The sequence below is a fragment of the Mycolicibacter sinensis genome (assembly GCF_001673565.1).
Classification (GTDB): Bacteria; Actinomycetota; Actinomycetes; order Mycobacteriales; family Mycobacteriaceae; genus Mycobacterium; species Mycobacterium sinense_C.
The window spans coordinates 1-54,613 of record NZ_LZMF01000102.1 but is presented as its reverse complement, the minus strand read 5'-3'; the positions used below and the strand labels follow the sequence as shown (position 1 = coordinate 54,613).

Genomic DNA, 54,613 nt, shown 5'->3' with positions numbered 1-54,613 from the left:
CATCACCGAGCCCCGTATCGGCCCGGTGCTGTGATGCGGCGACGCTGGGATGCCGCATCACCAGCAGCTCGGGCACGTGGTCAGGCCGGTAACCGGCGCCTGCATGAACGCTGGGTGCGCTTTGATGAGCGCAAGAAACGTTCGGTGGTCGCCAACGCTGCGATCGCACGTGAGCTGGCCGGATGGTGTTGGTCGCTGGCCGTCCTCGACGACTGAGCGCCCCACAAATGTCCAGATGAGTCAACCGGGTGTCGGCAAGCGTCTTGGAGTGACCCGCGTCGCCGCTATGAGCGATAACGTTGCACCGCAACGGATCATGCTCGACTTTAGACAAGCGGTCCGCTCCGACTCGAAAGTCCCGTCCTGCGGTAGCCAACCCGCGTATATCAGACTGACACGCGTCGATACGACACGCTCGACACCCACAACCTGACCCATTTGGTCAACAAAGCGGCGGCCGCAGCGACGGTTGCGGCCGCCGCTTCCCCCTGCCCACTTGACAAGATGTCCCCCATATCAGCGGCGACCCGCTGCACCCGGCTCCGCCGCGCTTGCGATCGCCTAGGGAATGCCGCCGTCGGCCCGCACGATCGAACCGGTGGTGTAGCTGGAGGCGTCCGACATCAAAAAGAGTGCGGCGCCGACGATCTCCCGTGGCTCTCCGGCGCGCTGTAAGGCGAAGTGCGCGAACGGGTTCGCGGCGTCGCCGAGGTTCCATGCCTTGGCGATATCGGTGAGAAACGGCCCGGGCATCAAGGTGTTGACCCGTACCGTAGGGCCGTAGGCTTGGGCCAGCGCCTCGGTCATCACGTTGAGGCCGGCCTTGGACGCCGCGTAGGGGATGAACGACGGGTGCGGGCGCAGCGAGCCATGGGTGGAAACGTTGATGATCGAGCCCCGGCCCGCGGCCACCATCCGTTCGCCGATGAGCGCCGAGAGCCGAAACGGTCCTTTGAGGTTGAGGTTGACCACCGCGTCGAACATCTTCTCGGTGACGTCGGTCTGTTTGTCGTATACCGGGGACATACCCGCATTGTTGACCAGCACGTCGACCCGGCCGAACCGCTCGTACGCCGCGTCGACCAAACCGTCGAGCTGATCCCAGCGTCCGACGTGCACCGCGTACGGCAGTGCGCTGCGGCCGGTTTCGGCCTCGATCTGCGCGGCGGTGGCCTGGCAGGCGTCGAGTTTGCGGCTGGCGATCACCACGTCGGCGCCGCAGCGGGCGGCGGCCATGGCCATCTCCCGGCCCAATCCCCGGCTGCCGCCGGTGACGAGCACCACCCGGTCGGTCAGGTCGAACAGCCCGTCCGCGTACCCCATGTCAGCGAACCGACGGCAGAGAGCGGGCCAGTTCGGCGGCGTGGGCGATCAGCTGCGGGATCATCGGGCCCATCGCCGCCGCGATCGCCGGGTCGACCTTGTTACTGGTCACCGATGCCGCGTAGGTCTTCTCCAGCACGATCCCGAGTTTCCAGTTGGCCAGCACCAGGTAGTAGTCGATGTTCTCGGTGGACAGTCCACTGACCTGCTCGTAGCGCTCCAGTAGCTCGGTGCGGGTCGGCATGCCTGCGAGGTCGGCGTAATAGCCGTGGGTGCGCGGGTTTTCGCCGTCATAGCCGAGCAACGCCCAGGCCAGGTCGAGCAGTGGATCGCCGATGGTGGTCATCTCCCAGTCGATGATCGCGACCAGTTTCGCCGGAGCACCGTGGGCGTACATCACGTTGGCGAACTGGTAGTCGCCGTGCATGATGCCCGGGGTGTAGTGCTCGGGACGGTTGCGCCGCAGCCAGTCCGACGCGTCATCCAGCCCGGGCAGCTCGCGCACCCGGTAGCTGTCCAAGAACGCCAGCCAGCGGTCGACCTGCCGCTCATGGAATCCGTCCGGGCGCCCGAACCCGTCGAGCCCGCGGGCGCGCCAGTCCACCCGGCCGAGGCGGGCGGCGCCCTCGACCAACTCGAAGGCCAGGCCGCGACGGGCGGTCAGGTCGGTGTCGAAGGGGGCCGGCCAGGCGTTGCCGGTGGAGTTCCAGCCGTCCACCTCGGCCATCACGTAGAACGGCATGCCGATCAGGCCGCCGTTGTCGTCGGCGGCGATCAGCTCCGCGTGCGGGACATCGGTTCCCGACAGCGCCCGCACCAGCCGGATCTCGCGGCGCAGCCCGTCGATCCGGGCGGCATCCGCCCGCGCGCCCGGCATCCGCAGCACCATGGTGGCCTCGCCGCGGCGCAGCCGGTAGAGGGTGTTCTGTGACCCGCCGGTCAGCGGTTCCAGCACCGGCAGTTCGCCGTCGCCGGGCGCTCCCGGTGCGCCGTTGGTGTCGAGCCAGCGCCCCAGCGCGCCGCTGTCGAGCCGGGAATCCTGCGCACCGTCCATGAACCGCACCTTTCAATCTCCGTACGGAGAATACCGTTCTCCGCCGAAAATGGAAGGGCTACCGCATGCGCGGGGGCTTAACGGTGACCCGAGCTAGGGGTTGAGGACCTCGGAGATCGGGGCGCCGCTGGCGATCTTGCCGCGCGCCCCCATCACCTTGCCGGGCCGGCCGGCGCCGACGACACCGACCAGCACGCCGTCGCGCTCGTAGTAGGCCAGGAACTTGTGGCCGTCGTCTTCGACCAGGTGCACGGTGTCGGTGGCCTGCGGCTCGCCCAGGCACTGGATCTTGACGTCGTATTGGTCGCTCCAGAAGTAAGGTGGCACCGCCACGTCGTGCAGGGATTCCCGGCCCAGCATCGTCGGGACCATGACCCGCACCTGGGTGACGACGTTGCTCCAGTGCTCCACCCGGATCTCGTGGCCGCCGCGGCCACGCCAGAACGCCACGTCGCCGACGGCCCACACGTTGGGTGCGCTGGTGCGCCCGGTCAGGTCGCACAGCACTCCGTTGCCGAGCTCGACGCCGCAGCCCTCCAGCCACTCGGTGGCCGGCCGGGAGCCCACGCCGAGCACTACCAGGTCGGCGGCCAGCTCGGCACCGTCGGCCAGCACGACGGTCTCGACGTGGCCGGCGCCGCGGACCTCGGCGACCCCGACGCCGCTGCGGACGTCGACACCGTTGGCCCGGTGCAGCCGCGCCACCAGTTCGCCAATCTGCTCACCGAGCACGCCGGCCAGCGGGGCGGGTTGCGGCTCGACCAGCACGACATCCACCCCGAGCTTGCGCAGGCTGGCCGCCGCTTCGCAGCCGATGAAACCGGCGCCGATCACCACCGCGCGGCGGGCGGCGGCCGCATCGCCGCGCAGCACCAGACTGTCTTCGAACGAACGGACCACCCGGATGCCGTTGACGTCGCCGAGGCTCGGAATGCGCCGCGGCACCAGTCCGGTGGCGATCACGAGCTGGTCATAGCCCAGGACGGTGCCGTCGGCCAGCGTCACGGTCTGCGCTGCGGTGTCGACTCCGCGGGCGCCGCAGCCCAGCCGCAGGTCGATGTCGCGTGAGGCGTAGAACTCCGGCGGTTCCAGGGTGCTGTCGTCGCGTTCACCGCGCAGCACATCTTTGGTCAGCGGCGGCCGGTCGTACGGCGGGCGGGTCTCGTCGGAGACAATGGTGATCGGCCCGGCATACTCCTCGCGCCGCAGTTCCTCGGCGGTGCGCACAGCCGCCAGACCGCCGCCGACGATGACGATCCCGTGTTCGGGCACGTCGATCCCCCTAGTGTGATCCCAGCAGAGCGCTCAGTATTTCAAAGCGCCCTTGTCGACCGGGATCTGCACACCTGTAAGGACACCGGAGCCCGCGCCGGCGAGCCAGACGACCACCTCGGCGACGTCTTCGGACGTCATGAAACCGTTGGGGCGCAACGGCATCGGCGGGAAGGCGTGCAAAAAGTCGGGGTGTTCGCCGAAGATCTTGGCCATCACCTGCGGCTCGATCATCGGGGTGTCGACCGAGTAGGGGTGGATCGAGTTCACCCGGATACCGTGCTCGCCGACCTCCAGCGCCAGGGTGTTGGTCAGGGCTACCAGGCCGTACTTGGACGCCGCGTAGTGGCCGTTGCCGGGGGTGGCCTTCAACCCGGCCGAGGAACTGACGATCACGATCGAGCCGCCGTTGCCGGCCTCGATCATCGCCGGCACCGCCGCCCGGATGGTGCGCCACGTGCCGGTCAGGTTGACGTCGATGACGGTGTTCCACTGCTCGTCGGTGAGCTCCCACAGCCGGCCCCAGCTCAGCACTCCGGCGTTGGCCACCACGACGTCGAGCCGGCCGAACTGCTCCACCCCGTCGGAGACCAGGGCGCGCAGCGCGGCGTCGTCGCGCACGTCCACGGAACGGGCCAGCACCTTGCGGCCGTGCGCCTCGACCCCGGCGACCATCTCGGCGAGATCGTCGGGCGTGGCCGCCGGATAGGTGATCGCCTCCGACGCCGGTGCGCAGATGTCGCAGGCGATGATGTCGGCGCCCGCGGCCGCCAGCCGGATCGCGTGCGCCCGGCCCTGGCCGCGCGCCGCGCCGGTGACCAGCGCCACCTTGCCTTGCAGATCGTGCTTCTCGTTCTGGCTCACGCGACGAGGCTAGCAGCTGAAACTGGAACCTGTTCTAGGTCCCCGCCACTTCTGCCCACAAGACGCAAAAGCCCCCTTTCCGCACCGGGAAAGGGGGCTTTCGCGACTGCTCGCGCAGAGGAACTACTTGATGATCTTGGTGACCCGGCCGGCGCCGACGGTACGACCACCCTCACGGATGGCGAACCGCAGACCCTCGTCCATGGCGACGGGCTGGATCAGCTTCACGCTCATCTCGGTGTTGTCACCGGGCATCACCATCTCGGTGCCCTCCGGCAGGCTCACCACACCGGTCACGTCGGTGGTGCGGAAGTAGAACTGCGGACGGTAGTTGGTGAAGAACGGCGTGTGGCGACCGCCCTCGTCCTTGGACAGGATGTAGGCTTGGCCCTCGAACTCGGTGTGCGGGGTGGTGGTGCCGGGCTTGACCACAACCTGGCCACGCTCGACGTCCTCGCGCTTGATACCGCGGATCAGCAGACCGACGTTGTCACCGGCCTGGCCCTGGTCCAGCAGCTTGCGGAACATCTCCACACCGGTGACGGTGGTCTTGGTGGTGTCCGGACGGATGCCGACGATCTCGACTTCCTCGTTCACGTTGATCACGCCACGCTCGACACGACCGGTGACCACGGTGCCACGACCGGTGATGGTGAAGACGTCCTCAACCGGCATCAGGAACGGCTTGTCGGTGTCGCGGACGGGGTCCGGGATGGACTCGTCGACGGCCTCCATCAGGTCCTGAACGGACTTGACCCACTTCTCGTCGCCCTCGAGCGCCTTCAGAGCCGACACCCGGACCACCGGGGCCTCCTCGTCGAACTCCTGGGCGGCCAGCAGCTCGCGGACCTCCATCTCGACGAGCTCGAGGAGTTCCTCGTCGTCGACCATGTCGGACTTGTTCAGCGCCACCAGGATGTAGGGCACGCCGACCTGACGGGCCAGCAGCACGTGCTCGCGGGTCTGCGGCATCGGACCGTCGGTGGCCGCGACCACCAGGATCGCGCCGTCCATCTGGGCGGCACCGGTGATCATGTTCTTGATGTAGTCGGCGTGGCCCGGCGCGTCGACGTGGGCGTAGTGCCGCTTCTCAGTCTGGTACTCCACGTGGGAGATGTTGATCGTGATACCGCGCTGACGCTCCTCGGGAGCGTTGTCGATCTGGTCGAACGCACGCGACTCGTTCAGGTCCGGGTACTTGTCGTGCAGAACCTTGGTGATAGCCGCGGTCAGCGTGGTCTTGCCGTGGTCAACGTGACCGATGGTCCCGATGTTGACGTGCGGCTTCGTCCGCTCGAACTTCGCCTTCGCCACTTCTTGTCCTCCTGGACTTGTTGGTGCTGGGTTACAGCAGGATTGATCTTTTCTAGTTTGTGCCACCGTAGCGGCACGGGCGGGTGGTGCCTATTCGCCCGTCGCCTTGGCGATAATCTCCTTCGACACCTGCGCCGGCACTTCGGCGTAGGAGTCGAACACCATGGAGTAGTTCGCCCGGCCCTGGGTCTTCGACCGGAGGTCGCCGACGTAGCCGAACATCTCCGACAGCGGAACCTGCGCCTTGACGACACGCGCACCGCTGCGCTCCTCCATGGCCTGGATCTGACCACGGCGGGAGTTCAGGTCGCCGATCACATCGCCCATGTAGTCCTCGGGCGTGGTGACCTCGACGGCCATGATCGGTTCCAGGATCACCGGCTGCGCCGCTGCGGCAGCCTTCTTCAGCGCCTGCGAGCCGGCCACCTTGAAGGCCATCTCGGAGGAGTCGACATCGTGGTACTGACCGTCGGTCAAGGTGACCTTGAGGTTGACCAGCGGGTAGCCGGCCAGCACGCCGTACTGCATGGCGTCCTGGGCGCCGGCGTCCACCGCGGGGATGTACTCGCGGGGAACGCGGCCACCGGTGACCTTGTTCTCGAACTCGTAGGTCGCCCCGTCTTCGCCGGTGAACGGCTCGATGTCGATGAGCACCTTCGCGAACTGGCCCGAGCCACCCGTCTGCTTCTTGTGGGTGTACTCGACCTTCTCCACCTTGCGGCGGATGGTCTCCTTGTAGGCCACCTGCGGCTTGCCGACGTTGGCCTCGACCTTGAACTCGCGACGCATCCGGTCCACCAGGATGTCCAGGTGCAGCTCGCCCATCCCACCGATCACGGTCTGGCCGGTCTCCTGGTCGAGGTGGACCTTGAAGGTCGGGTCCTCTTCGGCCAGCTTCTGGATCGCCAGGCTCAGCTTCTCCTGGTCGCTCTTGGTCTTGGGCTCGATGGCCACCTCGATGACCGGCGCCGGGAAGGTCATCGACTCCAGCACGATCTGGTTGGCCGGGTCGCACAGGGTGTCACCGGTGGTGGTGTCCTTGAGGCCGATCATCGCGTAGATGTGGCCGGCGGAGGCCGAGTCGACCGGGTTCTCCTTGTTGGAGTGCATCTGGAACAGCTTGCCCAGCCGCTCCTTCTTGCCCTTGGTCGAGTTGATCACCTGGGTGCCGGACTCCACCTTGCCCGAGTACACGCGCACGTAGGTCAGCTTGCCGAAGAACGGGTGCACCGCGATCTTGAACGCCAGCGCCGAGAACGGCTCGTCGATGCTGGGCTTGCGGCTGATGACCTCGTCTTCCTTGCCGGGCACGTGGCCCTGCACGGACTCGACGTCCAGCGGCGACGGCAGGTAGTCGATCACCGCGTCCAGCATCGGCTGAACACCCTTGTTCTTGAACGCGCTGCCGCACAGCACCGGGTACAGCTCCGAGGAGACCGTCAGCTTGCGGATGCCGCTCTTGATCTCCTCGACCGAGAGCTCCTCGCCGCCGAGGTACTTCTCCAGCAGCGCCTCATCGGTCTCGGCGACGGCCTCCAGCAGCGCGGTCCGGTACTCCTCGGCCTTGTCGGCCAGATCGGCGGGGATGTCGACGGTTTCGTAGGTCTCGCCGAGTTTGGTCTCGCCGCGCCAGACCTTGGCCTTCATCTCGACCAGGTCGACGATGCCCTCGAAGTCGTTCTCCGCGCCGATCGGCAGCTGGATGACCAGCGGGCGGGCGCCGAGGCGTTCCTCGATGGTGCGCACGGTGAAGTAGAAGTCCGCGCCCAGCTTGTCCATCTTGTTGACGAAGCAGATCCGCGGCACGTCGTACTTGTCGGCCTGCCGCCACACCTGCTCGGACTGCGGCTCGACGCCCTCCTTGCCGTCGAACACCGCGACGGCGCCATCGAGAACACGCAAGGACCGCTCCACCTCGACGGTGAAGTCGACGTGGCCCGGGGTGTCGATGATGTTGATCTGGTTGTTGTTCCAGAAACAGGTCACCGCGGCCGAGGTGATGGTGATGCCGCGCTCCTGCTCCTGCTCCATCCAGTCAGTGGTCGAGGCGCCGTCGTGCGTCTCACCGATCTTGTAGTTGACACCGGTGTAGTACAGGATCCGCTCGGTCGTCGTCGTCTTACCGGCATCGATGTGCGCCATGATGCCGATGTTGCGGACCTTGTTCAGGTCGGTGAGCACGTCCTGTGCCACAGCAGTCTTCCCACTCTTTCGATTACGTCAATTGCTTTGTCGCGCTGGGGCCGGCGGGTTAGGCCGGCTGGATCACCAGCGGTAGTGCGCGAACGCCCGGTTCGCCTCGGCCATCTTGTGGGTGTCTTCCCGCCGCTTGACGGCGGCACCCAGGCCATTGCTGGCATCCAGGATCTCGTTGGCCAGGCGCTCGATCATGGTCTTCTCCCGGCGCGCCCGCGAGAAGCTCACCAGCCAGCGCAGCGCCAGCGTGGTGGAGCGCTCGGCACGCACCTCGACCGGAACCTGGTAGGTGGCGCCACCGACGCGGCGGCTGCGCACCTCGAGGGCCGGCTTGACGTTGTCCATCGCGCGCTTGAGCGTCACGACCGGGTCGGTGCCGGTCTTGTCCCGGGCCTGCTCCAAGGCGCCGTAGACGATGCGCTCAGCCAGCGACTTCTTGCCGTCCAACAGCACCTTGTTGACCAGCTGGGTGACCAGCTGCGACCCGTAAACCGGGTCGTTGACCAGCGGACGCTTGGGAGCGGGACCCTTGCGCGGCATCAGCTCTTCTCCTTCTTGGCGCCGTAGCGGCTGCGGGCCTGCTTGCGGTTCTTGACCCCCTGGGTGTCCAGCGAGCCGCGGATGATCTTGTAGCGCACACCCGGCAGGTCCTTCACCCGACCACCACGCACCAGCACCATCGAGTGCTCCTGCAGGTTGTGACCCTCACCCGGGATGTAGGCGGTCACCTCCACCTGGCTGGTCAGCTTGACGCGGGCCACCTTGCGAAGCGCCGAGTTCGGCTTCTTCGGGGTGGTGGTGTACACGCGGGTGCACACGCCACGACGCTGCGGGCTGCCCTTGAGGGCCGCGGTCTTGACCTTGGCGACCTTGTCGCGGCGGCCCTTGCGGACCAGCTGCTGAATGGTTGGCATCTACCGGCTTCCTGTATCGCTGTTCGAAACTCTGTAAATCCTGCGGTCTGTGCCCTTCCGCTACCCCGCGGTCGGGCGTGTCGCATGGGCCGCTGCGGATTCCTCCGCTGCATAATGGACATGCGAATTGGGCCAGGCGCGCGCGTTATGTCACCAAACGCGCCTCGGTGGCCAGGCACGAGCTACCACAATACCCGCCTGGACTCCGGCAGGTCAAAGCGCGTCGCCCCAGCCCTTTCGGGCCGCGCGGCCGCTACCCGGTTCGGCTCTCCATCGCCGACGCCAGCCGGCGCACCATGTCCGAGAAGATGGCGTCGGTGTCGACGTCATCCATCACTCCGGTCATCTCCAACAGCACGAATCCGTGCATCGCCGCCCAGAACTCCAGCGCCGCGTGAAACGCCCGATCACCGTCGAGCCCGTAGGACGACAGCACCTCGATCACCGGGGCGGCCGCGCGGGTGGCTGCGGCGGTGTACTCCGGGTCCTCCCCGCCCAGCGGCATCCGGGTGAACGCCGAATAGCGGCCCGGGTGGTGGTGGGCGTAGCTACGATAGGCCCCGGCCATCACCAGCACCGCGTCGTCGCGGGCACGGCCCTGGCCGACCTGGGTCAGCATCTCGAGAATGTCGTCGATGACCCGCATCCGCATCGCGCGGCGCAGGTCACCCAGGCTGTGCACGTGGTTGTACAGCGACGGGCCCTTGGTGCCCAGCTGGGTGGCCAGCGCATTGATGGTCAGCGCGTCCCAGCCCTCGCGGTCCAGGAAGTTCAGCGCGGCGTTGACGATGACCTCCCGGCTCAGCTTGACCGGGCGCGCCCCCGATTTGCCGTTGGCACGCGAGCGACCGCCCGCCGACGGCAGGTCTGGTCGAGCTGACATGGCGGTTGCCCTTCGTAGCAGTGCGTGCCGGACAGATCAGCAAAGAACTCTAATCCACCGATATGTAGGGGAACCCGCGTACGGCCGAGCCGGCGCGACGTAAGCTTTGCCGAAATCGCGTCCGGCGAGAGGGGCACGGGAGATGAAATGGAGCGCGCTGGGAGCTGCGCTGCTGACCTTTGCGGCCGCTCCGCTAGCCGGCGCCCCGGACGCACAGGCCGTGCCCGGCGACATCCACATCTACGGAGTGCATGAGACGCGCACGCTGGACTGCCAGGGCGGCACCCTGTTCATCAACGGGGTCAACATCACCGTGCATGCCTTCGGGGACTGCTGGGCGGTGACCATGCAGGGCTCGCAGAACACCGTCATCGCCGAGAACATCATCAACGACGTCACCGTCTACGGCTACGACCAGACTGTCTACTACAAGAATGGCGACCCTTTCCTGTTCGACCGCGGACGTGAGCTGGGGATGACCAACCGGCTCGCCCGCGTACCGGCGTGACCCCCGATCACCGCCGAAGCCACTGCTCGTTTCTCGGTGCTCTGCTGGTGGCGATCTGCGCCGGCGTGGCCGGTTGCGGCTCGGAGTCGCCTGAATCTGCCCGGGTCTCCAAGAGCTTTGACGAGACGATCAACTACCAATCGTTCGGGACGACGTCGGCGGTGGACTGCGCCGACGGCAAGTCGCTGACCGTGGCCGGATCCAACAACCGGCTGACGGTCCGGGGCCGCTGCGAAGCGGTGAACGTCGCGGGTGCCGACAACCGGATCACCGTAGAGCGGGTGGAGAAGTCGCTGACGGTCACCGGGCTCAACAACTCCATCACCTACCGCAGCGGCGAGCCGACGGTCGACGATCGCGGGTCGGGCAACACCATCGCCGATAAGCGCTAGGCTTTGGCGCCGGCCGCCGGTCAGGCTTTGGCGCCGTGCCGGCCGGCACCGCCGGCGAACCGGCCCGCCCCGTGCAGCGCCTCCTCGGCCACCCGCGACAGGCTGGCGAATTCCTGATCCATCGCGTGGGCTTCGGTCATCCCCCACTGTCGCAGCGCCGACAGCCGATCCGAGCGCAGGCAGCCCTGCGGCAGTTCGGCGAGTTCGCCGGCCAATTGCTCGGCCGCGGCGCGGGCCTGCCCGTTGGGCACCACTCGGTTGGCCAACCCGATCGCGTGCGCCTCATTGGCGTCCACGGCGCGGCCGGTGAGGATCATGTCCATGGCGCGGCTGTGGCCGATCAGCCGGGGCAACCGCACTGTGCCGCCGTCGATAAGCGGCACCCCCCAGCGCCGGCAGAACACCCCGAACACGGCATCGGCCTCGGCGACGCGCAGATCACACCACAGCGCCAACTCCAGGCCGCCGGCCACCGCATAGCCGCTCACCGCGGCGATCACCGGCTTGGACAGCGTCATTCGGGTCGGGCCCATCGGCCCCGGCCCGGTGCGGTGGGTCTGGTTGGCTTTCTCGGTGCCCAGGGCCTTGAGATCGGCTCCCGCACAGAAGGTTCCGTGATCCCCCCACAGCACCGCCACCGAGGCGGTGTCGTCGCGGTCGAAGTCGGCGAAGGCCTGATACAGCGCGGCCGCGGTCGGCCCGTCCACGGCGTTGCGGGCCTGCGGCCGGTTCAGGATCACCGTCGTCACCGCACCGCTGCGCTCCACCCGCACCGAGTCCGTCATGACGGCACCTCCATCGCTTGGTCCGCATCGCGCCGCGCCGCCACTTCGTCGACGAATTCCCGATAGCGACTGCGGATCCGATCGCCCGGCCAGTCCGGCGGCAGCAGTTCGGCCGGCAGCACCGGGTCGCGGCGCAGATGGCGGACCATGGCCGCGGCGACGGTGAAGCGGTCGGGCACGTCGGGAGCCTGAGCCATCGCGGTGAGCAGCTCGTTGCCGGTGTCCGCCCACCCGGCCAGATCCCACAGCTTGCCGGCCAGTTCGGCGGGCCGTTCGTCGCGCGCGGTGAGCAGCCGGGTATGGGAGGCCAGATCAGCGCCCAGCTCGGCGTCGATGTTGTCCGGCCGCATCCAAATCCCTTCGCGCAGTTCGGCGAACCGCCGCTCGGTGAGCCCGGAGCGCAAGGCGGCCCGGGTTCGCGCGTCGCAGCCGATGCTGGTGATCACCACCGCGAGCCAGTCGCCGCCCCAGTGCCGGGTGCGCGGATTCAGCGCCTCGTCCTGCCGACGCTGACGTTGCAGCAGACGGTCGGAGAGCCCGTAACCCTCAGTGGAGCGCACCAGCTCCCCGGCGGCGACCAGCCGGGTCAGCGCCACTCGCATCGCGGTTTCTTTGATGCCGAAACCTGCAGTGAGCCTGAGTAGTTCAGCTGAGGTGGCCGAAGCGGGGTGAGCGCCCAGCAGCACCGACAGCACCACCGAGCGGGCCGTCATGCGAACTGGGGTCTCAGCCATCTGACGCTTACACCCCGGATGCCTGTCGGCCGTAGTCGCCGAACGGCTCGTCGCGGTGCCGCACCGCCTCGCGGAAGCCGTGCGCGCCCGCATCGGCGACGAACGCGTGCCCCTCCGGGGTGTGCCGCGCCACCCCGTCGAAGACGGTGCTGACCATCCGGCTGGTGGCCACCCCCTGTTGCAGCAGCGCAGTATTGAGCGCCAGCTTGGCCATGATCAGCTGGTTGACCGGCATGGCGGCGATGCGGGCCACCAGGCGTTCGGTGCGCTCGTCGAGATCGGCCGGATCGGGGGCCTCGATCGCCAGACCCCATTCGGCGGCTTGCGCGCCGGTGATGCAATCCCCAGTCAGCAGAAGGCGTTTGGCGCGCTGGTCGCCGAGCCGGTGTGCCCACAGCCCGGCCGCCGGCACTCCCCATACCCGCATCGGCGGATAGCCGATCTTGGCGTCGGAGGCCGCGATCACCTGGTCGGCATGCAATGCGATGTCGGTACCACCGGCCACGCAGTAACCGTGGATCTTGACCACGGTCGGCTTGTCGGCATGCATCAGCGAGGCGAAGCCCCGGACGAACCGGCTCATCATCTGGTAGTCGACCATCGGGTCCCAGGGCTGGTCCGGGCGATGATTTGTCGCCTGGACCTTGCCGTCGAGCACGCTGCCGCGGTAGTTCTCGCCGCCCGGCGACGACGACCCCTCGGCGTAGGCACCCAGATCGAAGCCCGCGCAGAATCCCTCGCCGCGGCCGGACACGAGGATCACGTGCACATTCGGGTCCAGGTCGGCGCGCTCCACCAGGGCCGACAACTCCAGTGGGGTGTCGGCGGTGATCGCGTTGCCCTTTTCCGGGCGGTTGAAGGTGATCCGGGCGATGCGATCGGTGACCTCGTAGGTCATCGTGCGCAGATTGTCGAATTCGACCGGGGCAATATGGTGCCGCATATGTCGCCTTTTCTGACCGTTTACGACCCTTGGAGACCCCGTTACGACCCTTTGACGACAGCGCGCTCGAGGATCGGCCCAAGGTCCAGGCCCGCGGGAAGCGTACCGAACGCCCCGCCCCATTGCCCGCCGAATCGGGTGGCCAGAAACGCCTCGGCGACGGCCGGGTGACCGTGCCGCACCAGCAGCGCCCCCTGTAGTGCCAGGCAGATGTCCTCGGCGATCTTGCGGGCCCGGTACTGCGCCGCGTCCACGTCGGCGAGGTCGCCCAGCTGCGCCTTGAGGGCAGCGACGTGGGCGTCGAGCCGGACGTCTTGCCCGGCGCTGTCGGCCAGCTCGTCGAAGAGCACCGCCACCGAGTCGGGCTGGGTGGCCAAGGCCCGCAGCGTATCCAGCGCGCTGACGTTGCCCGAACCCTCCCAGATGCCCATCAGCGGCGCCTCCCGGTAGAGGCGCGGCATCAAGGTGTCCTCGATGTAGCCGTTGCCTCCCAGGCATTCCATCGCCTCGGCGGCGTGCGGGGTGGCGCGCTTGCACACCCAGTACTTGGTGGCCGCCAGCCCGATCCGGCGCAGCAGCCCCTCCCGGTCGTCACCCTGGACCGCCTTGTCGGTGGCGCCGGCCATCCGCATGGTCACCATGGTGGCCGCTTCGGCCTCCACCGCCAGGTCGGCCAGCACGTTGCGCATCAGAGGTTGGTCGATCAGGTAGGCGCCGAAGGCTTTTCGGTGCTGCGCGTGGTAGATGGCGCGGGCCAGCCCCATCCGCATGCTGGTGGCGCTGCCCAGCGCACAGTCCAGCCGGGTGAGGTTGACCATCTCGATGATGACCGAGACGCCGCGGCCCTCGTCGCCGACCAGCCACGCGGTGGCGCCGTCGTACTCGATCTCACTGGAGGCGTTGGCGTGGTTGCCGAGTTTGTCCTTGAGCCGCTGCAGCCGCATCCGGTTGCGGGTGCCATCCGGCAGCACCCGCGGCAGAAAGAAGCAACTCAGGCCACCGGGCGCCTGGGCCAGCACCAGGAACACGTCGCACATCGGCGCGGAGGTGAACCACTTGTGCCCGGTCAGCGTGTAGCTGCCATCAGCGTTGGGCACCGCCTGGGTGGTGCCGGCGCGCACATCGGAGCCGCCCTGCTTCTCGGTCATCGACATGCCCGCGGTGAGGCCCGCCTTGTCGGCCGGCACTTTCAGCTCGGGGTCATAGACCCGGCTGGTCAACAGCGGCTCGTAGGTTTTCGACAGTTCGTCGTTGTAGCGCAGGGCCGGGACGACCGCGTACGTCATCGAGATCGGGCACATGTGGCCCGGTTCGGCGGTCCACACCCCGGTCTGGGCGGCCCGCACCACGTGGGCGCCCGGCCGCGGGTCGGCCCACGGCGCGGCGTGCAGGCCGTGCTCGATCGCGGTGCGCATCAGCTCGTGATAGGCGGGGTCGTATTCCACTTCGTCGATGCGGTTGCCGACGACGTCGTGGGTGTGCAGGACCGGCCGGTTGCGATCGGCGAGCTCACCCCAGCGCTGGGTCTGCCGTGAGCCGGAGATGGCGCCGAGGCCGGTGACCTCGTCGACGCCCCACTGACCCCCCTCGCGGATCAGCGCCTCGAGGAGAACCGGCGATGAACCGGGGTTGTAGCCCTCCAGCGGAGGGACCTGGTTGGTGACGATATGCGTGTCGGCCATAGCGCAGTATTACAGTTTTCCGACGTACGCACAACGCATGTAACTGCACTTATGTTCGGAACAAAACGGCGGTCACGGCCCGAGGTCGGGAGGTTCCAGGCCGTGACCGCCGCGTCTATGGGCGCCGCGCTAGGGGCAGCTCATTTCCGCCGCAGCCGTTCAGTCATCGAAAACCCTCCCGGCGCAATGGACCTGCAAGCCGCCCTACTCGCGGAGCCATAGGAAATTAATAGCACACCACCAACCGCTTGTCATCTGCTTCACGGGAAAACAGACAGAACGGATTATTGGAGGCCGAATCGGGGAGGTGCGGTCTTCGTCAGTGGTCAGCCGGTTTGGGTCAGCCGAGGCGCTCTTTCAGGAACGCGATGTCGGCCTTGCGGCCCTCGTCTGCGGTCTCGCAGATGACCGGGGCGCCGGCGGCCTTGACCACGGCGACCAGCAGCTCGGGATCGATCTGGCCGGTACCGAAGTTGGCGTGCCGATCCCGGCCGGAGCCGGCGGCGTCCCGCGAGTCGTTGCAGTGCACCAGGTCGATGCGGCCGGTGATGCCCTTGATCCGCTCCACCGCGTCGGCCAGCTTCTCTCCGGCAGCCCAGGTGTGGCAGGTGTCCAGGCAGAACCCCACCCCGGTGTCGCCGATGTGGTCCCACAGCTTGGCGATGGTGTCGAAACGCCGGGCCATCGCATACTCGCCACCGGCGGTGTTCTCCAGATACACCGGCACCGTCGTCTCCAGCCGGTCCAGCGCCTTGCGCCAGCGGACGAACCCGGCCTCCGGATCGTCGTCGTCGGCGCTGACGTTTCCGCCGTGCACGATCACCGCGGCCGCGCCGATGTCGGCGGCGGCATCGCAGGTCTGCTGCAGGACGGTGCGCGAGGGGATGCGCACCCGGTTGTTCGGCGAGGCCACGTTGATCAGGTAGGGCGCGTGCACATAGATCGGCAGCGCGGCCTGTCGCAGGCGCTCGGCGTCGGCCCGCGGTTTGGGGGGCTTCCAGCTCTGCGGGTTGCCGAGAAAGATCTGCACCGTGTCGGCGCCGTCCGCCTCCGCGGCGGCCAACGGATCAGCAGGGCGCACATGGGAACCGATCAACACGCCGGTGAGCTTAGTTCGGCGACGATGCGGGCGAGGGACGAGCCGGCTGAGGAGCCGGACAATCAGGCTAGTTGCCAGGTGTGGGCCAGTCCCAGGTGTGCACCGGCTGGTTGGTGTGCATGTGTGCGCAGTAGCGCCGCAGCATCTCCGCCAGGGCGTCCGGCCGGCTCATCCCCTGCGCCTGCAACGCCCGCACCGTCGCCACCTGCCAGCTGGCACCGTTGCGCCCGGAGTCGACCCGGCTCTCGATGATGCCCAGGTACCGGTCGGAGACTTCGGCGGCTACCCCCCACTCGTCCAGGCCCTGCCGGGCCATCGGAAGCAGCTCGCGCCGGGTCAGCTCTGGCACGCTGACCTCGCCCAGCTCGGGCCAGTACAGCCGGGCGTCCAGGCCGTGGCGGGCGGCAGCACGGAAGTTGCTGTGGGCGACGGCAAAACGCATCTGGGTCCACAGCGGCCGTCGGTCACGGGCCATCCTGCGCAACAGGCCGTAGTAGAAGACCGCGTTGGCCAGCATGTCGGCAACGGTCGGTCCGGACGGCAGCACCCGGTTCTCCACGCGCAGGTGCGGCCGTCCGTCGACGACGTCATAGACCGGCCGGTTCCACCGGTACACCGTGCCGTTGTGCAGGCGCAGCTCGGCCAGCTGCGGCGTGCGGCCCTGCGCCAGCTCGGCGGCCGGATCCTCCTCGGAGACCTCCGGCAGCAGCGACGGGAAATACCGCACGTTCTCCTCGAACAGATCGAAGATCGAGGTGATCCACCGCTCACCGAACCACACCCGCGGCCGGACGCCCTGGTTCTTCAGCTCGTCGGGGCGGGTGTCGGTGGACTGGGCGAACAGCTCGACCCGGGTCTCCGCCCACAGCCGGTGGCCGAAGAAGTACGGCGAATTGGCGCCCAGGGCCAGCTGCGGGCCGGCCAGTACCTGCGCGGCGTTCCAGTGGTCGGCGAACTGAGCCGGCGACACCTGAAGGTGCAGTTGCACGCTGGTGCACGCCGATTCCGGTGCGATGGTCGCCGCCTGCAGGCTCAGCGGCTCCGGGCCGTCGATGTCGATGGCGAGGTCTTCTCCGCGCGCAGCGAAGATCGAATCGTTGAGCGCCGCATACCTGGCCGACTCGCTCATCCAGTCACCGGTCAGGTGCTCGGGCATCAGCGTGGGCAGAATGCCGATCATCACGATGCGTGCGCCGTCGGCGTGGGCCTTGACCTCCGCGGCATTGAGGCTGGCGCGCACCTCGGCCTCCAGCTCCAGCCCGAGGCGCCCCGGCAGCGGTCGCGGCGGGACGTTGAATTCGATGTTGAAGGCGCCCAACTCACGCTGGTAAGCCGGATCGTCGATCGCGGCGAGCACGTCGGAATTGGCCATCACGGGCCGGTAGTCACCGCCGACCAGGTTGGCCTCGATCTCCATGCCGGTCAACGGCTGGTCGTCGCAGTCGAAGCTGGACTGTGCCAGCATCGTCTCGAAAACATCGAGGCACTGTTGGATCTTGCGCCGGTAGAGCTGACGCTGGGTGCGACTGTAGTCGGTGCGCTTGACCTCGTCCCCCATGCCAACGATGCAACCTGCTCGGCGCGGTGCCCGCAACCCGAGTGCCCGGCCCCCCACCCGCGAGCAGACGCGAAAGCCCCCATTTCGGGGTCCAAATGGGGGCTTTCGCGTCTGCTCACCGGAAGGGATCACGCGGCCAGGCGCTGATTCAAGTGAGCATTGATACGCGCCACCAGCCGTAGCGGATCTCGGCGAACATCGTTGACCGTCATGGGAACCGAGAGCCAGCCGCACTCTTGTAATCGGGCGATCTTCAAACGGTCATGCAACAACGCTTTGGGGCCCATGTGCCAGTCGATGCTGTCGTACTCTGCCGCCAAACGCGCCTCCGGCCAGGCGAAATCGACACGCCAGCGGTCACCCCAGCGGTCGACGATCTCGTATTGCAACTCAGGCATGGGCATGCCGGCGTCGATGAACACCAGGCGGGCCTCACTCTCCATTTCCGACTCGGCACGCCCATCGATGTAGGTAGCCAATTCGCGGACTTTGATGATCTGCCGACGCCCTTTCTGCTCCGAGAGGACCTGGCGCAACTCCGGCGGCGTACACGCCCCGATGCGCACTGCGGTGTCGAGGGTCGCCAGCGCGCGGGGCCTCCACAATGTTCGCGCCACCTCGATCGCCGTCCACGCCGGCGCGGTGGCGAGTCGTCCCCCTACCGTCCGCAGCGGGGCGCCAAGGCGCTGATGCACCATCACGTCGGGTGTGGGGCGCAGGCGGATGCCGGGGTCCAGGACGTGCAACCGGGGGTCCGCGTCGGTGTCGAAGCCGTACAGGGCTGCTGCGGTGCCTAAGCAGGCGACGATTCGGGTGCCGGTGGCAAGGTCCAGCGCGGCGAGCCGACCGAACACGTCGGGCTGGGCAGCGGCATAGACACCGCGACGCAACCGCACCACCCGGCCCGCCCGCACATGACAGGCCAGGGCTTTGCGGCTGATCACGTCAAGGAGTTGCCCGGTGGTGGCCACACCGCCGTTGGCGGCGAAGATCTCGTCGATCGACATCGCCCGAGGGTGGCGGAGTCGTGGCCGACGGGAAAGTCACCCCTGTGTATAACCGGTCACCCCCGCCCAGCAGACGCGAAAGCCCCCATTTCGGCCTCAAAATGGGGGCTTTCGCGTCTGCTCGCGCAGAAAAACGCTACCGGTAGTCGCTGTAGCCGTAGTCGTCCAGCGGCACCGCGGCACCGGTGGCCGCACCGAAGTCCGGGCTGTAGTACTGATCCTCGTAGGACGGGATCGTGTACGCCGCGGCCCGGGCCTCCTCGGTCGGCTGCACCGCGATGTTGCGGTACCGGTTGATCCCGGTACCCGCCGGGATCAGCTTGCCGATGATCACGTTCTCCTTCAGACCCTGCAGCTTGTCGCTGCGGCAGTTGATCGCCGCATCGGTCAGCACGCGGGTGGTCTCCTGGAACGACGCCGCGCTCAGCCACGAGTCGGTGGCCAGCGACGCCTTGGTGATACCCATCAGCACCGGACGGCCAGCCGCGGGCTCCAGCCCCTCGGCCACCACCCGCCGGTTCGCGGTCTCGAACTCGGCCCGCTCGGTCAGCGAACCGGGCAGGAACTCCGTGGCGCCCGAGTCGATGATCGTGACCCGGCGCAGCATCTGCCGGACGATCACCTCGATGTGCTTGTCGTGGATCGACACACCCTGGGCCCGGTAGACCTGCTGGACCTCGTTGACCAGGTGGATCTGCACCTCACGCGGGCCCTGCACACGCAGCACCTCGTGCGGGTCGGCCGAACCCTCCATGAGCTGCTGGCCGACCTCGACGTGGTCGCCGTCGGACAGCAACCGCTCCGAGCCGTCCTCGTGCTTGAACACCCGCAGCCGCTGACGCTTGGGCAGCTTGTCGTAGACCACTTCCTCGCCACCGTCGTCCGGCACGATGGTGATCTTGTAGAACTTCTCGCCCTCTTCGAGCTGCACCCGTCCGGCGACGTCGGCGATCGGCGCCTTGCCGCGCGGGATCCGCGCCTCGAACAGCTCCTGCACCCGCGGCAGACCGCCGGTGATGTCCTCACCGACACCACCCTGGTGGAAGGTACGCATGGTCAGCTGGGTACCGGGCTCACCGATGGACTGGGCCGCGACGATGCCGACGGCCTCGCCGATGTCGACCAGCTTGCCGGTGGCCATCGACCGGCCGTAGCAGGTCGCACACACGCCGGTGCCGGTGGCACAGGTCAGCACCGAACGCACCTTCACGCTGGTGATGCCGGCAGCCAGCAGGGCCTCGATCGACGGGTCGCCGAGGTCGTGGCCGCGCTCGATGACGACCTTGCCCTTCGCATCGGCCGCATCGACGGCCAACGTGCGGGCGTAGGCGGAGGTTTCGATGAACGCGTTGCGGATCAACGATCCGTCGGCGGTCAACTCAGCCAGCTCCACCATGATGCCGCGCTCGGTGCCGCAGTCGTGCTCGCGCACGATCACGTCCTGCGACACGTCCACCAGACGACGGGTCAGGTAACCCGAGTCGGCGGTACGCAACGCGGTGTCCGCCAAGCCCTTTCGAGCACCGTGGGTGTTGATGAAGTACTCCAGCACCGTCAGGCCCTCACGGAAGGAGGACTTGATCGGCCGCGGGATGAACTCACCCTTGGGGTTGGTCACCAGGCCCTTCATGCCGGCCAGCGTCCGGGTCTGGGTGAAGTTACCCGTGGCACCGGAGTCGACGATGGTGATGATCGGGTTGTCCGACGGGTAGTGGTCACGCAGCGCCTGACCCACTTCCTCGGTGGCTTCCTTCCAGATCTCCACCAGCGCCTCGTTGCGCTCCTCGTGGTTGAGAGCGCCACGCTGGAACTGCTTTTCGACCTTGTCGGCGCGCTCCTCGTAGGAGTCCAGGATCTCCTTCTTGCGCGGCGGCACCAGCACGTCGGCCATCGAGACCGTGACCCCCGAACGGGTGGCCCAGTAGAAGCCGGCGTCCTTGAGCTTGTCCACGGTCTGGGCGACCACGATCATCGGGTAGCGCTCGGCCAGGTCGTTGATGATGACGGCCTGAACCTTCTTGTGCATCTGCTTGTTCACAAACGGATACCCGGTGGGCAGCAGCTCGTTGAACATCACCCGGCCCAGCGTGGTCTCGGCCATCCAGGCGTCGCCCGGCCGCCAGCCGTTGGCGCCGAACAGCTCGGTCTCGACCTCGGCCGGCGGCCGCAGCTGGTCCAGACGCACCTTGATCTTGGCCCGCACGGAAAGCGCACCGCGGTCGACGGCCATGATCGCCTCGGCCGGCGAGGAGTACACGCCGGACTCCGGGCGGTCCTTGGCGGCCGGGACGTATTCGCCTGCGTCACCTTCGATCTCGGTGGTCAGGTAGTACAGGCCGGTCACCATGTCCAGACGCGGCATGGCCAGCGGGCGACCCGAGGCCGGCGACAGGATGTTGTTGCTCGACAGCATCAGGATGCGGGCCTCGGCCTGCGCCTCGGCGCTCAGCGGCAGGTGCACCGCCATCTGGTCGCCGTCGAAGTCGGCGTTGAAGGCCTCACACACCAGCGGGTGCAGCTGGATGGCCTTGCCCTCCACCAGCTGCGGCTCGAAGGCCTGGATACCCAGGCGGTGCAGCGTGGGTGCCCGGTTGAGCAGCACCGGGTGCTCGGCGATGACCTCTTCGAGGACGTCCCACACCTGCGGGCGCTGCCGCTCCACCATCCGCTTGGCGCTCTTGATGTTCTGCGCGTGGTTCAGGTCGACCAGTCGCTTCATCACGAACGGCTTGAACAGCTCGAGTGCCATCAGCTTGGGCAGACCGCACTGGTGCAGCTTGAGCTGCGGACCGACCACGATGACCGAACGGCCCGAGTAGTCGACACGCTTGCCGAGCAGGTTCTGCCGGAACCGGCCCTGCTTGCCCTTGAGCAGATCGGAAAGCGACTTCAGCGGACGGTTGCCCGGGCCGGTGACCGGCCGGCCGCGACGGCCGTTGTCGAACAGCGCGTCGACGGACTCCTGCAGCATCCGCTTCTCGTTGTTGACGATGATCTCGGGCGCCCCGAGGTCGATCAGTCGCTTCAACCGGTTGTTGCGGTTGATGACCCGGCGGTACAGGTCGTTGAGGTCGGACGTGGCGAACCGGCCACCGTCGAGCTGCACCATCGGGCGCAGCTCCGGCGGGATCACCGGCACCGCGTCGAGCACCATGCCCATCGGGGAGTTGCCCGACTGCTGGAAGGCCGCCACCACCTTCAAACGCTTCAGGGCGCGAAGCTTCTTCTGCCCCTTGCCGTTCTTGATGGTGTCGCGCAGCGACTCGGCCTCGGCGTCGATGTCGAAGGTCTCGATCAGCTTCTGAATCGACTCGGCACCCATCGCACCGGTGAAGTACTCGCCGTAGCGGTCGACCAGCTCGCGGTAGACGGTCTCGTCGACGATCAGCTGCTTGGGAGCCAGCTTGACGAAGGTGTCCCAGATGTTGTCGAGCCGGTCCAGCTCACGCTGGGCCCGGTCGCGCAGCTGGCGCATCTCGCGCTCGCCGCCATCGCGAACCTTGCGCCGCACATCGGCTTTCGCACCCTCGGCCTCCAGCTCGGCCAGGTCGGCCTCCAGCTTCTGGGCGCGGGCCTCCAGGTCCGCGTCGCGCTGGTCCTCGACGCCCTTCTTCTCGACGACCATCTCGGCTTCCAGCGTGGACAGCTCGTTGTGGCGCATCTCGGTGTCGACCGCGGTGATGACGTAGGCCGCGAAGTAGATGATCTTCTCGAGGTCCTTGGGCGCCAGGTCGAGCAGGTAGCCCAACCGGGACGGCACGCCCTTGAAGTACCAGATGTGGGTGACCGGGGCGGCCAGTTCGATGTGGCCCATCCGCTCACGACGCACCTTGGCGCGAGTCACCTCGACGCCACAGCGCTCACAGATGATGCCCTTGAAGCGCACGCGCTTGTACTTGCCGCAGTAGCACTCCCAGTCGCGAGTCGGTCCGAAGATCTTCTCGCAGAACAGGCCGTCCTTCTCGGGCTTGAGCGTGCGGTAGTTGATCGTTTCCGGCTTCTTGACCTCACCGTAGGACCATTGCCGGATGTCCTCCGCGGTCGCCAGGCCGATGCGGAGCTCATCGAAGAAGTTGACGTCGAGCACGTAACTCCCTTTCCCCTTGCGGGTTTAGTAGCTAATAACTAAGCGAGGTCTTCCACCGAGGCGGATTCGTTGCGGGACAGGTTGATTCCCAGGTTGGCGGCTGCCCGCTCCAGGTCCTCGTCCTCGCCTTCGCGCAATTCGATCGCCGCGCCGTCCTTCGCCAGCACCTCGACGTTGAGGCACAGCGACTGCAGCTCTTTGAGCAGCACCTTGAACGACTCCGGGATACCCGGCTCGGGGATGTTCTCGCCCTTGACGATCGCCTCGTAGACCTTGACGCGGCCCACGGTGTCGTCGGACTTGATCGTCAGCAACTCCTGCAGCGTGTAGGCCGCACCGTAGGCCTGCATGGCCCAGCACTCCATCTCACCGAACCGCTGGCCACCGAACTGCGCCTTACCGCCCAGCGGCTGCTGGGTGATCATCGAGTACGGGCCGGTGGAGCGGGCGTGGATCTTGTCGTCCACCAGGTGGTGCAGCTTCATGATGTACATGTAGCCGACGGTCACCGGGTACGGGAACGGCTCACCGGAGCGGCCGTCGAACAGCCTCGCCTTGCCGTCGGCGTTGACCATGACCTCGCCGTCGCGGTTGGCCAGCGTCGAGGACAACAGACCCTGCAGCTCGTTCTCCTGCGCGCCGTCGAACACCGGGGTGGCGGTGCGGGTGTCCGGGCTGGCCGTGTACAGCTCCTCGGGGAGCTTGTCGGCCCAGTCCGGCACACCGGCAGCCACATCGATGTTCCAGCCGGTCTTGGCGATCCAGCCCAGGTGGGTCTCCAGGATCTGGCCGATGTTCATCCGTCGCGGCACACCGTGGGTGTTCAAGATGATGTCGACCGGGGTGCCGTCCGGCAGGAACGGCATGTCCTCGGCCGGCAGGATCTTGCCGATGACGCCCTTGTTGCCGTGGCGGCCGGCCAGCTTGTCACCGTCGGAGATCTTGCGCTTCTGCGCGACGTAGACGCGCACCAGCTCGTTGACCCCGGCGGGCAGCTCGTCGTCGTCCTCGCGGGAGAACACCCGGATGCCGATGACCTTGCCGGACTCGCCGTGCGGCACCTTCAGCGAGGTGTCGCGGACTTCACGGGCCTTCTCACCGAAGATCGCGCGCAGCAGCCGCTCCTCGGGCGTCAGCTCGGTCTCACCCTTGGGAGTGACCTTGCCGACCAGGATGTCGCCGTCGCGGACCTCGGCGCCGATGCGGACGATGCCGCGCTCGTCGAGGTCTGCCAGCACCTCATCGGAGACGTTGGGGATGTCCCGGGTGATCTCCTCGGCGCCCAGCTTGGTGTCGCGGGCGTCGATCTCGTGCTCCTCGATGTGAATCGAGGTCAGCGTGTCCTCCTCGACCAGCCTGTTGGACAGGATGATCGCGTCCTCGTAGTTGTGCCCCTCCCACGGCATGATCGCCACGAGCAGGTTCTTGCCCAGGGCCATCTCGCCGTTGTCGGTGCACGGGCCGTCCGCGATCACCTGGCCGACCTCAACCCGCTGGCCGGCGTCGACGATCGGACGCTGGTTGGCGCAGGTGCCGTGGTTGGACCGGTTGAACTTGCGCATCCGGTAGGTCTGCCGGGTGCCGTCATCGGCCATCACCGTGATGTAGTCGGCCGAGACCTCCTCGATGACGCCGGTCTTGTCGGCGACGATCACGTCACCGGCGTCGATCGCGGCGCGCAGCTCCATGCCGGTGCCCACCAGCGGCGCCTCGCTGCGCACCAGCGGAACCGCCTGACGCTGCATGTTGGCGCCCATCAGGGCACGGTTGGCGTCGTCGTGCTCGAGGAACGGAATCATGGCCGTGGCCACCGACACCATCTGGCGCGGCGAGACGTCCATGTAGTCGACCTCGGCCGACGACACGTACTCGACCTCGCCGCCCTTGCGGCGCACCAGAACTCGTTCCTCGGCGAACCGGCCGTCGTCCTCCAGCGGCGAGTTGGCCTGCGCCACGACGTGGCGGTCCTCCTCGTCGGCGGTCAGGTAGTGGATCTCGTCGCTGACGACACCGTCGACCACCTTGCGGTAGGGCGTCTCGATGAAGCCGAACGGGTTCACCCGCGCGTACACCGACAGCGACCCGATCAGACCGATGTTCGGGCCTTCCGGGGTCTCGATCGGACACATCCGGCCGTAGTGGCTCGGGTGCACGTCACGAACTTCCAGGCCGGCGCGCTCACGGGACAGACCACCGGGCCCCAGCGCCGACAGCCGGCGCTTGTGGGTCAGACCCGACAGCGGGTTGTTCTGGTCCATGAACTGGGAGAGCTGGCTGGTGCCGAAGAACTCCTTGATCGCGGCGACCACCGGGCGGATGTTGATCAGGGTCTGCGGCGTGATGGCCTCGACGTCCTGCGTGGTCATCCGCTCCCGGACCACGCGCTCCATCCGGGACAGCCCGACCCGGATCTGGTTCTGGATCAGCTCACCCACGGTGCGCAGCCGGCGGTTGCCGAAGTGGTCGATGTCGTCGACCTCGACGGGCACCTCGACGCCGCCGGGCACCGTCATGGTGCCCTGCTGGCCGTCCTGAGCGGCCTGGTGCAGGCGTACCAGGTACTCGATGGTGGCCACGATGTCCTCTTCGGTCAGCGTGGTCGGCGACGACTCGACGTCGGCGGGTGCGGCCGGCAGGCCCAGCTTCTTGTTGATCTTGTAGCGACCCACCCGGGCCAGGTCGTAGCGCTTCTCCTTGAAGAACAGGTTCTCCAGCAGGGTCTGCGCGGACTCCTTGGTGGGGGGCTCGCCCGGCCGCAGCTTGCGGTAGATGTCCAGCAACGCCTCGTCGGAGTTGGCGGCGTTGTCCTTCTCCAGCGTCGACATCATGATGTCGGAGAAGCCGAACCGCTCCCGGATCTGCTCGCTGGTCCAACCCAGCGCCTTGAGCAGCACGGTAACCGGCTGGCGGCGCTTGCGGTCGATACGAACGCCGACCAGGTCGCGCTTGTCGACGTCGAACTCCAGCCAGGCACCGCGGCCCGGGATCACCTTGACCGAGTGCAGCGTCTTCTCGGTGGACTTGTCGATGCTGGCGTCGAAGTACACGCCGGGCGAGCGCACCAACTGGGAGACGACGACACGCTCGGTGCCGTTGATGATGAAGGTGCCCTTCTCGGTCATCATCGGGAAGTCACCCATGAACACCGTCTGGCTCTTGATCTCACCGGTGTTGTTGTTGATGAACTCCGCGGTGACGAACAGCGGCGCGGCGTAGGTCATGTCCTTGTCGCGGCACTCCTCGACCGGCGCCTTGACCTCGTCGAACCGCGGGTCGGAGAACGACAGCGACATCGAGCCGGAGAAGTCCTCGATCGGCGAGAGTTCCTCGAGCACGTCTTCGAGGCCGCCCTTGGGCGTCGCGCCGGTCAGCTTGGCCACCTTTTCGCGCCATTCCGGAGCACCGATCAGCCACTGGAAGGAGTCGGTCTGCACGTCGAGCAGACCCGGAACCTCGAGCGGCTCGCGCAGCTTGGCGAAGGAGATCCGGTTGGGAGCTCCGGGCACGGAACTATTGGGGGAATTTTGGGTGGTAGTACCTGAAGCGTTCTTCTTGCTCTGGCGGGAGACTGCCAAGATGCATCCTTCCAGCACCTAATGCGGCCAGCGGGTCCCGGTTCTCACCAGACCCCGTTCGCTGCGGATATCGACCGTTGGTTCGGCTGGCGGACGCTCTGTCCGGTCTCACGCACAGCCAAACCACGACGTCACAAGCCCTAAACGAGCCAACGAACGCGACTCGGGCTGGTGCTGCGGGTTCGGGTGCGGGTAAGGGTGGGCAGGAGGAAGCCAGCGCAACGTCCAACAATAGCGCAGGCTGACGCAAACCTCAACCGCCGCGTCCCGGGACCCTATCGGTGCTGGCTGGCCTCCGCCGGAGCCCCGAGCACAAATGCTGGTGACCAGATTGGACCGTTTAGGTCCGTCCGTCAAGAGCTGACACGGTGCGGGTCGGCAGCCAGGGCCTCCGCCCTACTGGGTCCGGATCGACGCGGTGGGGGCCTCGTCGTCGGCCGGGTAGTCGCGCACCCCGTACTTGTGGGTGCCTTCGAGGTCGTCGCGGATGGCCGCCTGGGCGTTGGGGGGCAGGGTGTGCAGGATCTCGCGCACCCGGGCCTGACGGCGGGCCACCGCCTGACGCTCGGGCATCCCGGGGCTGGCGACGATCTGCGGCGGCACCCCTTCGACGTCGTCGACGCCCCCGTCGGCGTGCCCGGCGTCGATCGCGGCCTGCTCGGCGGCCGCGGTCGCCTGGTCCTTCTCCTCCGACATGCCGATCGGGCCGATCCGGCGGCCGTTGAGGAACTGCTTGACCGCCGGCTCCTCACTGGTCAGCAGCACCTCACGCGGACCGAACATCACCAACTTCTTGCGGTAGAGCATCCCGATGTTGTCCGGCACGGTACGCACCACGTTGATGTTGTGCGTCACGATCAAGATGGTGGCGTCGATCTGGGCGTTGATGTCGATCAGCAACTGGCTCAGATACGCGGTGCGGACCGGGTCCAGACCCGAGTCCGGCTCGTCGACCAGAATGATCTTCGGGTCCAGCACCAGCGCGCGGGCCAGGCCGGCGCGCTTGCGCATACCACCGGAGATCTCACCGGGGAACTTGTAGCCGTCGTTGGGCATACCGACCAGGTCGAGCTTCTCCATGACGATGTCACGGATCTCGCTCTCGGACTTCTTGGTGTGCTCACGCAGTGGGAAGGCGGTGTTGTCGTAGATGTTCATCGACCCGAACAGCGCGCCGTCCTGGAACAGCACCCCGAACAGCGTGCGGATCTCGTAGAGCTCCTTGGCCGAGCACTGCAGGATGTCGGTGCCGTCGATGACGATGGAACCGCGCTCGGGCCGCAGCAGCCCGATCAGCGACTTCAGGAAGACCGACTTGCCGGTACCCGAGGGCCCCAGCATGACGCTGACCTCTCCCTCCGGGATCGTCAATGAGACGTCTTCCCAGATCCGGGCTGATCCGAAGGACTTGGTCAAGCCCTCTACCTCGATGGCGACACCCATTAGTGAGGTCCTTCCGCAACTCTCGTCGTGCCACGTCTGCGCGTGTGGCTTGGGCCACTGTAGCGCACCGGTGCGCCCCGCAACGGCGGTCCGCCTCAGTGCGCCGATGTCCAGTTTCCGTGGAAGCCCATCGGCACCCGTTGCGGCAGGTGAACGGTGGCAACCGTCTCACAGCTGGCGGCGCCGAACATTAACTGCGGGTCGAGCGGCGCCGTGAAGCTCGATCCGCTTTTGTAGTCGTGCTTGTACGGGCGCGTGGACAGGTCAGCCCGGGTGGCGCCGTCCCTGGCCGCGGTGGGCAGCCCGACCTGAATAGCGCAGACCCCCGGGAGCCTGGCGGCTTCCGGGGGTCTGGGCGGAAAAAACTACTTGAGGGTGACCGTCGCGCCGGCAGCCTCGAGCTTGGCCTTGGCCTCCTCGGCGGCCTCCTTGGCGACCTTCTCCAGCAGCGGCTTGGGAGCGCCGTCGACCAGGTCCTTGGCCTCCTTGAGGCCCAGGCCCGAGACGACCTCGCGGACCACCTTGATCACGCCGATCTTCTTCTCGCCGGCCGACTCCAGGATGACGTCGAACTCGGACTGCTCCTCGGCGGCCTCGGCGGCGGCCGGGGCGGCACCGCCGGCGGCGGCCACGGCGACCGGAGCCGCAGCGGTGACGTCGAAGGTCTCCTCGAACTGCTTCACGAACTCCGACAGCTCCAGCAGGGTCATCTCTTTGAAGACGTCAAGCAGCTCTTCGGTGGAAATTTTGGCCATGGTTTCGGTCCTTTCTGATTCCGGTTAGGAAGTTGGGTTGGTTTGTGTCTGGTTATTCGGTGGCGTCGGCCGCAGCTTCGGCGGTCTCGGCCGGAGCCTCGGCGGCAGGAGCCTCGGCCTCGGCGGGAGCCTCGGCGGCCGGAGCCGCAGCTGCCTCGGCGGGCTTCTTCTCCTGCAGCGCCGCTGCCAGGCGAGCCATCTGCGACGCCGGAGCGGCGAACAGTCCGGCAGCCTTGGACAGGTTGGCCTTCATGGCACCGGCCATCTTGGCCAGCAGCACCTCGCGCGACTCCAGGTCGGCGATGCGCTCTACCTCGGCGACGGTCAGCGCGCGACCGTCCATGTAGCCGCCCTTGATGACCAGCGCCTTGTGGTCCTTGGCGAACTTCTTGATGGCCTTGGCCGCGTCGACCGGCTCACCCTGGACGAACGCGATCGCCGTCGGGCCCGCGAAGAGCTCGTCGAGCCCCTCCACGCCGGCCTCGGCCGCGGCCAGTTTGACCAGGGTGTTCTTCGCCACCGCGTAGGTTGCCGAGCCGCCGAGCGAACGCCGCAGCTCCGCCAGGTTCGCAACCGTCAGACCGCGGTACTCGGTGATCACGGTGGCGGTCGAGCCGTTGAACTGCTCGACGATGTCCGCGACGGCGGCGGTCTTGTCAGCCCGCGCCATGCATACCTCCTCGGTGTCGCTGTCGTTGTCTCACGTTGTTCCACCCGGGAAATAACGAACGCCCCGACGCAGGATGCGGTCGGGGCGTCACAATGTGTGCCGGCGGAGCCGGTGCCTCGTCCTCCTGCGTGGGCCGCCGGGATGTTCCCGGACCTTCAACCGATTGCTCGGTGACCGACGGTCTTCGGTGGATCGCCACACACCATAGCGTGATGGGGGCCGATCAGCCAAAACGGACCCGGGCTCAGGCGTTCAGTGCGCCGGTCACCAGCACGACGAACAGCGCCGCCAGGATCACCACCCGCAACCAGTGCAGCCGGTCCCAGCGCGCAACGAGCCGGGTGGACACCTCGCCGGCCGCGATGCGGTTGTTGATCGGCACCAAGACTGCCACCGACAGCAGCACGGCCACAGCCATCAGGCCCACCCCGGTACCGACCAGCCCGCGCTGCGAGTCCGCGACGACGGCGACCGCCACCAGCAATGCAAACGCGGCGAAATACCAGAACGGCATCAGCCGTCCCAGCATCCGGGCGCCGTCCGCGCGGGCGGCCCGGCGCGCGTCGTCGGGCAGCCGCCCCAGAATCGGGTTGAGGAACGCCGCCACCGCGAACTCCGCACCCACCAGGATTCCGGTCACCGATATCGCAAGAATCTCCACAATCTGCTTCACAACAGACGACTGTGATAGCTATGCTGACAAAAAACAAGGTACTGACAAATTCGTCAGCGTCAGGAGACCTGGTGGCGGCATCAAAAAAAGTTGTCAGTGACTGCCCGATCGACGCCGCACTGTCGGTCGTCAACGGCCGCTGGAAAGGCACGATCCTGTGGCGGCTGACCGACGGGCCGATGCGCACCGCCGAGCTTCGGCGCAGCATCCCGGGCATCACCGAACGAATGCTCATCCGACATCTGCACGAACTCGTCGCCGACGGGATCATCGACCGCCACGACGCCGGCACTGTGCCGCCCTGTGTGCACTATTCGATCTCTGAGTACGGGCAGACGTTGGCCCCGGTGCTGGCCCAGCTGTGCGCGTGGGGCCGCGTCCACCTTTCGCGCTGACTCGGCGCCCCGAGCGGGGACCGTCCACGGCCCCGTTAGCCAACCAATCGCTTGCTAGGCTCCTGTGATGAGCGACACCATCCCCACCCTCGTCTGGGGCACCGGGAACGTCGGACGGCTGGCGATCCGCGCCGTCGACGCCCACCCCGCACTCGAACTCGCCCACGTCATCGTCCACGACCCGGCCAAGGTGGGCCGCGACGCGGGCGACCTCGGTGGACTCGGCCGCACGGTCGGCGTCGCTGCCACCAACGACGTCGAAGCCGCCCTCGCCGCGGGCCCCCGCGCCGTCGTCTACGCCGCCTCCGGCGACATCCGCCCCGACGACGCCCTCGCCGACGTCTGCCGCGCGATCCGCGCCGGTGCCGCCGTCGTCACACCGTCCCTCTATCCCCTGTACGACCACCGAAGCGCCCCGCCCGAAGTGCGCGAACCCGTCGAGAAGGCCATCGCCGACGGCGGCGGATCGTTGTTCGTGTCCGGCATCGACCCCGGCTGGGGCAACGACATCCTGCCGCTGCTCGTCAGCGGGCTCGCCGCCCGTGTCGACGGGATCCGCTGCCAGGAGATCTTCGACTACACGACCTACGACCAGCCGGATTCCGTCCGCCACCTCGTCGGCATGGGGCACCCGCTCGACTACCAGCCGCCGATGCTGATGGCGACCGTCCCGTCGATGGTGTGGGGTGGGCAGGTCCGGCTGATCGCCCGCGCGCTGGGCGTCGAGTTGGACGACGTACGCGAGCACGTCGAACGCCGCACCCTCGACGCCACCGTCACGACCGCCGCGATGGGCGACTTCGAGGCAGGCACCCAGGGCGCCGTGCGGTTCGAGGTCCAGGGCATCGTCGACGGCGAGGCCCGCATCGTGATCGAACACGTCACCCGCATTGACCCGTCCTGCGCGCCCGACTGGCCGCAGCCACCGGCCGGCGAAGACGGCGCCCACCGCGTGATCATCGAAGGCAGCCCCCGGATAGAGGTGACCGTCGAGGCCACCGAGAACGGCAACCGCTCCGAGGGCGGCAACGCCACCGCGGTGGGCCGCATCGTCGGCGCCCTCGACTGGCTTGTCGCCGCCGACCCCGGCCTGTACGACGCTCTCGACGTCCCGCTGCGCTGGATCCCCGGCCGAACCTTCGGAGGCACGAAGTGAACATCGACATCCCCGAGGGCCAGGACGCCATCGAGTACGTCTGGGGCGCCCTGGTCCCCGGGATCGGCCCGGCGGCGGCGAACTTCTCCCTGGCTGTCTACGCCCATTCGACGCTGGGCCTGCGCGAGTTCGAGGCCGCGCGACTGCGCATCGCCCAGTTGAACGGCTGCCTGTTCTGCCAGGACTGGAGAACAGAACGCGACGGCGTCAAGGTGGAAGAAGAGTTCGCCGAAGCAGTAGAGCACTGGCGCACGACAGACCGCCTGGACGACAGGGCACGCCTGGCAGCGGAGTACGCGGAACGCTACGTCCTGGACCATCACGGCTTGGACGACGAGTTCTGGACCCGCTTCCAGGCCCACTACGACCAGCGTGAGGCCGTGGAACTGACGATGTCCCTGGGTGCCTGGCTGGCCTTCGGCCGATTGAACAGGGTCTTCGGCCTGGACGCGATCTGCGCCCTTCCCAGCCACGCCACAACGCAGACCGCCTAAGCAGAGTCAGACCAGGGTGGCCAGCGCGGCCGCCCCCACCAGGCCGGCGTCGCCGCCGAGTTCGGCGGGCACGACCTTCAGCCCAGTCAGGAAGTCCAGCCGGGCGTGCTCGGACAACGCCGCACGCAGCGGATCGAACAGCAGCGCACCGGATTTCGCGACTCCCCCGCCGATCACCACCAGGTCCAGGTCGCAGACCGCGGCCACCGAGGCGATCATCGCCGCCAGCGCATCGGTGCCGCGCCGGAATGCGCGCCGCGCCACCGGGTCACCGGCCTCGGCGGCCGCAGCGAGCGCCTTGGCGTCGGCCTCGGCGGTCTCCGGCGTCCAGCCGTTGGCCAGCGCCCAACGCACCATCGCCGGGCCGGAGGAGATGGTCTCCACACAGCCTCGGCCGCCGCAGCGGCACGGTTCGCCATCGGCGTCGACGACGACGTGCCCGACGTGCCCGGCGTTGCCGGTCCGGCCGTGAAAGGGCGCTCCGTCGAGCACGAGACCTCCGCCCACCCCGGTCGAGACCACCATGCCCAGCATCGATCGCGTCCCGCGCCCGGCCCCGTACCGGTGTTCGCCCAGCGCCATGCAGACGCCGTCGCCGCCCAACCGGACCGGCACTCCGGGCACCGCGGCGGCCACCCGGTCACGCAGGGCGAACCCGCGCCAGCCGGGGATGTTGATCGGGTTGACCGTCCCGGCGTTGACGTCGACCGGGCCGGCCGAGCCGATCCCGACCGCGCCGACCCGCCCGCCGGCTTTCGCCAGGACGTCGCCGAGCAGCTCGGCCACCACCGCCCACACCACCTCAGGGCCCTGGTCACCGCGGGTGGGCCGGGTGGCGGTGTAGCGCAGGGTTCCGTCGGCGCCGATGAGGCCGGCGGCGATCTTGGTGCCGCCGACATCCAGCGCGAGGGTCGCCAGCTCGCTCATCGGTCGACGCCGATCGGCTCGGCGGCCGCCACCGTCATCCGCACGGCCGGTGTGTACACCAGTCCGCCGGCCCCGCCGACCCGGACCAGCGCCCACCAGGTGCCGGGCTGCGCCCACACCGGTGGGCTCAGGGTGAACTCGACGTCGACGCTGCCGCGGGCCGGGACCAGCGCGCCGACCGCGGCGGGCCCGGCCCATTCCCAGGTTCCCCAGGGCGTGATCAGGTGCGCCTCCACCGCCAGGTCGGCGTGGGCGTCGGTGCCGACGATGACGCTCAGGCGCGCGGTTCGTCCGGCGGTCACCTCGATGTCGGCCACGCCGTCGACGTAGAGCAGCCGGTCGAGTCCCGGGTCCCCGACGCGCACCACCGCCACGTCTTCGACCGGTTGCCGCCAAGCCCGTGGCACCTCGCCGGTGAGGTCGAGCCGGGCGCGGATCGGGTAGAGCCCCGGCGCGGCATCCGCCGGCACCGTCACCGCCACCGGGGTGCCGGTGTGCTGGCCCGGTTCCAGCCGCACCGGGTGCTCGCCGGGCGGGGCCGTCCAGCCGGCCGGGCATTGCCAGCTCACCGCGCCGGCCAGGGTCGCGTCGACGCTGTCGCTGGCCACGCTCAGCTCAAAGGTGAGCTGCTCACCCGGATCCGCCTCCAGCCGGTGCGGATGCAACGCCGGGATCGCCGGCAGACCACCCAGGGGCGCCGGCCCGCGATTGTGCAGCCAGTAGCGGGCGTACAGCGGCTGGGCGGCTTCCTGCTCGGGCGCCAGGCGGGCGCGGGCGGCACCCACCCGTTCGATGTCCAGCCGGGCGGTGACGGTGGCGATCTCATAGCCGTGCAACCGATTCGGGTCCGGGTGTTCCCGCGGCTGTTCCAGCAGATCGGCGCGGCCCAGCACGCTCACCGGGCCCAGGTCGCTGTGCAGCGTGACGGCGGCGCCGGCTCCGCGGGTCTCCACCAGGCGCAGCGTGACGGTATTGGGGTCGACGGGCGCCGCGCTGCCCCGCGCTGTCGGGTTGCCGGCCGCCTTGAGCGCCGCCAGGCCGACACCGGCGGTCGGCTCGACGCGCAGCAGCGAGCCACTCGACGGCAGTGTGCCGTCGCGGCCGGCCACCACCGGGACGACCCGCAGCGGGTCGGCGAATTCCGCGCTGCGCAAAGGAATTTCGGCCTGGCGCCAGTCGCCGTCGCCGGCCACCAGCGCGTAGTCGAAGGTGTGTGTCCAGTGCATCAGCTGGAAGGCGCTGCCGTCGGGCGCGGTGCGGCGTGGGCCGTCGGTCCAGGCCGCCGACGGCCAGCTGGTGCAGGACCGCATCAGCGCGGTGTGCAACGTGCCGGCGGAGTCGACGGCGAAGCTGGGGACACCGCGGTTGATCAGGGCGACGCTGCGCGCCTCGAACGGCTCCAGGTCAGCCGGGGCCTGCTGTTGCACGCTGATCTCGGCATCCGCCAGCTCCTCAGCCAGCCGGGCGATCTCGGCCGCCAAGCCGTCTTCGCGGGCGGCGATCACCAGCACCGGCAGGGCGCGCGGGCCGGTCAGGTCGGCACCGGGCACCCAGACCTCGGTGAGGGGTTTCTCCGCCGGCACCCACACCCGGGCCCGGCCCTGCTCGGAGAGCTGCCGCTGCAGCTCGTCGGTGTAGGCCGGATCCGCGGCGTCCAGCACGGCCCGGGTGAAGGTGTTGCGGTCCGGCCCGCCCAGCGCGATGCGGCAATCCGGCAGATTGGAGTCGACGGCGAGGTTGCCGTACCGGGGGCCGTCGGCCTGCGAACAGGTGGCGGTGACGCCGGCGCGCACCAGCGCGACCATCAACTCCCGCGGCGCCTCGAGTCCGTCGCAGCTGACGACTTCGGCCACCGACATCGCGCGGCTGCTGCTCCCGACGTTGATCCGGGCCGTGGCCGACAGCCCGAACCAGCGGTGGGCGGGGGTGTCGAGGGTCCGTGGGTACTGCGCGGTGTCCACCGAGCGTCCACTGGGCTCGTGCAGCAGGCCGAAGCCGCGGCCGATGACGGCGTCGGCCACCTCGGCGACCGGGAGCGCGCCGGGCACCGGGCAGGGCCAGCGCAGCCGCAGCAGATGGTCGGCGCCGGTGAACTCGTCGACGGTGGTGGAGCAGTCGACCCGGTCCACGCCATGCCACAGCGTCAGTGTCTGGGTGTAGGCCAGCACGCCGCGGATCCGCCCCGAGACCACCAGCCGCTCCCCCAGCGGCCCGCGGTAGGCCTGCACGCTCACCTCGGTGGCAACCGCCGAGGTGAACAGGTTGCCGCTGGGCACCAGATGCCAAGGGCCCTCACCGGATCGGGGGTGTTTGGGGTATTCGTCGTAGACGGCGAGCTGGTTGCCCAGGCCGCCTTCAGAGATCATTTCGCGGATCGCGCTCCCGCCCAGGCACAGCCACGAGGTGATGCCGCCGCCGCGGTCCGGGTCGGCGCTCAGCCGGTGGTGCTCGTTGCCGATCGCGGTGCCCGGTAGCGGCTGCCAGCCCCGCGCCTCGTCGGCGGGAACCAGCCGGTAGGCCCGCCAGCCCAGCGAGGGCACTCGGGCCAGCCAGCTGACCGTGGTGCCGCCGTGTTCGACGTGGGCCGGCGATTCGATGCCCTCGCTGTCGACCACGCGTGCCCCCGCGGGCAGCGGTGTCTCCAGATGCACGGTGACCAGATCGGTCCGGTCGGCGGCCACCGGGTTCCACACCACGGCCCCTTCATCACCAGTCACCAAGCCCGACAGCTCCGCGAGCGCGTTGTCGCGGGCGTCGACACCCAGCTGCCAGGCGTCGCGCCAGCCGGTCAGCAGATCCAGGTAGACCTGGTCGGCCTCCGAGCCGGTGATGGCGTCGTGGTGGGCGCCGTAGGACAGTTGCGCCCACGCCTTGGCCAGCGCCGCCTCCGGGTAGTCCGCCCCGGTCAGCGCCGCGGCGAACACCGCGAAGCGCTCCGCACCCAGGATCGCCCGTTCGGCGGCCCGGTTGGCCTGCTTGGTGTCGATGTAGGAGACGTGGCAGCCGGTGTAGATCGGGTTCATGTCGCGGGTCTGCGGCGACGGCGCCTCGTTGCGCTCCTGGAGTTCGGCGCGCACCGCGGCGAAGAACTCGCGTGGCAGGGCGCACACGAATTTCGGCCAGGTGTAGCGGGCGTTCCAGTCCCGGTGGATTTCGGTGATCCACCGGTTGGGCGGGGTGAAGTCGGTGCCCACCGGCAGCAGCACGTTGCGGGTGGCGGCGACCTTCTTCAGCTCGGTGAACAGCCCGTAGACCTCGTCCTCGGCGTCGGCCAGCGACTCACTCGCGTCCATCCACCAGCCGCCGGCGTAGTGCGCGGGCATGTAGTGCGTCAGCAGGCCGCGCCCCGACGGCGCGATCCATTCGAACTCGGATGCGAACTGCATGCGGCGCGGATCGCCGCCGCCCTCCATCGGACCCCACTGGTGGAACGGTCCGCGCGCCCACGCGCTGGAGCTCAGCCCGGCGTCGGCCACCAGTCCGGGAAACTGCGGGTCGTGGCCGAACACGTCGAGCTGCCAGGCCGTGCCGGGATCGGCACCCATGATGTCGCGCTGAAAACCGATGCCCGCCACCAGGTTCCGGATCGTCGTCTCGGCGTCGATGAGGTTGGTCGACGGTTCGTTGTAGGTGCCGCCCATCACCTCGACTCGGCCTTGGGCGATCAGCCGGCGCAGCTCGGCGCGGTCGGCCGGGTGGGTGTCCCAGTACGGCTTGAGGTAGTCGACTTCGGCCAGAACGAATTTGTACTCGGGGTGGTCTCGGGCCCAGTCCAGATGGCTGCGCACCAGGTTGACGCCGTTGGTCTGCCGGCACGCGCCCAGCGGGTTCTCGGTCCACACGCTGGTGTAGTTGGCCTGGGTGTTCCACCACACCGGGTCGTAGTGGAACTGCCCGACCATGAACATCGTCCAGCCGGGTTCGGCCACGGTGAACGTGAAATTCCGGCCGTTGACGCGCGCGGCCCGCTGCTGGCCGGGCATCGCGCCGTCGACGGTCACCGGCACCTCGACGACGCCGCTTCCCGGCTGCGCGACGGCCTGCCCGGCCAGACCGTCTCCCTCGATGCGCATCGGTGTCGGCGCCTCGGCGTCGCGGTAGCCCACCCGGACCAGCTGCAGCGGGGCGTCGGCCGGCCCGACGAACTTCCCGGTCGCTTCGGCGTCGAGGATCCGCATGACACAAACCTACGGACGCGCGCCTGCCGGGCGGAGCCTTTCGGCGGCCGGCTGTGTTCGGCGTGCGTGGGAATTGTCCGACCGGACTGGCAGGCTCGGGTCATGCCCGTCTGGAGTGACTTGCTGGCCGACCAACTCGACTGGCACTGGCAAAACCAGCTGCGCCCGCGGCTGGACGGCCTCACCGACGACGAGTACCTGTGGGAGCCGGTGGCCGGCTGCTGGTCCGTACGCCGCGACGGCATCGACTTTGGCGTCCCGGTGCCCGAGCCGGCGCCGTTCACCACCATCGCCTGGCGAATGGCGCACGTGATCGTCGGCGTGTTCGCCGTCCGCAACCACCACCACTTCGGCGGGCCGCCGGCCGATTACCAGACCTGGCCGTACGCGCTCGACGCCGCCACCGCACTGCGCCAGCTCGACGACGCCTATGCAGACTGGATCGCCGGGGTGCGTGGCCTCGATGAGTCCGCGTTGGCCCGGCCCATCGGCGCGGCCGAGGGGCCGTGGGCCGAGCGCACCATGGCGGAGCTGGTCTTGCATATCCACCGCGAAGCCATCCATCACGGAGCCGAAATCGCCTGCCTGCGCGATCTGTACGCGCACCGACTCGATCGAAAGGACTGACCATGCCCGGACTCGCCCCACCGGTGACCGACGAACGCCACGCGCTGCGCGAGTTTGTGGCCTACCACCAAAGCGCCTACTTCGCGGTGGCCTACGGCCTGACCGATGAACAGGCCCGGGCCACCCCGACCGCTAGCGCCCTGTCGATCGGTGCGTTGATCAAACACGCCACCGGTCTGCAACACACCTGGATGTCCCGCGTCGCCGCCGCCCCGGCCGCACCGCCCGCGGACAGCCGGCCGGGCGAGGAGAGGGCCCGTGAATATCAGGACCAGTACGTACTGCGCCAGGACGAGACCCTGGCCGGGGCGCTGGACGCGTTCGCTGCGCAAAACGCCGAGACGCTACACCTGTTGGAGTCCACCGACCTCGACGCCGCGGTGCCGGTGCCGCGCGACGCACCGTGGTTCCCCACCGACGTCGACGCGTGGACGGTGCGCTGGGTGTTCCACCACGTGATCAACGAGCTCGCCCGGCATGCCGGGCACGCCGACATCATCCGGGAAAGCATCGACGGCGCCACCATGTACGAACTGATCGCCGGGTTCGAGGGCGCCGAACCGACCGCATGGCTGACCCCCTGGCGGCCGGGCGCCAAGGCGTAAGACGGTGCGCTGGCGGAGAACTTCCGCCGCTGATTTGGCAGACTGCAGCAATGAGTTCGACCCCGCCTCGCCAGGTGGTCCGGCTCGACCGGGTGCCGTTGCCGGTCGAGGCCGCCCGCATCGGCGCGACCGGCTGGCAGCTCACTCGCGCCGTCACCCGGGTCTTCACCGGACTGCTCAAGCCCGGCCCGATCCAGCAGAAGGTGATCCGGGAGCTGCCGCAGACCTTCGCCGACCTGGGACCCACGTACGTCAAGTTCGGTCAGATCATCGCCTCGAGCCCCGGCGCGTTCGGCGAACCGTTGTCGCGGGAATTCCGCGGATTGCTGGACTCCGTACCGCCGGCCGACCCCGCCGCGGTGCACCAACTGTTCGTCGAGGAACTGGGCGCCGAACCGGCCGAGCTGTTCGCGCAGTTCGACGAGACCCCGGTCGCGTCGGCGTCCATCGCCCAGGTCCACTTCGCCACCCTGCACAGCGGCGAGGACGTCGTCGTCAAGATCCAGCGCCCGGGCATCCGCCGCCGGGTCGCCGCCGACCTGCAGATCCTCAAACGGTTCGCGCAGCTGGTCGAGCTGGCCAAGTTGGGCCGCCGACTCTCCGCCCAGGACGTCGTCGCCGACTTCTCCGACAACCTCGCCGAGGAACTGGACTTCCGCATCGAGGCGCAGTCCATGCAGACCTGGGTGTCGCACCTGCACGCCTCACCGCTGGGCAAGAACATCAAGGTGCCCGACGTGCACTGGGACTTCACCAGCGAACGGGTGCTGACGATGGAGCGGGTGTCGGGCATCCGCATTGACGACGCGCCCGCGATCCGCAAGGCCGGCTTCGACGGCGTGGAGCTGGTCAAGGCGCTGCTGTTCTCCACCTTCGAGGGCGGCCTGCGGCACGGGCTGTTCCACGGCGACCTGCACGCGGGCAACCTGCTGGTCGACGACCAGGGCCGGGTGGTGTTCCTGGACTTCGGGATCATGGGCCGCATCGACCCGCGCACCCGCTGGCTGCTGCGTGAGCTGGTGTATGCGCTGCTGGTCAAGAAGGACCACGCCGCGGCCGGCAAGATCGTGGTGCTGATGGGCGCGGTCGGCACGATCAAACCCGAGGGCCAGGCCGCCCAGGATCTGGAGGCGTTCGCCACCCCGTTGACGATGAAGTCGCTGGGCGACATGTCGTATGCCGAGATCGGCAAGCAACTCGGCGCGCTGGCCGACGCCTACGACGTCAAGTTGCCGCGCGAGCTGGTGCTGATCGGCAAGCAGTTCCTGTATGTGGAGCGTTACATGAAGCTGCTGGCGCCGCGCTGGCAGATGATGTCGGACCCGCAGCTGACCGGCTACTTCGCCAACTTCATGGTCGACGTCAGCCGAGAGCACAAAGACGCACCGGAGGTATAGCCGTGGACGTTCGCAGCGGTACCGCCCGCTCCGGAGACCTGGACATCTTCTATGAGGACATGGGCGACGTCGGCGACCCGCCGGTGCTGCTGGTGATGGGCCTGGGCGCCCAGCTGCTGCTGTGGCGCACCGGGTTCTGCGAGAAGCTGGTGGCCCAGGGCCTGCGGGTGATCCGCTACGACAACCGGGATGTCGGGTTGTCCACCAAACTGGGCCGCAAGCACGCCCGCGGCGCACTGGTGCCGCGGATGGCACGGTTCTGGCTGGGCAAGCCCGGTTCAGCCGTCTACACCCTGGAGGACATGGCCGACGACGCCGCCGCCCTGCTGGACCACCTGGGTATCGAGAAGGCCCACGTGGTCGGCGCCTCGATGGGCGGGATGATCGCGCAGGTGTTCGCGGCCCGGTTCGCCGACCGGACCCGGTCGCTGGGGGTGATCTTCTCCAGTAACAACCGACGGTTCCTGCCGCCGCCGGCGCCGCGCGCGCTGCTGGCACTGCTGTCCGGGCCGCCGCCGGACTCCCCGCGTGAGGTGATCATCGACAACGCGGTGCGGGCCAGCCGGATCATCGGCAGCCCCGGCTACCCGACACCGGAGGAGCAGTTGCGGGCCAACGTCACCGAGGCCTACGAACGCAGCTACTACCCGTGGGGCATCGCGCGGCAGTTCGGCGCCATCCTGGCCAGCGGCAGCCTGGCCGCCTACGACCGGCTGATCACCGCGCCGACGGTGGTCATCCACGGGCTGGCCGACAAGCTGATGCGCCCCTCGGGGGGCCGGGCGATCGCCGACGCCATCGACCGGGCCCGGCTGGTGCTGATCGAGGGCATGGGCCACGACCTGCCCGAGGAGCTGTGGGATCCGGTGATCAACGAGCTGACCACCACCTTTGCCGCCGGCCGGTAGCGGATTGTCAGCAGACTTACGGTAAACGGTAGGATGAGCGAGCCTCTACCTATTCCCCCACAAGATCGCGAGTAAACCGAGCTATGCCCACATTGGAGCCGAAGTACGAGGAACTGCAGTCTATCTACGACATCTCGAATGAGTTCTACGAGCTGTTCCTCGGCCCCACCATGGGCTACACCTGCGGGTTCTACCCCGATAAGGACACCACCTGCGACGAGGCGCAGATCGCCAAGTTCGACCTGGCGCTGGGCAAGCTGGGCCTGGAGCCGGGCATGACGCTGCTGGACATTGGATGCGGCTGGGGGGCCTGCATGCAGCGCGCGATCGAGAAGTACGACGTCAACGTCATCGGGCTCACCCTCAGCGGTGAGCAGCGCGAGTACGCGATCGACAAGCTGTCCAAGGTGGACACCAACCGCAGCGTCGAGGTGCGGCTGCAGGGCTGGGAGGAGTTCACCGACAAGGTGGACCGGATCGTGTCGATCGGCGCGTTCGAGCACTTCGGCCGCGACCGCTGGGCGGACTTCTTCCGCATCACCTATGACGCATTGCCCGAAGACGGTCGGATGCTGCTGCACACCATCACCGCGATCGCCGGGTCGGAGGACGCGCTGGCCAGAGGCCTGCCGCTGACGATGGATCTGGCCAAGTTCACCCTGTTCATCATGAAGGAGATCTTCCCCGGCGGGCAGCTTCCGTCGGCGTGGTTGCCCCGCAAGTACGCCGCCGAGGCCGGCTTCACCTGCACCCGCGACGACGAGATCGGGCCGCACTACGCGCGCACCCTCGAGGACTGGGCCGCGATGCTGGCCGCCAACAAGGAGCGGGCGATCGAGGTGCAGGGCCAGGTGGCCTACGACCGCTTCGACAAATACCTCAACGGCTGCGTCAAGCTGTTCCGCGACGGCTACAACACCGTCCACCAGTACACGCTGCAAAAGTAGCGCTGAGCAGCCGGTTCACCGGCGAGAACACCTCCGCCGCCGCGCTCGGTGGCGGGTGGCCGCGCAGAGTGCGCGTAGGATTCCGGAGGCGGCTTTTCGTGCTCGGGGGGAGCACACCGCCATCGGGGGGAGTCCTTGTCATGTCTTCAAAGCTGAATCCGCATTTCGCGGAGGTACAGGCGCACTACGACCTGTCGGATGAATTCTTCGAACTGTTCCTGGACCCGACCAGAACCTACAGCTGCGCCTACTTCGAACGTGACGACATGACCCTGGAGCAGGCCCAGCTCGCCAAGATCGACCTGTCGCTGGGCAAGCTGGGACTGCAGCCCGGCATGACGTTGCTCGACGTCGGTTGCGGCTGGGGTGCCACCCTGCGTCGCGCCATCGAGCGATACGACGTCAACGTGATCGGGCTGACCTTGAGCCGCAATCAAGCCGCTCACGTGCAGCGCAGCTTCGATGCGCTGGACAGCCCGCGCGACCGGCGGGTGGTGCTGGCCGGCTGGGAGCAGTTCGACGAACCGGTGGACCGGATCGTCTCGATCGGCGCGTTCGAACACTTCGGCTTCGAGCGCTACGACTCCTTCTTCGCGATGGCCCACCGGCTACTGCCGGCCGACGGCCGGATGCTGCTGCACACCATCACCACGCTGTCGGGCAACCAGTTCGCCGAGCGCGGCCTGCCGCTGACCATGGAGGCCGCCCGGTTCAGCAAGTTCATCATGAGCGAGATCTTCCCGGGCGGCCGGCTGCCGTCGATCGAGATGGTGCACGAGCACTCCGAACGAGCCGGTTTCGCCGTGGAACGGACCCAGTCGCTGCAGCTGCACTACGCCAGGACCCTGGACCTGTGGGCGCAGGCTCTGCAGGCCCACCACGACGAGGCGATCGCCGTCCAGTCCGACGAGGTCTACCAGCGCTACATGAGGTATCTGACCGGCTGCGCGGAGCGGTTCCGGCTTGGCTACATTGACGTCAACCAATTCACCCTCGCCAAGTAGACATCCGGCCACCGATGCCGACCCGGGCACTATGCGCCCGCTATGATTCAACGGTTGACCGGCTTGGGCGACACACCACACACCGCGTCCGGTCACGGCGGGTTACATCAGGAAGGCAACCAGTCAAAGATGGCGGAGAAATCGACACGCACCGCGGGAATGCGTCCGAAGTTCGAAAACATCCGGGCTCACTACGACCTGTCCGATGACTTCTTCGCCCTGTTCCAGGACCCGAGCCGCACCTACAGTTGCGCGTACTTCGACCCGCCGGACCTGAACCTGGAGCAGGCGCAGATCGCCAAGCTCGACTTGAACCTGGACAAGCTGGACCTGCGGCCCGGAATGACGCTGCTCGACATCGGCTGCGGCTGGGGCGCGACCATGAAGCGCGCCGTCGAGAAGTACGACGTCAACGTGATCGGCCTGACCCTCTCGACGAACCAGCACGCCTACTCGCAGAGCCTGCTCGACGAGATCGACACCGAACGGTCCCGCCGGGTGCTGCTGAAGGGCTGGGAAGAGTTCGACGAGCCGGTGGACCGGATCGTCTCCATCGAGGCGTTCGAGCACTTCGGCTTTGAGAACTACGACGACTTTTTCAAGACCTGTTACGACATCATGCCGGCCGACGGCCGGATGGCCATCCAGAGCAGCGTCAGCTTCCACCCCTATGACTTGAACGCCCGCGGCAAGAAGCTGACGTTCGAGACGGCGCGGTTCATCAAGTTCATCCTCACCGAGATCTTCCCGGGCGGTCGGCTGCCCACCACCGACATGATGGTGGCGCACGGCGAGAAGGCCGGTTTCACGGTGCCCGAAGCGATTTCGCTGCGCTCGCACTACATCAAGACGCTCAAGATCTGGGGCGACGCGCTGGAAGCCCGCCACGACGAGGCCGTCGCGATCCAGTCCGAAGAGGTCTACCAGCGCTACATGAAGTACCTGCGCGGCTGCGAGTACTACTTCACCGACGAGGCCCTGGACGTCAGCCTGGTCAGCTACGCCAAGAGCGCTTAACCGCCGAGCAGACGCGAAAGCCCCCAATTCCGTAAGGAATTGGGGGCTTTCGCGTCTGCTCGCGAGGTTGCAGCGAGGGTTACTCGGCCGCGAAGTTGCGGGTGACGGTCGGGTCCACCGGGATGCCGGGGCCCGTCGTCGTGGAGATGGTGACCTTCTTCAGGTAGCGCCCCTTGGACGACGACGGCTTGAGCCGCAGCACCTCGTCGAGCGCGGCACCGTAGTTCTCCGCCAGCTTGGTCTCCTCGAAGGAGGCCTTGCCGATAACGAAGTGCAGGTTGGCCTGCTTGTCCACCCGGAAGTTGATCTTGCCGCCCTTGATGTCCGAGACGGCCTTGGCGACGTCGGGGGTCACGGTGCCGGTCTTGGGGTTGGGCATCAGGCCGCGCGGGCCCAGCACGCGGGCGATGCGGCCCACCTTGGCCATCTGGTCGGGGGTGGCGATCGCGGCGTCGAAGTCGAGGAACCCGCCCTGGATCTTCTCGATCAGGTCGTCGCTGCCGACCACGTCGGCGCCGGCGGCGATGGCGGCGTCGGCCTTCTCGCCGACCGCGAACACCGCGACCCGGGCGGTCTTACCGGTGCCGTGCGGCAGGTTCACGGTGCCGCGGACCATCTGGTCGGCCTTGCGCGGGTCGACGCCGAGCCGGATGGCCACCTCGACGGTGGCGTCCTGCTTGGTCGAGGACGTCTCCTTGGCCAGCTTGGCGGCCTGCAGCGGGGTGTAGAAGTTGTCGCGGTCCACCTTCTCGGCGGCGGCGCGGAATGCCTTGCTGTTCTTGCTCATCGGTTATCCAATCTCAGGTGGTTGGTTGTGGTTGACGGGCCGAAGCTGGCCCTCCCACTCGACTATTTCTCGTCGAATAAGCCCTTCGCATTCCTACGCTGGGCCTCGTTCCTCGGCCCGCTTCGTCGTGCTCAGGTCTATTCGACGAAGATCATTCGACGGTGATGCCCATCGACCGGGCGGTGCCGGCGATGATCTTGGCTCCGGCCTCGATGTCGTTCGCGTTGAGGTCGGCCTTCTTGGTCTCGGCGATCTCGCGGACCTGGTCCCAGCTCACCTTGGCAACCTTGGTCTTGTGCGGCTCGGCCGAACCCTTGGCGATGCCGGCGGCCTTGAGCAGCAGCCGCGCCGCGGGCGGGGTCTTGAGCGCGAAGGTGAAGCTGCGGTCCTCGTAGACGGTGATCTCCACGGGGATGACGTTGCCGCGCTGGCTCTCCGTCGCGGCGTTGTACGCCTTGCAGAACTCCATGATGTTGACGCCGTGCTGACCGAGCGCGGGTCCGACCGGCGGCGCGGGGTTGGCCTGACCGGCTTCGATCTGAAGCTTGATCAGCCCGGCGACCTTCTTCTTCGGGGCCATGAGTTGGGGTGTTCCTTTCCTACGTACTAGATCTTGGAGACCTGGTTAAAGGTCAGCTCCACAGGCGTCTCGCGGCCGAAGATGGACACCAGCACCTTGAGCTTCTGTTGTTCGGCGTTGACCTCGCTGATCGAGGCGGGCAGCGTGGCGAACGGCCCATCCATGACGGTGACCGACTCGCCGACCTCGTAGTCGACCTCGATGACCGGCCGTTCCAGACCGCCCTCGTGGGCCGCCGCCGCAGTGCTGGCCGCACCGCGCGCCTGCTTCTTGGCCGCGCCCTGCGGCAGCAGGAACTTGACCACGTCGTCGAGCGGCAGCGAGGTCGGCCGGGAGGTGGCGCCGACGAACCCGGTGACGCCCGGGGTGTTGCGCACCGCGGACCAGGAGTCGTCGGTCAGGTCCATCCGCACCAGGATGTAGCCCGGCAGCACCTTGCGGTTGACCTGCTTGCGCTGGCCGTTCTTGATCTCGGTGACCTCTTCGGTGGGCACTTCCACCTGGAAGATGTAGTCGCCGACGTCCAGGTTCTGCACGCGGGTCTCGAGGTTGGCCTTCACCTTGTTCTCGTAGCCGGCGTAGGAGTGGATGACGTACCAATCGCCCGGCTTGGTGCGCAGCTCGGCCTTGAGCGCCACCGCGGGGTCGAGCTCCTCCGCGGGCTCAGCGTCGGCCGCCTCGGCGGCTTCCGGGGCCTCGGGGCTCTCGGGGGCCTCGGGGGCCTCGACAGCCTCAGCCGTCTCTTCGGCCGGGGCCTCGGCAGGCACCTCGGTGGTCTCCGCCACGTCGACCGGCTCGCCCGCAGGCGTATCGCCGTCGAAGGTAGTCACGGTTGTCAGTCCTTCCTATAACTTCACTCGCCGAACACCAGCAGCACCAGCCGGGCGAATCCGTAGTCCGCACCGGCGACCAGAGCCACCATGAAGACCAGGAACGCCAGCACCACCGCGGTGTAGGTGACCATCTGCTTGCGGTTCGGCCAGATCACCTTGCGAAGTTCGCCGACGACCTGCTTGAGGTAGTTGAAGACGAAGAGGAACGGATTGCGCGACGGCCCGTCCGACTTCTTCTTGACCTTCTTGGCCTTCTTGACCTCGTCCCCACCCAGCTCGGTCGCGGTGGACTCCAGCTCGTCGACGCCATCGGCCGCGCCGCGCCGCCGGGAGCGCTTGCCGGTGGGCCGCAGCGGATCGCCGACCTGCCTGCTCGCCACGGCCGTGCGACCGGGGCGGAGAGGAGAGTCGGCCTCGCTGTCGCCGTCGGCTGCGGCGTCGGGACGGTCGAGCTCGTCGGTCACCGCATGCTCCTTCGTTCTTCTCGCTTACGTATTGCCGTACCGCACCTAGGTGAGTTCCAGTGTCCACTGTCCACCATGGCACGTCAGCAGGGGCGACAGGACTTGAACCTGCAACCTGCGGTTTTGGAGACCGCTGCTCTGCCAGTTGAGCTACGCCCCTTCGCGGTTGGCAGACCAACCTGCGTTCCGGGATCTCACCTGTGCACCGTCTCCGGCCCACACAATTCGCGCGCTCCCCGTTCGCCTCACGGAAAGCGCGCTAGTGCTGGGAAAACCCCGAGGTCCGAGTGTACCTCGCCGCCCGGGCCAGTTACTAATCAGGCTGTTCGGACGACCTGACCGGATTCGGCGTCCCACTTCAGGCTCACCGAATCGTCGCCGTCGTGGCCCATCATCGTGGTGAACGCCTCCAGCACGACGTCGCCGTCCTGATCGGTCAAGATGTTGCGGGTCGTCACGATGTCGGCGCCGAACCGCTCGTTGACCGATGCGATCTCCATCCGCGCGTAGAGGACGTCGCCGGCCTTGATCGGTTTGCGGTAGGTGAACCCCTGGTCGACCTGGACCATCTGCATGGTGGTGTAGCCGGTGTCGACGTTGCGGAAGAAGTCGGACTGCACCAGCTTGGCCAGGATCGCCACGAAGGTCAGCGGGGCCAGCACCGAGTCGTAGCCCAGTTCGGCCGCCGCCGCCTCGTCATAGCAGGCGGGGTCCTCGGCCTTGATGGCCCGGGCGAACTCGCGGATCTTCTCGCGGCCCACCACGAACGGCTCCGGGTAGCGCCAGATCAGGCCCCGGATATCGGTTTTGATCGCCATCGTGGAATCCCCTAGGCGAGCTTCGCCGAGGCGACCGCCCGTCCGAAAATCTTCTTTCCGTCGGTGGTGGCGGTGAGCGCGATCGTCACCGACTTGGATTCGGGGTCCACAGACTTCACCCGGCCGCTGAAGACGATCTCGGCGCCCTTGCCGTCGTTGGGCACCGGCACCACGGCGGTGAAACGGACGTTGTACTCGGTCACCGCTCCCGGGTCACCCACCCACGCGGTGACGTAGCCGCCGCCGAGCCCCATGGTCAGCATGCCGTGGGCGATCGCGGTGTCCAGGCCCACCTGTTGGGCGATCTCGTCGTCCCAGTGGATCGGGTTCAGGTCGCCGGACACGCCGGCATAGTTGACCAGATCCTGCCTAGACAGCGGGATGACCCGCTCCGGCAGCTGATCGCCGACCTTGACCGAACTGAACTCACGCAACGCCATCGGTGAAACCCTTTTCTCCCTCGCCGGCGCGACCCGCCAACGTCGTATACGTCTCCTGCACGGTCTCGCCGGCATCATTGGTGACCACCTGCCGGGTCACGATGATGTCGGTGCCGTGTGCGCGGCGAACCGATTCCACCGAGACGTCGCAGTACAGCCGGTCGCCATCCTTGATCGGCTGGTGAAACTCCAGCTTCTGGTCGACCTGGACGATCTGGGCGTCATCGACGGTGACACCGGCGTGCTCGAAGAACGACGAAATCGCCTTGTGCCCGAACACCGAGATGTAGGTCAGCGGGGCCAGCAGACCGTCGTAGCCGAGGCCGGCGGCCGCCCGCAGGTCGAAACTGGCCGGGTCCACGGCCTTGACCGCGCGAGCGTATTCGCGGATCTTCTCCCGCTCCACGTCATAGTGGTCGGGATAGCGGTAATGCGCCCCGGCGAGGCGCTCGGCCAACGACACGGTTCGCGCGACCTAGCGGGATTCGCGGTGAGACTGGTGCTTGCCGCAGTTGGGGCAGAACTTCTTCAGCTCCAGCCTGTCGGGGTCGTTGCGGCGATTCTTCTTGGTGATGTAGTTGCGGTGCTTGCACACCTCACAGGCCAAGGTGATCTTCGGCCGCACATCGGTGCTGGAGGCCACGTCAGCTGCCCTCTTTCATCTGTTGTTGCGCTGGTTCTCGTAGTAGCGATGGCCGGACTTGAACCGGCGACCTAACGATTATGAGTCGTTCGCTCTAACCAACTGAGCTACATCGCCGCGGGTAATACACCTGCCAGCAGGCCCGGCGTCCACCGAGCCCCCTAACGGAATCGAACCGTTGACCTTTTCCTTACCATGGAAACGCTCTGCCGACTGAGCTAAGGGGGCCTGACCCACGGCGGCCATCCGGCGCCGTGAGCCTGTAGAAGGTTACAACCTCGGCCACGAGGTCACCAAACCGCGGTGCCGACGGCGACGACCTGCCGCGCCCGGCTTCGCCGGGTTTGCGGTACCGGCTGCTTTAGGGTGGAGGGCGTGCCCGAATCCGACCGGCTGTATTTCCGCCAACTGCTCTCCGGACGCGATTTCGCGGTCGGGGACCCGATGGCCACCCAGATGCGCAATTTCGCGTACCTGATCGGCGACCGGCAGACCGGCGACGCCGTGGTGGTCGACCCGGCCTACGCCGCCGGTGACCTGCTCGACTCCATCGAGGCCGACGGCATGCGGCTGTCCGGCGTACTGGTGACCCATCACCACCCCGATCACGTGGGCGGGTCGATGATGGGATTCGAGCTCAAGGGCCTCGCCGAGCTGCTGGAGCGGACCAGCGTCCCGGTTCACGTGAACACCCATGAGGCACAGTGGGTTTCGCGGATCACCGGAATTCCGATGACGGACCTGACCGCCCATGAGCATGGCGACAAGGTCAGCATCGGCGACATCGAGATCGAGCTGCTGCACACCCCCGGGCACACCCCGGGCAGTCAGTGCTTCCTGCTCGACGGCCGCCTCGTCGCCGGCGACACGTTGTTCCTGGAGGGCTGCGGCCGCACCGACTTCCCCGGTGGCGACTCCGACGAGATGTACCGCAGCCTGCAGCAGCTGGCCGCCCTGCCAGGTGACCCGACGGTGTTTCCCGGGCACTGGTATTCGGCCGATCCGAGCGCTGCGCTCTCCGAGGTCAAGCGATCCAACTATGTATTCAGCGCCGGAAGCCTGGACCGGTGGCGCATGCTGATGGGCGGATGAGGGGATAGCCGATGGGATCAGTCGAGGACCGCTGGTACGACATCGCCCACGCGGGGCCGGAGACGTGGCTGGCATTCGCGGCGTGGCTGGCGATCGGGATCACCGTGCTGGCGCTGCTCTATCTGAACCGGCAACTGCAGCGCAACCGCCGCGCGGCCGCCGAACAGACCCGCCCGCACGTGGCGATGTACATGGAGCCGCACGCCGCGGACTGGCACGTCATCGAGCTGGTGGTCCGCAACTTCGGCAAGACCGCCGCCTACGACATCCGGTTCTCGTTCGCCCAGCCGCCGACCGTGGCCCGCTACGAGACGGCTTCGGACGGCTACGCCGACGTGGTCGCCTTGCAGCTGCCCGAGGAGCTGACGGTGCTGGCGCCGAACCAGGAGTGGCGCACGGTGTGGGACTCGGCGATCGACCGGGCCGAGCTCGGTGAGGGCATCGAGTCGCGGTTCACCGGGACGGTCAGCTACTACGACACCCCCGACGAGCCCAAGGGGTGGTTCGGGCGCGGTAAGCGGACCCCCTACGAGAACAAGGTGACGCTGGACTGGGGCGACCTGCCGCCGGTGCGGCGCGTCGAGTTGATGACGACGCACGACCTGGCCAAGCGGGAGAAGCAGAAGCTGGAGCTGCTGCGCAGCCTGCTCAGCTACTTCCACTACGCCAGCAAGGAGACCCGCCCGGACGTGTTCCGCGGCGAGATCGAGCGGATCAACGGGGCGGCCCGCGAGATCCAGGACCGGCTGCGCGGCCGCGAGCAGCTCGAGGGCGCCGGCAACACCGACATCACCGTGCGGCTCGGCGACGCCAGCGCCGAGTTGGGCAAGCACCGGCACTGAGCTTGCGTCACTCGGCGCCGGGGTAGTGCGCCACCCGGAACCGCTCCAGGTAGGCCGGCCAATCCCAGCCCGCCAGGAACTTCTGCGTCGCGACGTAGCCGTTTTGGTAGAGCTCTTCGAGGCGCGAGCGGGAGATCCCGAAGTCCAGCACCCCCACGTCGGTCGGGCTGATCTTGATGGCGCGCACGCTGACCCACGGCTGGTTCAGATAGGTCTGGTCGTGGCCGACTAGCAGGGTGCTGATCAGGTTCTCCAGCAGCCGCGACTGGCCGAACATGCGCAGCGGCCGCAGGCCCGGAACCATGTCGCCGATATCGCCGCCGGACAGCTCCGGCACCACCGTCACCCCGAAGGTGGGCCACAGCGGTGCGCGGCCGTCGAGCCGGTCGAACGTGTAGATCGGGAAGTTCGACAGCACCCCGCCGTCGACCAGGGTGGATTGCCGGCCGTCGGCGCTGGTCAGCGTCACCGGGCGGTAGAAGAACGGCACCGACATCGAGGCGCGCACCGCGTCGGCCACCGATTGTTCGTCGGGGTCCAGGCCGTAGACCCGCCGGTAGTCCCACGGCAGCCGGACCAGCTGCCCGGTCGTCACGTCGGTCACGCTGACCACCGCCCGGTAGCGGCGCTCGGTCAGCAGGTTGTCGTCGTCGTAGGTCAGATCGCCCCAGGTGCGCACCCCCAGGTTGGCCAGCTCTCCGCGAATCCAGTCATGGGCGACGTCGCCGCGGTACAGGCCGCTGTCGCGCAGGAATCCGAACGCCGCGCCCAGCAGCGGGACCGGTACCTCGGTGTCGCGCCAGGTGGACAGCGGCACCGACAGCGCCAGTTCCTTGACCTGTGCCGCGGTCAGCTGATCGCCCTGGGCCGCCGCGGCCAGGATGGTGCCCACCACCGAGCCGCCGGACACCCCGGAGATGCGCTGCACCGAGTAGCCGGCGTCCATCAGCGCCACCACCGCTCCGACCAGCCCGATGAACCGCACTCCCCCGCCGGACAGCACCAGGTCTGCGGTCAGCGGCGCGTTCTTCTGCGATCGACGAGTGGCCATCGGTCGGCACTCAGTTCGCGGAGTTCCACTCGTAGGGCAGGAATTTGCCGTCGAGGGTGATCACAACGCGATCACCGCCCGGGTGCGGTTTCTTGTCGATGTCCACGCTGAAATTGATCGCGCTCATGATGCCGTCCCCGAACTGCTCGTGGATCAGTTCCTTGATCGCGGGGCCGTAGACGCCCACCGCCTCGTAGAGCCGGTAGATGGTCGGGTCGGTGGGCGGCGTGGTGAGCCCGCCGCGCACCGGCACCGCGGCCAGTATCGGTACCACCGAACGATCCAAGCCGAGCAGATCGGCCAGGATCTCGCCCTGCTCGGCCGGGATGGGCTGCTGGCCCAGCAGCGCCGACGTGGTCCAGACGACCGGTTTCTTGATCGCGTCGGCCAGTTCCTGCCAGCTCAGGCCCTTGGCCAGCCGGGCGGCGACGATCTGCTCGGTGATCTCGCTTCGGTTCATGGCTTCCAGCATGCCCGTGTCGGTCAGCCTGCGAAATAGCGACGCAGGTTCTCCCACATGGCGGCATGCGAGCTGCCGCCGTCGCGCAGCACGGTGTTCATCAACAGCCGGGGTGCGCTGATGTCGACCTGTTCGTGCAGCCGGCTGCCGTCGCCGTGCGGGCGCACCGTCACCGTCGACCACATTTCGATGCCGGGCCGCTGCAAGGTGTGGCTGCGGATCTCGCCGGGGCCGTCGGTGCGCAGGTCCACCCGGCAGGTGAAGCGGATCGGGATGCCGTACAGGCGCATGCGGTGCGGGGCCAGGTAGCGGGTGGCGCCGTCGGTGCCGCCGGGGATACGGCGCACGTCCACCAGCATCGGGTGCAGCGCTTCATAGTTGGTCAGGTCGGCCAGAAACGCCGTCACAATCTCCGGCGACGCCCCGACGTCGGCGGTGTGCTCCAGGCGTCCGCGGGCCATGTCAGCGACCTTAGCCCGGCCGGCACCGCTGGCATACTCGGCGGCATGCCCGCTCTCAAAGCCCCTGGACTGCGTCTGCTGATCGCCGTATTCGTGGCCGCGACGGCCCTGCTGGCCGCGGGATGCGGTTCGCGGACCACGGCCGAGGGCACCGAGCTGGGCTTCACCGCCCAAACCCTGGACGGCCGGGCGTTCTCCGGTTCGAGCCTGGATGGCCGGCCGGCGGTGCTGTGGTTCTGGGCGCCGTGGTGTCCCACCTGCCAGAAGGACGCGCCGGTGGTGGCGCGGGTGGCCGCCGCGCATCCGGCGGTGACGTTCGTCGGGGTGGGCGCCCGCGATGAGCTGAGCGCGCTGCAGGACTTCGTCGCCAAATACGGCGTGGACTCCTTCACCGAGCTCAACGACGCCGACGCCGCGGTGTGGGCCCGGTTCGGGGTGACCCGTCAGCCCGCCTATGCCTTCGTCAGCCCGGACGGCGAAGTCGAGGTGGTGAAGGGCTCGCTGTCCGAAGCCGATCTGAGTGCGCGGGTGCGGGCGCTGACGCCGGCGTGATCGACACCGCCACCCTGAGTTTCGCTCTGGGCGCCGGGCTGGTCGCGGCGCTGAACCCGTGTGGCTTCGCGTTTCTGCCGGGGTATCTGGGTTTGGTGATCGCCGATAGCCGGGACACCTCGCGTCCGGTGGCGCTGGCCCGCGCCGGTGCGGCGACGGTGACGATGTCGGCGGGATTCCTGACGGTGTTCGGGATTTTCGGGCTGGCGGTGTCGCCGTTGATCGCCTCGGCGCAGAAGTATCTGCCGTTCGCCACCGTGGTCATCGGCGTGCTGCTGCTGGCGATGGGCGGCTGGCTGCTGGCCGGCCGGGATATCTCGGTGCTGCTGCCCAAGGCGGGCGGGACCCCGACGGCGCGGCTGGGGTCGATGTACGGATACGGCGTGGGCTATGCGGTCGCCTCGTTGTCGTGCACGATCGCACCGTTTCTCGCGGTGATCAGCACGACCTTCCAGCAGGGCTCGACGCTGGCCGGGGTGCTGGCGTTCGTCGCCTACGCCGCGGGCATGAGCATCACCGTCGGCGTCGCGGCGCTGGCGGTGGCGCTGGCCGGTTCGTCGGCGACCTCGGCCCTGCGCCGGGTGCTGCCATATGTCGGCCGCATCGCCGGGGTGATCGTGCTGCTGACCGGGTTGTACGTCACCTACTACGGCTACTACGAGATCCGGTTGTACTTCTCCGGGACCGACGCCGACGATCCGGTGATCCACGCGGCCGGCGCGGTGCAGTCCTGGCTGGCCGATCGGATCGACGCGCTGGGCGTCTGGCCGCTGCTGGGAGCGGCCGTGGTACTAGTATCGGTTTCGATTGTTTCAATTAGGCGCACTCGCGGGTAGCATGGACGCATGCCCACCGCCGTCGCACCCATCGCCCGCCAGGTCGCCGAACGCGCCCGCACCGATGCCGGGTTCGCCCAGGTGCTCGACGCCCTACTGGAGGCGCCGACGGCGCCGCAGGGCACCTTGGAGCGTATCGCCGCCCACGCGCTGAACGACCAGCGTCGCGCCGCCCTCGTCGACGACTTCGTCGCCGGGGCGCTGCCCACCCCGAAGGTTCAGGCGCTGCTACGGCTGGGCACCCCGCAGGCGGTGCACCGGCTGCGCAGCCGCGGCAAGCTGATCGGCGCGGCCGTGGGCAACCAGACCTGGTTTCCGGCCTGGCAGTTCGACGACGCGCGGCTGCGCGCCGACCTGCCCGAGATCCTGGAGTTGCTGGCCCGGTTCACCACCGATCCGCTGGCCGCCGACCGCATCATGCGGCTCACCCATGACGACTTGGGCGGTATCTCGATCGCCGAGGCACTGCGCCACCCCGCCACCGCGGCGGACGCCCGGCGGATGCTGACCGCGCTCGGTGCCTGAGCTTCCCGCCGGCTACCGGGCTCCCCTGCCCGACGCCCGGCCGACCGGCCTGCGCCGCCGCCGGATCACCGCCGGAACGCAGCTGTGGCGCCTGGACGCCGAACACCCCTCCCGGTGGGACTGGACCGGGTTCGCCGAACCGCGCTACCGCTTCGACCCCACGTCGGGAACGTTCCGCACCCGCTATGGGGCAACGGAACTGCTCGGTGCGTTCCGGGAGCGCTACCGGCTGACCGGATTGATGATCCCGGCCGACCACGCCCGCCACCACCTGGTGCGGCTGACCGCCGCCCGGCATCTGCGGGTGCTCGACTTGCGCACCGAACGCAACCTGGACGCCCTGGGCGTCGACGATCAGATCAGCACCGGTCAGCACGACGCGGTGTGGGCCACCTGCCAGCGACTCGCCGACGCGGTGCGGCGCTGGTGGCCCGAGCCCGAGGAATGCCCGGACGCGATCGTCTACCGGTCGCGCACCACGCCGGAGACCTCGGTCAACTACGCGTTCTTCGCCGTCGAAGCGTTCGAGGTGGCGGCGTGGCCGCTGGCGCAGCGCCCCGAGGTGACAGCGGATCTGGTGCTACGGCACGGGTTTACGATCGGATATTGAGCGCATCGTTTCCCACCTGCCCCATCCGTCACCGGGCCGGAGGATATGGGCGTGTGCCCGCCTTTGAGCGACAGGCGACGTTATGTCAGCCGCCCAGGCGCGCAGTGGGAATCGGGCGTCGGTGCCGGCGCCGCCACAGGTTGACGTAATCGGCGTTGTCGCTCAAAGGCGGGCACACGCCCATATCCTCCGGCCCGGTGACGGATGGGGCAGGTGGGAAACGATGCGCTCAA

Annotated in this window: 53 protein-coding genes, 3 tRNA genes and 2 pseudogenes; 19 read left to right on the top strand and 39 right to left on the bottom strand. The window is 68.0% G+C overall.

The genetic code is table 11. The annotated features are described in order from the left end of the window. Positions 1–216 (top strand): annotated as a pseudogene (locus tag A5648_RS22850) (IS110 family transposase); the annotation flags it as partial. A 345-nt stretch (positions 217–561) separates the two neighbouring features. Here A5648_RS22850 and A5648_RS15175 read toward each other — a convergent pair. From A5648_RS15175 to A5648_RS15135, 9 genes are all read right to left on the bottom strand, one after another. Beyond that, positions 562–1,323: an SDR family NAD(P)-dependent oxidoreductase gene (locus A5648_RS15175; RefSeq protein ID WP_065025337.1), complete on the bottom strand. Its 762-nt coding sequence runs from the start codon at positions 1,321–1,323 to the stop codon at positions 562–564. A 1-nt stretch (position 1,324) separates the two neighbouring features. Further along, positions 1,325–2,377: a phosphotransferase family protein gene (locus A5648_RS15170; protein ID WP_065025343.1), complete on the bottom strand. Its 1,053-nt coding sequence runs from the start codon at positions 2,375–2,377 to the stop codon at positions 1,325–1,327. 93 nt (positions 2,378–2,470) lie between these two features. After that, positions 2,471–3,649: an NAD(P)/FAD-dependent oxidoreductase gene (locus tag A5648_RS15165; RefSeq protein WP_428844345.1), complete on the bottom strand. Its 1,179-nt coding sequence runs from the start codon at positions 3,647–3,649 to the stop codon at positions 2,471–2,473. 33 nt (positions 3,650–3,682) lie between these two features. Beyond that, a complete protein-coding gene (locus A5648_RS15160; RefSeq protein ID WP_234787440.1) occupies positions 3,683–4,513 on the bottom strand; it encodes a mycofactocin-coupled SDR family oxidoreductase in 831 nt (276 codons plus the stop codon). Positions 4,514–4,636: 123 nt separating this feature from the next. Further along, on the bottom strand, positions 4,637–5,827 hold the full coding sequence (tuf, locus tag A5648_RS15155; RefSeq protein ID WP_065025335.1) for an elongation factor Tu: 1,191 nt from the start codon (positions 5,825–5,827) through the stop codon (positions 4,637–4,639). A 90-nt stretch (positions 5,828–5,917) separates the two neighbouring features. Then, entirely contained in the window at positions 5,918–8,020 is a 2,103-nt protein-coding gene (gene fusA, locus A5648_RS15150; RefSeq protein WP_065025334.1) for an elongation factor G, read from the bottom strand. A gap of 72 nt (positions 8,021–8,092) precedes the next feature. Next, complete coding sequence (gene rpsG / locus A5648_RS15145) at positions 8,093–8,563, bottom strand: 30S ribosomal protein S7 (protein ID WP_024441009.1); 471 nt, start codon at positions 8,561–8,563, stop codon at positions 8,093–8,095. Beyond that, positions 8,563–8,937 carry a 30S ribosomal protein S12 gene (gene rpsL / locus A5648_RS15140; RefSeq protein ID WP_007767794.1) on the bottom strand — a complete coding sequence of 125 codons (375 nt, stop codon included), beginning with the start codon at positions 8,935–8,937 and terminating at the stop codon, positions 8,563–8,565. Before rpsL ends, rpsG begins: the two co-directional genes overlap by 1 nt. A 253-nt stretch (positions 8,938–9,190) precedes the next feature. After that, positions 9,191–9,820: a TetR/AcrR family transcriptional regulator gene (locus A5648_RS15135; RefSeq protein WP_065025333.1), complete on the bottom strand. Its 630-nt coding sequence runs from the start codon at positions 9,818–9,820 to the stop codon at positions 9,191–9,193. Positions 9,821–9,962: 142 nt separating this feature from the next. On the opposite strand from A5648_RS15135, the gene A5648_RS15130 reads away from it, so the two are divergent. Continuing rightward, a complete protein-coding gene (locus tag A5648_RS15130; protein WP_065025332.1) occupies positions 9,963–10,328 on the top strand; it encodes a DUF3060 domain-containing protein in 366 nt (121 codons plus the stop codon). Next, complete coding sequence (locus A5648_RS15125; RefSeq protein ID WP_065025331.1) at positions 10,325–10,720, top strand: DUF3060 domain-containing protein; 396 nt, start codon at positions 10,325–10,327, stop codon at positions 10,718–10,720. The genes A5648_RS15130 and A5648_RS15125 overlap by 4 nt, the downstream gene beginning before the upstream one ends. Before the next feature lie 20 nt (positions 10,721–10,740). Here the strand turns inward: A5648_RS15125 and A5648_RS15120 are convergent, their stop codons facing one another. From A5648_RS15120 to A5648_RS15060, 14 genes and pseudogenes are all read right to left on the bottom strand, one after another. After that, positions 10,741–11,505: a crotonase/enoyl-CoA hydratase family protein gene (locus A5648_RS15120; RefSeq protein ID WP_065025330.1), complete on the bottom strand. Its 765-nt coding sequence runs from the start codon at positions 11,503–11,505 to the stop codon at positions 10,741–10,743. Next, entirely contained in the window at positions 11,502–12,239 is a 738-nt protein-coding gene (locus A5648_RS15115; protein ID WP_234787439.1) for a PaaX family transcriptional regulator C-terminal domain-containing protein, read from the bottom strand. The genes A5648_RS15120 and A5648_RS15115 overlap by 4 nt, the downstream gene beginning before the upstream one ends. Before the next feature lie 7 nt (positions 12,240–12,246). Next, entirely contained in the window at positions 12,247–13,182 is a 936-nt protein-coding gene (locus A5648_RS15110) for a crotonase/enoyl-CoA hydratase family protein (RefSeq protein WP_065025328.1), read from the bottom strand. 41 nt (positions 13,183–13,223) lie between these two features. Next, a complete protein-coding gene (locus tag A5648_RS15105) occupies positions 13,224–14,864 on the bottom strand; it encodes an acyl-CoA dehydrogenase family protein (RefSeq protein WP_065025327.1) in 1,641 nt (546 codons plus the stop codon). A gap of 340 nt (positions 14,865–15,204) precedes the next feature. Then, on the bottom strand, positions 15,205–15,963 hold the full coding sequence (locus A5648_RS15100; RefSeq protein ID WP_065025326.1) for a deoxyribonuclease IV: 759 nt from the start codon (positions 15,961–15,963) through the stop codon (positions 15,205–15,207). A gap of 67 nt (positions 15,964–16,030) precedes the next feature. Then, on the bottom strand, positions 16,031–17,521 hold the full coding sequence (locus A5648_RS15095) for a glutamate--cysteine ligase (RefSeq protein WP_065025325.1): 1,491 nt from the start codon (positions 17,519–17,521) through the stop codon (positions 16,031–16,033). 128 nt (positions 17,522–17,649) lie between these two features. Further along, on the bottom strand, positions 17,650–18,528 hold the full coding sequence (locus A5648_RS15090) for a type IV toxin-antitoxin system AbiEi family antitoxin domain-containing protein (protein WP_065025324.1): 879 nt from the start codon (positions 18,526–18,528) through the stop codon (positions 17,650–17,652). Between the two features lie 136 nt (positions 18,529–18,664). Continuing rightward, a complete protein-coding gene (locus tag A5648_RS15085) occupies positions 18,665–22,615 on the bottom strand; it encodes a DNA-directed RNA polymerase subunit beta' (RefSeq protein ID WP_065025323.1) in 3,951 nt (1,316 codons plus the stop codon). A gap of 38 nt (positions 22,616–22,653) precedes the next feature. Further along, positions 22,654–26,208, bottom strand: coding sequence for a DNA-directed RNA polymerase subunit beta (locus tag A5648_RS15080; protein WP_109470803.1), 3,555 nt, complete (start codon positions 26,206–26,208; stop codon positions 22,654–22,656). A 378-nt stretch (positions 26,209–26,586) separates the two neighbouring features. Next, positions 26,587–27,633 (bottom strand): ABC transporter ATP-binding protein, encoded by a 1,047-nt coding sequence (locus A5648_RS15075; RefSeq protein WP_065025321.1) that lies wholly within the window; start codon positions 27,631–27,633, stop codon positions 26,587–26,589. Positions 27,634–27,728: 95 nt separating this feature from the next. Continuing rightward, positions 27,729–27,905, bottom strand: a pseudogene (locus tag A5648_RS23425) (carotenoid oxygenase family protein); the annotation flags it as partial. 93 nt (positions 27,906–27,998) lie between these two features. Continuing rightward, positions 27,999–28,388 carry a 50S ribosomal protein L7/L12 gene (gene rplL, locus A5648_RS15070; RefSeq protein ID WP_064855594.1) on the bottom strand — a complete coding sequence of 130 codons (390 nt, stop codon included), beginning with the start codon at positions 28,386–28,388 and terminating at the stop codon, positions 27,999–28,001. 52 nt (positions 28,389–28,440) lie between these two features. Then, positions 28,441–29,058, bottom strand: coding sequence for a 50S ribosomal protein L10 (rplJ, locus tag A5648_RS15065; protein ID WP_065025320.1), 618 nt, complete (start codon positions 29,056–29,058; stop codon positions 28,441–28,443). A gap of 244 nt (positions 29,059–29,302) precedes the next feature. After that, complete coding sequence (locus tag A5648_RS15060; RefSeq protein ID WP_065025319.1) at positions 29,303–29,731, bottom strand: anthrone oxygenase family protein; 429 nt, start codon at positions 29,729–29,731, stop codon at positions 29,303–29,305. Between the two features lie 71 nt (positions 29,732–29,802). Between A5648_RS15060 and A5648_RS15055 the strand changes: the two genes are divergently transcribed. From A5648_RS15055 to A5648_RS15045, 3 genes are all read left to right on the top strand, one after another. Next, on the top strand, positions 29,803–30,126 hold the full coding sequence (locus tag A5648_RS15055; RefSeq protein ID WP_065025318.1) for a winged helix-turn-helix transcriptional regulator: 324 nt from the start codon (positions 29,803–29,805) through the stop codon (positions 30,124–30,126). 67 nt (positions 30,127–30,193) lie between these two features. Next, complete coding sequence (locus A5648_RS15050; protein ID WP_065025317.1) at positions 30,194–31,282, top strand: NAD(P)H-dependent amine dehydrogenase family protein; 1,089 nt, start codon at positions 30,194–30,196, stop codon at positions 31,280–31,282. Further along, entirely contained in the window at positions 31,279–31,776 is a 498-nt protein-coding gene (locus tag A5648_RS15045; RefSeq protein ID WP_065025316.1) for a carboxymuconolactone decarboxylase family protein, read from the top strand. Before A5648_RS15050 ends, A5648_RS15045 begins: the two co-directional genes overlap by 4 nt. 6 nt (positions 31,777–31,782) lie before the next feature. Here the strand turns inward: A5648_RS15045 and A5648_RS15040 are convergent, their stop codons facing one another. Both A5648_RS15040 and A5648_RS15035 read right to left on the bottom strand, forming a co-directional pair. Continuing rightward, a complete protein-coding gene (locus tag A5648_RS15040; protein ID WP_065025341.1) occupies positions 31,783–32,694 on the bottom strand; it encodes an ROK family protein in 912 nt (303 codons plus the stop codon). Between the two features lie 5 nt (positions 32,695–32,699). Continuing rightward, positions 32,700–36,881 (bottom strand): NEW3 domain-containing protein, encoded by a 4,182-nt coding sequence (locus A5648_RS15035; RefSeq protein ID WP_065025315.1) that lies wholly within the window; start codon positions 36,879–36,881, stop codon positions 32,700–32,702. 102 nt (positions 36,882–36,983) lie between these two features. Between A5648_RS15035 and A5648_RS15030 the strand changes: the two genes are divergently transcribed. The 7 genes from A5648_RS15030 (at position 36,984) to A5648_RS15000 (ending at position 43,386) form a co-directional block, all read left to right on the top strand. Then, a complete protein-coding gene (locus tag A5648_RS15030; protein WP_065025314.1) occupies positions 36,984–37,508 on the top strand; it encodes a DinB family protein in 525 nt (174 codons plus the stop codon). A gap of 2 nt (positions 37,509–37,510) precedes the next feature. Continuing rightward, the gene (locus A5648_RS15025; protein WP_065025313.1) at positions 37,511–38,113 is read left to right on the top strand and encodes a DinB family protein; all 603 of its coding nucleotides are present in this window, start codon (positions 37,511–37,513) and stop codon (positions 38,111–38,113) included. A 50-nt stretch (positions 38,114–38,163) separates the two neighbouring features. Then, a complete protein-coding gene (locus tag A5648_RS15020) occupies positions 38,164–39,510 on the top strand; it encodes an ABC1 kinase family protein (RefSeq protein ID WP_109470801.1) in 1,347 nt (448 codons plus the stop codon). A gap of 2 nt (positions 39,511–39,512) precedes the next feature. Continuing rightward, positions 39,513–40,418, top strand: coding sequence for an alpha/beta fold hydrolase (locus tag A5648_RS15015; RefSeq protein ID WP_065025311.1), 906 nt, complete (start codon positions 39,513–39,515; stop codon positions 40,416–40,418). Positions 40,419–40,501: 83 nt separating this feature from the next. After that, a complete protein-coding gene (locus A5648_RS15010) occupies positions 40,502–41,365 on the top strand; it encodes a cyclopropane mycolic acid synthase family methyltransferase (RefSeq protein ID WP_065025310.1) in 864 nt (287 codons plus the stop codon). Positions 41,366–41,505: 140 nt separating this feature from the next. Next, positions 41,506–42,369 carry a cyclopropane mycolic acid synthase family methyltransferase gene (locus A5648_RS15005; RefSeq protein WP_065025309.1) on the top strand — a complete coding sequence of 288 codons (864 nt, stop codon included), beginning with the start codon at positions 41,506–41,508 and terminating at the stop codon, positions 42,367–42,369. A gap of 129 nt (positions 42,370–42,498) precedes the next feature. Further along, positions 42,499–43,386 (top strand): cyclopropane mycolic acid synthase family methyltransferase, encoded by an 888-nt coding sequence (locus tag A5648_RS15000; RefSeq protein ID WP_065025340.1) that lies wholly within the window; start codon positions 42,499–42,501, stop codon positions 43,384–43,386. Positions 43,387–43,465: 79 nt separating this feature from the next. Here A5648_RS15000 and rplA read toward each other — a convergent pair whose 3' ends face one another. The 11 genes from rplA to A5648_RS14945 form a co-directional block, all read right to left on the bottom strand. Further along, positions 43,466–44,173, bottom strand: coding sequence for a 50S ribosomal protein L1 (gene rplA, locus A5648_RS14995; RefSeq protein ID WP_065025308.1), 708 nt, complete (start codon positions 44,171–44,173; stop codon positions 43,466–43,468). Positions 44,174–44,324: 151 nt separating this feature from the next. Further along, positions 44,325–44,753: a 50S ribosomal protein L11 gene (gene rplK / locus A5648_RS14990; protein WP_065025307.1), complete on the bottom strand. Its 429-nt coding sequence runs from the start codon at positions 44,751–44,753 to the stop codon at positions 44,325–44,327. Positions 44,754–44,779: 26 nt separating this feature from the next. Further along, positions 44,780–45,583 carry a transcription termination/antitermination protein NusG gene (gene nusG, locus A5648_RS14985; protein WP_065025306.1) on the bottom strand — a complete coding sequence of 268 codons (804 nt, stop codon included), beginning with the start codon at positions 45,581–45,583 and terminating at the stop codon, positions 44,780–44,782. A gap of 23 nt (positions 45,584–45,606) precedes the next feature. Beyond that, positions 45,607–46,050 carry a preprotein translocase subunit SecE gene (gene secE / locus A5648_RS14980; RefSeq protein ID WP_065025305.1) on the bottom strand — a complete coding sequence of 148 codons (444 nt, stop codon included), beginning with the start codon at positions 46,048–46,050 and terminating at the stop codon, positions 45,607–45,609. Between the two features lie 87 nt (positions 46,051–46,137). After that, positions 46,138–46,210: transfer RNA gene (locus A5648_RS14975), tRNA-Trp, on the bottom strand. Between the two features lie 157 nt (positions 46,211–46,367). Next, positions 46,368–46,868: a (3R)-hydroxyacyl-ACP dehydratase subunit HadC gene (hadC, locus tag A5648_RS14970; protein WP_065025304.1), complete on the bottom strand. Its 501-nt coding sequence runs from the start codon at positions 46,866–46,868 to the stop codon at positions 46,368–46,370. Between the two features lie 11 nt (positions 46,869–46,879). Further along, positions 46,880–47,308 (bottom strand): (3R)-hydroxyacyl-ACP dehydratase subunit HadB, encoded by a 429-nt coding sequence (gene hadB, locus A5648_RS14965; protein ID WP_064855577.1) that lies wholly within the window; start codon positions 47,306–47,308, stop codon positions 46,880–46,882. Further along, entirely contained in the window at positions 47,295–47,771 is a 477-nt protein-coding gene (gene hadA / locus A5648_RS14960; RefSeq protein ID WP_065025303.1) for a (3R)-hydroxyacyl-ACP dehydratase subunit HadA, read from the bottom strand. The genes hadB and hadA overlap by 14 nt, the downstream gene beginning before the upstream one ends. Positions 47,772–47,783: 12 nt before the next feature. Then, complete coding sequence (gene rpmG / locus A5648_RS14955; protein WP_013827599.1) at positions 47,784–47,951, bottom strand: 50S ribosomal protein L33; 168 nt, start codon at positions 47,949–47,951, stop codon at positions 47,784–47,786. Between the two features lie 43 nt (positions 47,952–47,994). After that, positions 47,995–48,068: transfer RNA gene (locus A5648_RS14950), tRNA-Met, on the bottom strand. 38 nt (positions 48,069–48,106) lie between these two features. Then, positions 48,107–48,179 (bottom strand) — tRNA-Thr (locus A5648_RS14945). 147 nt (positions 48,180–48,326) lie between these two features. Between A5648_RS14945 and A5648_RS14940 the strand changes: the two genes are divergently transcribed. Both A5648_RS14940 and A5648_RS14935 read left to right on the top strand, forming a co-directional pair. Further along, positions 48,327–49,043 carry an MBL fold metallo-hydrolase gene (locus tag A5648_RS14940; RefSeq protein ID WP_065025339.1) on the top strand — a complete coding sequence of 239 codons (717 nt, stop codon included), beginning with the start codon at positions 48,327–48,329 and terminating at the stop codon, positions 49,041–49,043. Between the two features lie 11 nt (positions 49,044–49,054). Beyond that, positions 49,055–49,885 (top strand): hypothetical protein, encoded by an 831-nt coding sequence (locus A5648_RS14935; protein WP_065025302.1) that lies wholly within the window; start codon positions 49,055–49,057, stop codon positions 49,883–49,885. Between the two features lie 7 nt (positions 49,886–49,892). Here A5648_RS14935 and A5648_RS14930 read toward each other — a convergent pair whose 3' ends face one another. The 3 genes from A5648_RS14930 to A5648_RS14920 are packed head-to-tail and all read right to left on the bottom strand — an operon-like array spanning position 49,893 to position 51,857. Beyond that, positions 49,893–50,936, bottom strand: a complete 1,044-nt coding sequence (locus A5648_RS14930) for a patatin-like phospholipase family protein (protein ID WP_065025301.1) — start codon at positions 50,934–50,936, stop codon at positions 49,893–49,895. A gap of 10 nt (positions 50,937–50,946) precedes the next feature. Further along, positions 50,947–51,408 carry a cyanase gene (gene cynS, locus A5648_RS14925; protein ID WP_065025300.1) on the bottom strand — a complete coding sequence of 154 codons (462 nt, stop codon included), beginning with the start codon at positions 51,406–51,408 and terminating at the stop codon, positions 50,947–50,949. A gap of 11 nt (positions 51,409–51,419) precedes the next feature. Continuing rightward, positions 51,420–51,857: an SRPBCC family protein gene (locus tag A5648_RS14920; protein WP_065025299.1), complete on the bottom strand. Its 438-nt coding sequence runs from the start codon at positions 51,855–51,857 to the stop codon at positions 51,420–51,422. A 45-nt stretch (positions 51,858–51,902) separates the two neighbouring features. On the opposite strand from A5648_RS14920, the gene A5648_RS14915 reads away from it, so the two are divergent. The 4 genes from A5648_RS14915 to A5648_RS14900 are packed head-to-tail and all read left to right on the top strand — an operon-like array spanning position 51,903 to position 54,380. Then, entirely contained in the window at positions 51,903–52,409 is a 507-nt protein-coding gene (locus A5648_RS14915; protein WP_065025298.1) for a redoxin family protein, read from the top strand. Beyond that, a complete protein-coding gene (locus tag A5648_RS14910) occupies positions 52,406–53,245 on the top strand; it encodes a cytochrome c biogenesis CcdA family protein (protein WP_065025297.1) in 840 nt (279 codons plus the stop codon). The genes A5648_RS14915 and A5648_RS14910 overlap by 4 nt, the downstream gene beginning before the upstream one ends. 9 nt (positions 53,246–53,254) lie before the next feature. After that, positions 53,255–53,770, top strand: a complete 516-nt coding sequence (locus A5648_RS14905; protein ID WP_065025296.1) for a hypothetical protein — start codon at positions 53,255–53,257, stop codon at positions 53,768–53,770. Further along, the gene (locus tag A5648_RS14900) at positions 53,763–54,380 is read left to right on the top strand and encodes an RES family NAD+ phosphorylase (RefSeq protein ID WP_109470800.1); all 618 of its coding nucleotides are present in this window, start codon (positions 53,763–53,765) and stop codon (positions 54,378–54,380) included. The genes A5648_RS14905 and A5648_RS14900 overlap by 8 nt, the downstream gene beginning before the upstream one ends. Positions 54,381–54,613 lie beyond the last annotated feature (233 nt).

Bases quoted from the DNA above. Each gene is read 5' to 3' on its own strand.
- A5648_RS15175 (WP_065025337.1), bottom strand. From the start codon at position 1,323: ATGGGGTACGCGGACGGGCTGTTCGACCTGACCGACCGGGTGGTGCTC.
- A5648_RS15170 (WP_065025343.1), bottom strand. From the start codon at position 2,377: ATGGACGGTGCGCAGGATTCCCGGCTCGACAGCGGCGCGCTGGGGCGC.
- rpsG (WP_024441009.1), bottom strand. From the start codon at position 8,563: ATGCCGCGCAAGGGTCCCGCTCCCAAGCGTCCGCTGGTCAACGACCCG.
- rpsL (WP_007767794.1), bottom strand. From the start codon at position 8,937: ATGCCAACCATTCAGCAGCTGGTCCGCAAGGGCCGCCGCGACAAGGTC.
- A5648_RS15135 (WP_065025333.1), bottom strand. From the start codon at position 9,820: ATGTCAGCTCGACCAGACCTGCCGTCGGCGGGCGGTCGCTCGCGTGCC.
- A5648_RS15130 (WP_065025332.1), top strand. From the start codon at position 9,963: ATGAAATGGAGCGCGCTGGGAGCTGCGCTGCTGACCTTTGCGGCCGCT.
- A5648_RS15120 (WP_065025330.1), bottom strand. From the start codon at position 11,505: ATGACGGACTCGGTGCGGGTGGAGCGCAGCGGTGCGGTGACGACGGTG.
- A5648_RS15115 (WP_234787439.1), bottom strand. From the start codon at position 12,239: ATGGCTGAGACCCCAGTTCGCATGACGGCCCGCTCGGTGGTGCTGTCG.
- A5648_RS15110 (WP_065025328.1), bottom strand. From the start codon at position 13,182: ATGCGGCACCATATTGCCCCGGTCGAATTCGACAATCTGCGCACGATG.
- A5648_RS15105 (WP_065025327.1), bottom strand. From the start codon at position 14,864: ATGGCCGACACGCATATCGTCACCAACCAGGTCCCTCCGCTGGAGGGC.
- A5648_RS15095 (WP_065025325.1), bottom strand. From the start codon at position 17,521: ATGGGGGACGAGGTCAAGCGCACCGACTACAGTCGCACCCAGCGTCAG.
- A5648_RS15090 (WP_065025324.1), bottom strand. From the start codon at position 18,528: ATGTCGATCGACGAGATCTTCGCCGCCAACGGCGGTGTGGCCACCACC.
- A5648_RS15075 (WP_065025321.1), bottom strand. From the start codon at position 27,633: ATGGGTGTCGCCATCGAGGTAGAGGGCTTGACCAAGTCCTTCGGATCA.
- rplL (WP_064855594.1), bottom strand. From the start codon at position 28,388: ATGGCCAAAATTTCCACCGAAGAGCTGCTTGACGTCTTCAAAGAGATG.
- rplJ (WP_065025320.1), bottom strand. From the start codon at position 29,058: ATGGCGCGGGCTGACAAGACCGCCGCCGTCGCGGACATCGTCGAGCAG.
- A5648_RS15050 (WP_065025317.1), top strand. From the start codon at position 30,194: ATGAGCGACACCATCCCCACCCTCGTCTGGGGCACCGGGAACGTCGGA.
- A5648_RS15035 (WP_065025315.1), bottom strand. From the start codon at position 36,881: ATGCGGATCCTCGACGCCGAAGCGACCGGGAAGTTCGTCGGGCCGGCC.
- A5648_RS15030 (WP_065025314.1), top strand. From the start codon at position 36,984: ATGCCCGTCTGGAGTGACTTGCTGGCCGACCAACTCGACTGGCACTGG.
- A5648_RS15025 (WP_065025313.1), top strand. From the start codon at position 37,511: ATGCCCGGACTCGCCCCACCGGTGACCGACGAACGCCACGCGCTGCGC.
- A5648_RS15020 (WP_109470801.1), top strand. From the start codon at position 38,164: ATGAGTTCGACCCCGCCTCGCCAGGTGGTCCGGCTCGACCGGGTGCCG.
- A5648_RS15010 (WP_065025310.1), top strand. From the start codon at position 40,502: ATGCCCACATTGGAGCCGAAGTACGAGGAACTGCAGTCTATCTACGAC.
- A5648_RS15005 (WP_065025309.1), top strand. From the start codon at position 41,506: ATGTCTTCAAAGCTGAATCCGCATTTCGCGGAGGTACAGGCGCACTAC.
- A5648_RS15000 (WP_065025340.1), top strand. From the start codon at position 42,499: ATGGCGGAGAAATCGACACGCACCGCGGGAATGCGTCCGAAGTTCGAA.
- rplA (WP_065025308.1), bottom strand. From the start codon at position 44,173: ATGAGCAAGAACAGCAAGGCATTCCGCGCCGCCGCCGAGAAGGTGGAC.
- rplK (WP_065025307.1), bottom strand. From the start codon at position 44,753: ATGGCCCCGAAGAAGAAGGTCGCCGGGCTGATCAAGCTTCAGATCGAA.
- hadC (WP_065025304.1), bottom strand. From the start codon at position 46,868: ATGGCGATCAAAACCGATATCCGGGGCCTGATCTGGCGCTACCCGGAG.
- hadB (WP_064855577.1), bottom strand. From the start codon at position 47,308: ATGGCGTTGCGTGAGTTCAGTTCGGTCAAGGTCGGCGATCAGCTGCCG.
- A5648_RS14935 (WP_065025302.1), top strand. From the start codon at position 49,055: ATGGGATCAGTCGAGGACCGCTGGTACGACATCGCCCACGCGGGGCCG.
- A5648_RS14930 (WP_065025301.1), bottom strand. From the start codon at position 50,936: ATGGCCACTCGTCGATCGCAGAAGAACGCGCCGCTGACCGCAGACCTG.
- cynS (WP_065025300.1), bottom strand. From the start codon at position 51,408: ATGCTGGAAGCCATGAACCGAAGCGAGATCACCGAGCAGATCGTCGCC.
- A5648_RS14920 (WP_065025299.1), bottom strand. From the start codon at position 51,857: ATGGCCCGCGGACGCCTGGAGCACACCGCCGACGTCGGGGCGTCGCCG.
- A5648_RS14915 (WP_065025298.1), top strand. From the start codon at position 51,903: ATGCCCGCTCTCAAAGCCCCTGGACTGCGTCTGCTGATCGCCGTATTC.
- A5648_RS14905 (WP_065025296.1), top strand. From the start codon at position 53,255: ATGCCCACCGCCGTCGCACCCATCGCCCGCCAGGTCGCCGAACGCGCC.